The organism is uncultured Amphritea sp. (assembly GCF_937127095.1).
In the GTDB taxonomy this organism is placed as follows: domain Bacteria; phylum Pseudomonadota; class Gammaproteobacteria; order Pseudomonadales; family Balneatricaceae; genus Amphritea.
The window spans coordinates 1-57,671 of record NZ_CAKZLP010000084.1 but is presented as its reverse complement, the minus strand read 5'-3'; the positions used below and the strand labels follow the sequence as shown (position 1 = coordinate 57,671).

The following is a 57,671-nucleotide window of genomic DNA, read 5'->3' as shown; positions in this document are numbered from 1 at the left end:
GAGACAGATAATCCACCACAGTGCCGTGAAAACGGGTTAACCCTTTGTAGTTGATCAGTGGTTCCGGCAGGGTTTTCAACGCCCGATGCATGCGCACAGCCCATGTTTTATTGGTGACCAGATCTTCCAGGCTCAACAGATAGGTACGAATGCTAAACATCATCGCATTACTGCGGGGCATACGGTCCAGCACCTGGACTTCCACACGCAGGTAGACCTTTTCGCCCACATTATCCGGGGTAACGGAGGTCCGTTCATGGCCCCACTCATGATATTTTTCTGGCGAAGTATCCATCCGTGCATTCACAGTGAGCGTCCAGTTAAGGCGACGCACCGGTTTACCCACAGGGATCGCTATCAGATACTTCAGCGCCCGATCAAAGATCCCTTCGCTATGCGCCATCGGTACCGGGCCGTGCCACTCCCTGAAGCTCATACCCGCATCAAAAGCCAGTGACCAGTCCGCTGGACAAGTGACCATGCCGGCATCCAGAAACAGATCGCCATCACGCTGATCCAGCAGTGCAAAATCTCCCTGCACCTGACGGCCAATATAATCCAATGGAGGCAGCGGCAGAGAGCTACTGTCTCCGAAGGTAAACTGGTCGTTAATGTTTAACAGTTTATTTTCCCAGCGCCACAGATCGCCCTCGCGAGTGAGACTGAAGTAGTCCGGATAATCCTCTGACAGAGAGACCATCAGCCGTTCAACCATATCCCAGCAGGCCAGATCCATATGCTCCATCGCCAGACAACGGTGTGGCATCTCTTTTAAGACTAACTCACGCTCAGCCATCTCTGACAGGTAATGTTCATCAATGTCGAGAAACTTGTCGTAGGCTGAACCCTCTCCGCCCTTGGGCAGATGGGGTTCCATATTAACCGAGTAACGGTATTCATCATCCACAAATGGGAAGGGAAAGCGCTCAATAGCTTTAGTACTGTTACTGTAGGTAAAGTCGTCACGAAAACTCTGAATCTCTTTCGGTGCTACACGCATTGCTCTGCTCTCCTAAATATCTAAAACCAGACGTTCACCTGCAGCCCTTGAAACACAGGGCATTATCACCCGACCAGACTGTTTCTCAGTGTCACTGAGATAGCTGTCCCGATGCTCTACCTCCCCGCCGGCAACATCGCAGACACACTGGCCACAGACACCGGCACGACACAGATTCGGTATTTTAATATCCGCCGCTTCAAGCGCCTCAAGCAGGCTACTGTCGGCGGCAACGTCAAGCTCAACCCCGCGTCCGCTCAGTTCAACAACAAAGGGCTGCCCAGGCTTCGCCCCGGCGAACGCTTCCCAGTGGATAGCGCTGGGGGGAATGCCCATCTCATCCGCGGTTGTCTGTACCGCTTCAATCAGTGATTCAGGGCCGCATATATAGAAATGAGTCCCCAAGGGCTGCGCTGACATTACTGCGCTGACATCACAACGGTTGCCCTGATCGGCGTCATAGCAATGACAACGGTCGGCTAACGATTCCGTCAGCTCAATACGGTATGCCCCGGTCTGCTGACTGCGATACATGTAATGGAGCTCAAATGGCACCTGCTGCCGCTGTAGCGCTGGCAAATACGAAAGAAACGGCGTAATACCGACACCACCGGCAAACAGAACATGCTTCTTCGCCATCCACTGCGGCGCAAACAGGTTCGACGGCGGGGAGATTTTCAGCTGAGTACCAACTTCAACCTGTTGATGCATATAAACAGAGCCGCCGCGGGACGTTTCCTGCAGCCGCACCGCAATGCGATACTGGCTGTTATCCTGAGGATCACTCATCAGCGAATACGCGTTGCGATAGGTCGATTCAGTACCTGCCATCGTCACAACCACATGCGCCCCGGGCGAGAATGGCGTCAGCTGACCCTCCAACGGTTCAAGCGTAAACTCTTTGATCATCGGCGCTACCTGCTTAACTGCAGTCACCACTACGGACATCTGATCGATAACACTCATCAGCTAACCTCCCTTTTTGCGGGCATATCGGCACTGTCTTCCGCATTCACCTGATAGCCAAAATAAGCACTGTGAAGCCGGGCAAAATGATCGGTTACCTCAAGGCTGAGACCACAGCCATCGCAAACATAGGGCGAGTAGGTCACGCCCTCCGTTACCGTATAGCAGTGACAGCAAAATAGATGGCGTTCGCGACTAACAGGCGTCATCATGCGAATCTGCTCAGGACACATGCCAGCCTGTCGCGCATGACTGGCGACCCGCCAGATAAAGGGTTCCGTTCCGGCCAGATAGAGAGTACCAGCCAGCGGGAACAGCGCCAGTGATTCGATCAGTTGGGTATCACTGGCATCGTTATAGACAGCGATCTTTTTGTCCGAACTGCACTCATCATAAATTGACTGCATCTCCGCCGTTACGTTTTGCTCGGCGATGAAAAGATGAAATCTCGATTTTGGGTTCAGTTCAACTGACGAATACGCCGGTTTACTGACAACCCCATTCAATTGTTCTGTCTGCATCTGAGCCCTCCTCATAAGGTACGGTTAGCATCATGATCTGCAAATAAAATTCCTGTTAAGAATATTATGAGAGGTCGACAGAAGCCTCAATTGTCATGAAGAGGTACTTAAAAGGGGGTAACAGAGGGCCGGTCTTAAACGTTGAAATAAATACGGGACTGCTCACGCAGTTTTTAGCTACAGGACGATGGATTAAACACGCTCTATAGGGCATATTAACGGTCACATATCCCATAACGACCAGGCCCGTTTATGCAGTCTCTGCCAATTCAGAATAGTGGTTTTTTTGACATTGCGCGTGAATCGTCAGATATCTCTTTTGAAGAGTTCTCAGAGAAATATTTAACCCCTGAAATACCGGTCATTATTGAAGGTGTTGGCAATGACTGGCCAGCACGAGAGCGCTGGAGTGAAGAATATCTTTTAAAACAACTTGCTCAGGCTCCAACAGTTTCCACAGCGTCCCTATGGTATTGGGGCGAGCGAGACGTGCTCCCTGAGGATTTTACGACTCCCGATTTTGTAAATCAGTGTCTGGACTCCCCGGCTATGTTCCCAAGGAAACTGCATACCCGCATCTGGATTCATAAAATGTACAATGTCTCCAGCTGGCACTATGACGCGAACTTCACTAACGTTTTTAATGTCCAGGTTAAAGGTAAAAAGGAGTGGTTTCTCATATCACCAGATACCCCGCTTGATTGTTACCCTTATACCACTTTCGCAATCATGGACGGTAAAAAAGAAGATGTTCTGGAAGGAAAGCGGCATACACAGTTTTTTCTCAATGAAGGTGATATGGTTTATATCCCCCCCGTTTGGTTTCATAAAGTTATTGCCTGCGATAAAGAGAACATCAATATTAACTGGCTGTTTACTAAACGAAAAACCACTGTTTCATCGGTTGAGCTAAAACGTGATCTTGAGCGATATGTATTACACAATTACCTGAGCAATCACCGTTTTAAGTTTGTCCGGGGCATAGTTGCACTGTTTAACAGATATACCCCTGTCTTTATCCAAATCAAATGGAACGACGAGGAGATGACAAAAACGCCTTATACTGTTTCCGGGCTGGATATGTTTATGCGTGTACTCAAAGAAAATTTCATGTTGCTAAAAACGCTGATGCACGTGAACAAAATCAAACCCTACATGAAGTCTATATCCCGGCCCAAAAAACTCGATAAAATTAAGCTGTAACAAGCGTTAGCAAAAACAGAGAACACAGGTGCTGACAAATGCATCAGCACCGTTATTCAGTCCTTGCAGGCAATAAAAGTGAGACGCCCGCTGCAATCGCCAGAAACAGCGCTGAGACCCAAAGGCAGGCGGTTAATCCGGCGACCTGAAACAGATAACCGGACAACACAGTACCGATCAGCCTCCCCATCGCATTCGCCATATAGTAAAAGCCGACATCCAGTGAGGCGCCATCTTCCCGGGCATAGCTGACGATCAGGTAGCTGTGCAGCGATGAGTTGATAGCAAAGACAGCGCCAAACAGCAACAATCCGGCCAGCAGAGTAAACTGAGGATAGATGTTAGTTGTCAGTGACAGCGCGATCAGCACAGGTAGCAACATCAACCCCAGGGCCCACCAAAACGCCTCGCGACCACCCGGCAACCGTCCGGAACGCTTACCGGTCAGATAAGGTGCGACTGACTGAATCATGCCATAGCCGATCACCCAGAGCGCCAGAAAGCCCCCCACTGACCAGTGATCCCAGCCAAGAGTGCTGGCCAGATAGACCGGCAATGCCACCACAAACCAGACATCCCGTGCGCCAAACAGAAACATCCGCGCCGCAGAGAGATAGTTAACCGCTGCGCTTTTAGAAAAGGTCTGACTGAATTTTGGCTTGTTCTTCGCCTTGCCCAGATCCTCTTTTAACAAGACCAGACTTAGCAACCAGACAAACCCGAGTGCAACCGCCATCGCCAGCACCGCCCCCTGAAAACCCAATAACGTCAGCAATGCACCACCGAGGAAAAAACCAGCGCCTTTGAGGGCATTCTTTGAGCCTGTCAGGATAGCGATCCACTGATACAGAGTGCCTTCGGCATTGGCTGGAACCAGCTGTTTAACCGAGCTTTTGGCACTCATTTTATTCAGATCTTTGGCGATACCGGACAACGCCTGCGCCAGCATCACCCAGGGCACGGTGAGCATCGCGGAGGGGACTAATAGCAATCCCAGCGCCACCACCTGCATCCCCAGACCGATATTCATCGTTCGGTTCAGGCCGATACGCGCCCCCAGCCAGCCACCAAAAAGATTGGTGACAACACCGAAGAACTCGTAAAACAGAAACAGCAGGGCGATCTCTAAAGGGCTGTAACCGAGCTGATAAAAATGCAGTACCACCAGCATCCGCAGCGCGCCATCCGTCAGGGTAAAAGCCCAGTAGTTTCCGGTGACAATCAGGTACTGACGCAACGCTGGCGTCAGTTGTCGTAGGATTGATATCACGTGATAATCCTATTCCTGTGCTGCGACCATCCGCACCAGTTCAACGGTACGGTTAGCATAGCCCCACTCATTGTCATACCAGAGGTAGAGCTTCAGCTGGGTATCATTGACCACCATCGTCGACAGGGCATCGACGATACAGGAACGGGGGTCGGTTTTATAATCAACCGACACCAGCGGGCGTTCCTCATAGCCAAGAATCCCCTGCAACTCTGTCTCTGCCGCCTGTTTCAATAACCGGTTAACTTCGTCGACGGTGGTAGCGCGCTGCAACTCAAAAACACAGTCAGTGATTGAGGCGTTGGCCAGCGGCACCCGTATCGCATGACCGTTCAGCTTACCTTTCAGTTCGGGGAAAATATGGGTAATCGCCGTTGCTGAACCGGTGGTTGTCGGAATAAGGCTACTGCCACAGGCCCGTGCCCGGCGCAAATCTTTATGGGGCGCATCGAGAATAGTCTGAGTATTGGTAATATCGTGAATCGTGGTCATCGAGCCATGCTTTATACCCAGCGCTTCGTGGATCACCTTTACGGCTGGCGCCAGACAGTTGGTGGTGCAGGATGCGGCGGTGACAATGGGATGGATCGCTTTATCATAGAGGTGATGGTTAACCCCCATAACGATGTTCAGCACCCCCTCCTCTTTCACCGGCGCGGTAACGACCACCCGCTTAACCCCCTGGTCCAGATAGGGCTGTAACTTTGCTTTGCTTTTCATCGCCCCGGAGGCCTCAATGACGATATCGCAACCGGACCAGTCAGTGTCTTCAATCGCTCTGTTTCGAGTACAGAGTATCGACCGGTCCCCGATCACTATCCGATCACCTTCAGACTTAGCTGCAAACGTCCAGATACCGTGGACGGAGTCGAAGTTCAGCAGGTGCGCCAGCGTCGCGGCATCGCCCGCTGGATCATTGATCTGCACAAATTCAAGTTCCGGCCACCCCCAGGCTGCCCGCAACGCCAGTCGTCCCATTCGGCCAAAGCCGTTAATACCTACTTTGATTGCCACCTGTATAAGCCCCTTATCAATGACCTGATATAGTCAGTTAAATGTTCTATAGCTGAATATTTACTGTTGCAGCCAGCCGGTAACTTCAGTCTGAGTCGGAATTCCGCCGCTATGTACCAACTCTTCATCGATCACCACGGCCGGTGTGCGCATGACGCCATAACCCATAATCACCTGAACATCAGTCTCTTTCACAACAGTCGCGTCAACTCCCAGCTCCGCCGCCAGCTTTTCTATCAGCTCTGCGGTTTTGCTGCACTTAGTACAACCACTGCCCAACACTTTGATGGTTTTCATCACATGCTCCTTGGTTTTCATCAGGCTCTGTTTAAATTACAGAACCGGAAAAAGAAAATTAAAGATCCAGCCGATCAGGGTAAATGCGAACAACAGCATGGCAAACAGAATTGCCAGTAAACGCCACTGCATCACCTGTTTCAGCAATATAAATTCTGGAAAACTGGCTGCCACTGTACTCATACAGAATGCCAGGGTGGTCCCTACCGGCAAGCCATTGTTGATCAGGCTCTCCATCACCGGAATCACTCCGGTCGCATTTGAATACAACGGAATGCCCATCAGCACCGCGGCGGGCACTGTCCACCACTGACCATCCCCCAGGTTCGCCTCTATCCAGCCATCCGGGACAAAGCCATGCAACGCAGCCCCCAGACCTACACCGATAATCACCCACTTCCATACCCGGCCAAAGATCTCCAGCGTTTCACCCCGGGCGAACTGGTGCCGTTCAGCCATCGACATGCTCTCAGCGGCAGCAGGACCCACCGGGCCATTCTGTTTGCCCCGTTCCAGAGCCTTTGCCGCAAATGACTGCAACCAGCGCTCAGCCTTGATTGCATCGAGAAAAAAGCCTCCGGCAATCCCCACAGCCATGCCTACGAGAATATAGACAACGGTAAATTTCCACCCCAGCAGACTTAATAGCAACAACACGGCGACTTCGTTGATCAGCGGCGATGTGAGCAGAAAAGCCATGGTGATCCCCACCGGAATACCCGCCGAGGTAAACCCCAGAAAAACCGGAATACTGGAACAGGAACAAAAGGGTGTGACCGCGCCAAAGCTGGCGCCCATCAGATAACCCGCGCCGCGATGTTTTCCTGCCAGAAAGTCCCGTACCCGCTCAACATTCAGAGAGGCCCGGATCAACGCAATCAGGTAGATCATCACCACCAGAAGCACGAAGATTTTCGTCGTATCCTCGACAAAAAAATGCAGCGCCTGACCCATTTTTGTATCTGCTGACAGGCCAGCGAGATCGTAGATCAGCCAGTCGGCTAACCGGGTAAATATCTCAAACATGATGCCCCCTTCTGCTTAGCAGAATTTTTGACTACGGCCCGGGCGGTCGCCCATCTGTTTTAATCGCTGTTTTTCGGCTTCCAGATAGTCACTATTTGTGACTGAGGTTTCCCAAAGCACATTCCTGCACCAAGCTGGAAGATCAGGATTTATGCGGTAAAAAACCCACTGTCCCTGGCGTCGATCGGTCAGCAGACCCATTTTTTTCAGCTGCGCCAGATGACGGGAGACTTTAGGCTGACTCAGGTCCAGAGCGGTTATCAGCTCACAGACGCACAACTCTTTTTGCTGCTTGATAAGCAGTACGGATTTAAGCCGGGTTTCATCGGCAAGACATTTAAAAAGGCTAACAGGGCTCATAATAAATATAACCAAAACCATATATATGTTTAATCATATATGCGGAGTATCTGATATGAAAGTGAATAATTGATGAATATGCTACTGAATGCTGGCAACTTGACCCTCATCAGCTCTGATAAGGTCAGTTGTGTTATTCTCAACAGCCTAATTTATTGCGGATCAATTCATGCATTCTTTGAAGCGTTCTTCTGAACACTGCTCTTCTGAACACGGCTTAGCTGAACAAAGCTCATCAGAACAGAGCTCATCAGAACAAGACTCACCTGAGAACCCGGCTGCTGAGCAGATAAAGCCCAACCAGCCGCATCAGTTGAAGGCGACGCCGGCCGATGAAACTCTGGTCTATCAGATCGAAAACAATCTCTATATCAATCTAACCGACCGCTGCACCCTGGCCTGCCAGTTTTGTCCCAAGCATAATGGCAGCACTGAGGTGAAAGGCTATGATCTTGCCCTTGAAGTCAGGCCTCCGGCGCAACAGATTATCGATCTGATCGGTGATCCCAGCCGCTACGACTGCGTTGTTTTCTGTGGTTACGGCGAGCCCACGCTACGGCTGAAACCGCTCCTGGAAATTGCCCACTGGATAAAAGATAACGGGGGTAAAACCCGACTGAATACAGACGGCTTAGGAAATCTGGTAAATAAACGCAATATTTTACCCGAACTGAGCGAATGCATTGACGCGCTGTCGATCTCGCTTAACGCGCAAAATGAAGCGGTCTATCAGCGTCACTGTCAACCCGCACTCAAGGATTCATATACTGCGATGCTGGAATTTGTGGCGCTGGCGCCTGAATATATTAGCGATGTCAGTGCCAGTGCAATTAACGGGCTGGAAGGCGTTGATATTAACGCCTGCAGAGAATTGGCAGAACAGCGTGGAGTAAAGTTTAAACAGCGGGAGCTGGATATTGTCGGTTAAGCCCTTTCAGACAACCCAGATGATCATGGGTTGCGCTCACGACACCATTGGGTAAACTCCGCTTCCGGCATCGGCTTACCCAACAGAAACCCCTGCGCCAGATCACAGCCCTCTTGCTTAAGCAACTCGAGGGTTTGCGGGTCTTCAACACCCTCTGCTGTCACTTCAAGTCCGAGGTTATGGGCCAGATTAATGGTCGCATTTACAATCACAGCATCACTTTCATCCTGTAAAAGATCAGACACAAACGAACGGTCGATTTTAAGTTCTTTCAGAGGCAAGCGTTTCAGATAGGAGAGTGACGAATAGCCGGTACCATAGTCATCGATGGAGAACTGAAAACCCATATCATGGATACGATTAATAACCTGCATTGCCGCATCGGGGTCAGTCATAATCGAGCTCTCAGTTATCTCCAGCGTTATCCATTTGGGATTGATACCCGTCGCCCCTTTTATGCCGGAGATAAGATCCGGTAGTTCAGGATTATTCAGATCTTTCGCAGACAGATTGATCGATACAATAATATCTAACCCCTGCTCGTGCCACTGTGCGCACTGGGTAAAGCCCTCCTGAATCACCCAAAGCGTTAATCCCTGGATCAACCGGCTTCGCTCCATTAAAGGGATAAACTGATCCGGATAGAGCAGACCATGTTTCGGATGGTTCCAACGCACTAACGCTTCCACTCCGCTTAAAGTACCGTCTGCCACCCGAATTTTAGGTTGATAAAAGAGCTCCAGTTCCCGATTTTCAATCGCGTGATGAAGCTCGCTCATCAGCGTTAACTGTTTCGGACTGCGAGCATCAAAAGATGAATCATAGACCGCACAGCCTTTATTAGAGTTCTGCGCCATATAGAGCGCAATACCGGCACGCTGCACCAGAGTATCAACATCAGTACCGTGCTGCGGGAAGTGGACAATGCCAATATTAGCCTGAGCGGTCAGTTTTACCTGCTCAACATAGAAAACATCATGCAGTACCCGGTGAACACTTTCAGCCAGCTCTAGCACCGCTTTGTCCGCGAGGTTATCACTGATTAGCATACTGAACGTATTATTTTCCAGCCGGGCGATGGTATAGGGAGAGGGGAATGCGCTTTCCAGCCGCACCGCGACCTGCTTGATCAGACTATCGCTGCTATTACGCCCCAGAGTGTCACTAATCTCTTTATAGTTAGCAACTTCAATCATTAACACGGAAAACATACTTTTCCCGCGGGGTGAAACGATCTGTTGCTCGACCCGGTCATAGAACAGCTCTTTGTTGGGCATATCGGTGAGCAGATCGTGGGTAATACTATGGCGGGCCTGTTTTTCAAAGGTATCCGCTTTATCACGCAACGCCTGGGTCTGGTCCATCACCATGGCGCTGGCTTCATAGGCGAGAACGGTGCTGGAGTACTGCCCCCAGAAGGCGAAAATAAAGGGCACTATATCTAAAACCCAAAGCGCAAAATTAGTTTTCTGCACGTCAATCAAACTGGCAGTACTAATATCGCCATGCTCTATATAGGCCACCGTAAGCGTCGCTACAATCAATGCGATGACAGCAATGAATATTCCCTGCCAGGCGGTTTTTGACACCCGGGAGCGAAACACTTTGACATTATTATGCAGAAAATCACTGGTCGACCCTTTGATTACACTCACAACTGACTCCTTGTTGTACAACCCGCATATTTCGAATACGCACTACCCAGATATAAGCAATAGTATTGCTTAATCAGCATCACCATACCAGTAACATTCGCTAAACATCTTTGCTAATTCAGTCGTATTAGATAAGGGTAAAACGGATAACACTCTAGCCTAGTCAATCACGGTCTTTAAGGCATTTACTCACAAATAAAAGATAAAAAAAACCCTCCGGGTGGAGGGTCTGAAAATGCCGGTGATAGAAACACACTATTCCGACTGACAAACAATCCCGCGGAGGAAAGATTGTGAGATAAGGTATTGTGAGAGAAGCACTGTGAGAGAAGCACTGTGAGAAAAAGGTAACTCAGCATTCTCCGCCAAGTTACCTCTCCTGAGGACGACTCTCGATGGGTGAAATTACTCTGATGCAGCGATCAGACTGGCATTACCACCGGCAGCCGTCGTATCGATACAGAGGTGACGTTCGAGAGTGAAGCGTTCCGACGCACTGCGCTCAGTAATCAGCGGCAACAAAACTCCTTCACGAGACGCCAGAGCAACCCGATAGGCCTGTAAAATAGCCTGCTCAGCACAACTTGCCACCGCAGCAAAACCAGTAGCCTTAGTCAACGCGTCCGCCTGCAACAGTCCACTGATCGCCTTAAGCGGCAGACCTTCAGCAATCGCGGCCTGACACTCAGCTTCAGCACCGGGCGCCACCACAACCACAGCATTACCCTGAGACAGAGCCAACACGGCATGACGCATTGCTGTTGTCAGATCGGGTCCCAGACAGAGAACGGTACCGCGAGCATGGGTGGAAAGCAGGTTCAACTCACCGGTTGGACCGGGCATTGGCTGTGCATCATGCTGCAACGTAGAGAAGTCAATGTCAGTTGTAGTAAACAGCTTTTTCAGCTTTTCAATCTTGCCGTTATCGATTGCCCATTTACTGCTATTCAGACCATCAATCGCCTGTTGCAGCGCGTTGCTTCCAACAGCGGCAATCAGATCAGACGCAACTGACTGACTGGACTCAAGCTGCATAAAGCGTTTCACATACTCAGGACCACCCGCTTTAGGACCGGTACCCGACAAGCCTTCACCACCAAATGGCTGGGAGCCGACAATCGCACCGATCTGGTTGCGGTTAACATAGATATTACCCACTTTGATCCGGTTACAGATCTGAGCAACCCGCGTATCAACCCGGGTATGCAAACCAAAGGTCAGGCCATAACCGGTAGCATTGATGGCATCAACAACTTTGTTAATATTACCCGCTTCGAAGGTGACCACATGCAGAACCGGCCCGAAGATCTCCTCTTCCAGTTCAGCAATGCTGTCCAGTTTAATCACGGTAGGCGCAACAAATAGTCCCTCTTCAGGGGCCACCAGAGACTTTAATACAAGGCCTTTCGCCTCATACTTGGCACAATGCGCTTCAATCTTGGCTTTTGCCGCCTCATCAATAACCGGCCCAACATCGGTGCTCAGCAGTGCAGGGTTACCCAAACGTAACTCATCCATCGCCCCGAACAACATCTCCAACAGGTTTTCGGCAATATCTTTTTGCAGATAGAGAACCCGCAGAGCAGAACAGCGCTGACCGGCACTCTGGAATGAGGATGCCAGAACATCACGCACCACCTGCTCAGGCAGCGCAGTAGAGTCAACAATCATCGCATTCATACCACCGGTTTCAGCCACCAGCGGCGCATCAGGCGCCATATTTTCAGCCATTACCCGGTTGATCCGCTGAGCAGTCAGCGTCGATCCGGTAAAGCAGACACCGGCGACACGGCTATCAGAGGTCAGCGGCGCACCCACTGCCACACCACTACCCGGCAACAACTGGATCACATCAGCAGGAATATCCGCTGCATGCATCAGTTCAACCGCACGGGCAGCGATCAGAGGCGTTTGATCTGCCGGTTTAGCCAGCACCGCATTACCAGCTGCGATGGCAGCCAGAACCTGGCCGGAGAAGATTGCCAGAGGGAAGTTCCACGGAGAGATACAGGTTATAACGCCGCGCGCTTCCCCGGCAGACTCATTACGCTCGGCTTCATTGGCATAGAAGCGGGCAAAATCCACCGCTTCACGTACTTCACCCACCGCATCACGCAGGGTTTTACCCGCTTCACGGGTGGCCAGTGTAAACAACTCCGGCGCATGCTGTTCCAGCAGATCGGCAAACGTGCGCAGCGTCGCTGCCCGCTCAGCCGCGCTTTTCTGTGACCAGCTGCGGTAACCCTGTTGTGCAGCAACAATTGCCGTTTCAATGTCCTCAGGCGATGCAGTGACCACCTGACCGACACAATCTCCTGGTATAGCAGGGTTGTGGACCTCAACGGCTTGACTGCTCTGCGAACCACCGGCGACCATTGGCGCGGCGGTCCACTGAGCTTTAGTAAACGCAGCTTGCTGCGCTTCAAGTTCAGCGATCTGCACCGGATCGGTAATATCCCAGCCCTTAGCATTTTTACGCTTTTCACCAAACAGATTAACCGGACGTGCGATGGCAGTACTGCTGATATTGTCTCCCATCGCTTCAACTGCCGCTAATGGGTCACGGGCGATATCTTCCGGTTTAATCCGGGTATCAACGATCTGGTTAACGAAGGAGCTGTTAGCACCGTTTTCCAGCAGACGACGCACAAGATACGCCAGCAGATCACGGTGAGCGCCAACGGGCGCGTAAATGCGACAACGGGTGCCTTCACTTTTCAACACGGTATCGTGCAGAGACTCACCCATGCCATGCAGACGCTGAAACTCAAACTGTTTGTTATCAATATCTCGTGCCAGATGCAAAATACCTGACACTGAATGGGCGTTATGGGTGGCAAACTGTGGGTAGATACGGTCGGTCATCGCCAACAGCTTCTCAGCGCAGCACAGATAAGACACATCAGAGTTCACCTTGCGGGTGAACACCGGAAAGCCTTCCAGCCCCATCTCCTGAGAACGCTTGATCTCAGCATCCCAATAGGCACCTTTTACCAGACGCACCATAATTTTACGATCCAGTCGGGTCGCCAGGGCATAGAGCCAGTCCAGTACAAAGGATGCGCGCGGGCCAAACGCCTGCACCACGATACCAAAGCCGTCCCAGCCCGCCAGCGCTTCATCGGACAAAACCGCTTCGATGACATCCAGAGACAGATCCAGACGATCCTGCTCTTCCGCATCAATATTAAAACCCATGTTGGCCTGTTTGGCCTGCAGCGCCAAAGCGGTAGTCCGCTGAACCAACTCTTTCATCACCCGCTCTTTCTGACCAAACTCGTAGCGGGCATGCAGTGCAGACAGTTTTACCGAGATACCCGGATTCATACGGATATCAGAATGAATACACGCGGGTGTCAGCTTACCAATCGCAACACTGTAAGCCTGATGATAACGCAGCGCATCAGCATCGGTACGGGCCGCTTCACCGAGCATATCGTAAGAGTAGGAATAACCCTGTTTTTCCAGTTTACGGGCATTCTTAGTCGCTTCCTCAATCGTACGGCCGAGGACGAACTGACGACCCAGTTCTTTCATCGCCTGACCCACGGCGGTGCGCACAACAGGCTCGCCCAGACGCTTAACCATGCCACGCAATGTCTGTGTTACACCCTTATCTTCGGTTGGCGCAATCAGTTTTCCGGTAAGCAACAACGCCCAGGTAGAGGAGTTCACCAGAGAGGATTTAGATTTACCCAGATGCCCGCCCCAGTTACCGGACGCTACTTTATCTTCGATCAGAGCATCAATCGTCATTGCATCAGGCACACGCAGCAGTGCTTCAGCCAGACACATCAGGGCAACACCCTCTTTAGTGGTCAGACCGTACTCACCGAGAAACTTTTCCATCATTGAAGGCGAACTGTCATTACGAACTGAAGTTACCAGTTGCGCTGCATTCGCAGAGATCTGTTGACGATCGTCTACGGTCATACGTGCATTTGCCATCAGACCACGGATAACCCGGGTCTCATTCGCAAGGTAGTGCTCTCGTATTTCGGTACGGCACTGGTCAGTTGTTTTTGTCATAGTTCCACCTTTAAAAAATCTGCTTTAAACAGCTTTATTCTGGTTCTGCTGTTTGTTGAGTTACCCGTTTTTATTGCAATAACGATTTATGTACCTCATTCTAAACAGTCGCATATAGTCATTTTCACTATAGATTAAAAATTATTAATGAAATAGAACAATATTCAAACAAAAAACAAAACTATATTAAATTTTATCTGCAAATATTAGACATAACGACTTATTAGATGCACTAAAAAAGGGCGCGACTAATACAAAAAAAGCCCCATAGGGGCTTTTATGATGCATAGAGTAAGTTTAGCTTCTTATTTCAGCTTCGACAGTTTCAAACTGTTCCGTCACCGAACGCGCCGGTGCTGGCGTTGCCAGAGTTGCCACAACAATGGCGATAAACGCAAAAACAACCCCGGGAATAATCTCATACAGATCAAACCATCCACCGCTTAACTGCTTCCAGATCACCACCGTCACACCACCGACGATAATGCCCGCCAGCGCACCCGCGGTGTTCATCCGTTTCCAGTAGAGAGATAAAATCAGAGCCGGGCCAAAGGCAGCACCAAAACCTGCCCAGGCGTACGACACCAGGCTGAGCACCTTAGAATCTTTATCCAGCGCAAAGAAGGTCGCGATAACTGCGATAGCAATAACCGCAAACCGGCCAACCTGCACCAACTTTTCCTGAGAAGCTTCTTTGTTAAACAGCGCTTTGTAGAAATCTTCAGCCAGGGCGGATGAGGACACCAGCAACTGGGAATCAGCGGTACTCATCACCGCAGCCAGAATAGCCGCCAGCAGAATACCGGCAATAACCGGATGGAAAAGCGCATCAACCAGCACCATGAAGACCGTTTCGTTATCGCCAAGCCCCTCTGGCAGGTAACCGATAGCCGCCAGACCAATCAGACAAGCCCCCGCCATTGAAAATGCCGACCAGATAACAGCGATACGGCGAGCCGAAGGCACCGCATCTTTACTGGAAATACCTTTAAAACGCGCCAGAATATGCGGTTGGCCGAAGTAACCCAGCCCCCAGCCCAGCAAAGACAGAGTCCCTATCAGGGTAATCGTACTGCCATCCGCCTCAGTAAACATATTCAGCAACTCTGGATTCTTGGCATTTACGGCCGCCAGCGTCTGACTCATCCCCCCCAGCTCACCGATAGCGATCAGCGGCACTAACAGCAGCGCGCCAACCATCAGCAGGCCCTGCACAACATCGGTCCAGCACACCGCCAGATAACCACCAAACAGCGTATAGGAGATAACCGCCACAGCACCAATCAATACCGCAAGGGTATAATCAAAGCCGAACACAGTCTCGAACAGTTTACCACCGGCAACCAGGCCGGAACTGGTGTAGAAAAGGAAGAAAACCAGAACAAAGAACGCAGACACAACTCTCAGACTATGGGTTTTATCGTTAAAACGATTCTCAAAAAATGCAGGCAGTGTCAGTGAGTCACTCGCCTGAGCAGAGTAAACCCGCAGTCGCTGAGCAACCACCAGCCAGTTCAGCCAGGTTCCCACCAGCAATCCACCCGCCAGCCAGAACGAACCATAGCCAGCAGTCATCGCGTAGCCGGGCAGGCCCATCAACAACCAGCCACTCATGTCGGAAGCTCCGGCACTCAGCGCACTGGGAAATGCACCAAGATTTCGCCCCCCGAGAACATAATCCGAAAGATCCTGTGTACGGCGGTAAGCAACCAGTCCTATCGCTAACATCAACACCAGATAGATAACAAATGTCAGTGTTATTATCATTCGTAAAACTCCATCGATTCTGGAATCTGCTGACAATCGGCCTGCCGCTGACAGTCGATCATCTCTAGATTCACTTATTGTTATAGCCAGTATTGCTACCGGTATTTTTATCTGCCACAGATACAGCGCAGCTCAACATCTATGAGTACGCCGATGCCAACTCCTTTCATTACTGAGTGACTCTCTGAGACAATGAGTCTGTAATCCGGCACAAAGTGCACCCATAAACAAACACGCAAGCGACATAGCTTACAGAACAATGAAAAGACTATTTCCCTCTTTAAATTCCAAAAAAAGCAAATAAGATTATTTAATATAAATAATTTAGACATTTAAATTCATTACAAGACAAAATATAGGAAAACAGACCTTTTACCCAAAAAAAAAGCGGGACTGACATTCGTCAGACCCGCTTTATGTTGATGCTTTCTATAAGCGCTTAATATAAGCACTTAATATAAGCACTTACAATTAGTGCCTTCTATCAACTCAATTCAAGCAGCACACTCAGCGCAACAGAGAAGATAGAGCAATCGACCAGCTTGGTATTCTGGATATCCCGCAAGGTGTAATGCCAGCGCGCCAGATGCACCGCCCGGGCCTCCTGCCAACGCTCCAGTCGCTGCTCAACGCTGCTACCGGGCTCTCCGGACTGCAACACCTTCAGCGTCAACGCCCGATGCTGATTATCCAGCTCGATCCGATAGCTATTTTTCGCCAGAGCCTGCCAGTGATTCACCGCTATAAACTGGCGAATCTGCTGATCCAGCCAGATCAGGTTGAGGCTGGTACCTACACCAAAGTAAGTCATTGCGACCTGCTCAACATCTTCGTTGGTTTCGCGGGCAACATCGATCACATCCAGCAACCAGTATATATTTTCACTGGCGGCACAAAACGCTGATAGCTGCCCCGGAACCCCTGCGGCCGTATAGCGATCATATTTTTCAGTCAACCGATCAGCCGGAATCACTTTGTGAATCTGCTCATCAGACACCACAACCTGATCAATAGCTGGCTTATACACGTTCAGACAGTTCTGCATATCCAGACCATCACGATGATGCCTTAGCAGCCACTGAGTACCCCGGGCAAGCAGCTGAATGAGATCCCTCATCATCGCCACCTGCAATTCAGCAGGCACCTTATTGTCCAGCGACTCTATCTGCTGCCACTGCGCCTCAATACCAAATATTTCACGGGCAACCATATACGCCGCAGCGATCTGATCATAACTGACACCGATCGCCGAACTGAGGTTATTCACAAAGGTGATCCCCATCCGGTTAACCAGATCATTAGCAATCTGCGTGGCGGTAATCTCCCGGTGCAGACGGTGGTTATGCAACGCCTCAGGAAACTTTTTCAGCAGACGAGCGGGGAAAGCAGTTTCCATCTCTCTGGCAAAGCCTTTGTCCTCAGTTATCCAGGAGTTAATCAGCGCCTGCTTCAGCTCAATCCGGGCATAACAGATCAGCACTGACAACTCAGGCCGGGTCAGCCCCAGCCCCTTCTCACGACGCTGTAGCAGCTGCTTTTCGGTTGGCAGGAATTCAAGTTCCGGGTTCAGTTTACCTTCACGCTCGAGACTCTTGATCAGACGGATATAGTCATCAAGGGATTCCTGAGAGAACGCTTCAGCGATATTCAGCGCCTCGGCCTGACGATAGTTGTTTTTCAGCACCAGCTCAGCAACATCATCGGTCATCTCACGTAACAGCTGATTACGCTGTTTCATGGTCATATCACCCTGACTGACCAGTTCGTTCAGCAGGATCTTGATATTAACCTCATGGTCAGAACAGTCCACACCACCGGCATTATCGATAAAGTCGGTGTTGGACGAGCCACCATTCAGAGCAAACTCAATCCGGCCCAACTGCGTGAAACCGAGGTTACCGCCCTCACCCAGCACTTTGCATCGCAGCTCACAGCCATTCACCCGCAGACCATCATTGGCTTTATCACCCACATCGGCATGGGTCTCCTGGGTTGCTTTCACATAGGTTCCGATGCCACCGTTCCAGAGCATATCAACCGGGGCCTTGAGCAGCGCATTAATCAGATCAGTGGGTGCCAGACGGTCTGCGGCGATATCAAAACGCGCTTTCATCTGCGGCGAGATATCGATCCATTTAGCTGAGCGGTTAAAAATACCACCGCCCTGACTGATCAGTTTACTGTTGTAATCTGCCCAGCTGGAACGGGGCAGCGCAAACATCCGTTTACGCTCAGCAAATGCGCTGGCGACCTCGGGATTTGGGTCGATAAAGATATGCATATGGTTAAACGCGGCCACCAGACTGATGGTCTCGGACAGCAACATGCCGTTACCAAACACGTCACCCGCCATATCACCGATACCGACAACCGTAAACGGCTCTTCCTGTGTGTTGATCCCCTTTTCACGGAAGTGAAGCTTAACGGATTCCCAGGCACCCCGGGCGGTAATCCCCATCCCTTTATGGTCATAACCCTGACTTCCCCCGGAAGCGAACGCATCGCCAAGCCAGAAGCCATACTCTTCAGAGATCGAGTTAGCGATATCAGAGAAGGTCGCGGTGCCCTTATCTGCAGCAACCACCAGGTACGGATCATCCCCATCGTGGCGCACCACCGATTCAGGATGAACCACCTCACCGGCCACCAGGTTATCGGTGATATCCAACAGGCCGCGAATATAGGTTTTATAACACTCGATACCCTCCGCCTGAATCACTTCGCGGTCTGTCGTGTCCGGCATCCGCTTACAGATAAAGCACCCCTTCGCGCCCATTGGCACGATAACGGAGTTTTTCACCTGCTGTGCTTTCACCAGGCCCAGTACTTCGGTGCGATAATCCTCCATCCGGTCAGACCAGCGCAGGCCACCGCGGGCGACTTTACCGACACGAAGGTGCACACCCTCAATCCGCGGCGAATAGATAAACACTTCAAACTTCGGTTTTGGTTGTGGGATATCGGGGATCGACTGCGAATCGATCTTAAATGAGAAGTAGGCTTTATCGGCACCCTCTTTCTGCTGATAGAAGTTGGTTCGCAGGGTGGATTTAATTACCACCATAAAGCGTCTCAGTATCTTGTCATCATCGAGACTATTTACCCCATCCAGGGCGCTGAGAATACTCTGTTCAATCGCCTCTTCCTGCCCAGCCTCCTGCTTGCCCGGCTGGAACCGACAGCGGAACAGCTCGACCAGCTGACGGGTGATATCAACGTTACGCGCCAGAACATCGGCCATAAACGGCTGAGAAAAGCCGAAGCGTAGCTGTTTAATATAACGGGCAAACGCACGCAGCATAGCTACTTCACGCCAGTTAAGTCCGCCGGAAATAACCAGACGGTTAAACTCATCGCTGTCAGCCTGACCATCCCAGACTTTAGCAAACGCTTCCTGCAGAATAACTTTCACTTTATCCAGCTCAACCACGGTCTGCTGACCATAGCTCACCCGGAAATCACTGATCCAATACTGTTTAGCATCCCGGTCGGTAACAACATAAGGGTGCTCACTGAGCACCTTAAGCCCCAGATTTTCCAACAGCGGGATAACTTCTGACAAGACCAGCGGACGATCAACACTAAACAGTTTAAATTTCAGAACCCCGTCCGACTCTTCAAATGAGCGATAAAAACTCATGGCGATGGCATCCGGCGACTGCAGATAAGAGATATGCTGCAGGTCATACACACCGTTGCCGGTTGAAAAGTTCTCTTTATAGGCGGAACTGAAACCACCGCTGAAGCGGTTAACAAAACGACTACCCTTCTCTTCCCCATAGGTTTCGATCAGATTAACGTTCAGATCGTCATCCCATGACCGGGAGATCTCCAGTATCCGGGCCTCAATCGCAGCAAGATCCACCTCAACCTGATGATCCGGATCCCCGTAGATAACAAAATGGGTGCGTGACAAAACCGATTCAGAGATCTGTGAATTGGCTTCATAGTCCCGCCCGTGTAAACCTTTGTACAGCAGGTTTAGTACCGAGTTACGCAATTTGGTGGTGTACAGGTCACGGGGAATATAATACAGGCAGGAATAAAACCGCTTACTGGTATCCTGACGCACAAACAGACAGGCGCGTCGACGTTCCTGCATATTAAAGATGCCGAAGCTGGTCTGTTTCAGGTCGCTGGTTTTTGCCAGAATCAGCTCTTCACGGGGCATATCGGTGAGAATCTGCACCAATGCTTTATGGCTGTGCCCACCGGGTTCAAAACCGCACTCAGAAAGAATGGTGATCAGTTTCAGACGCACCACCGGAATTCGCAGCGGATTAGTGATGAATACTGATGACGTATACAGCCCGTAGAAACGACACTCGCCAGAAACTCGCCCCTGCTCATCAAACCGTTTGATAATGATCAGATCGCGATAAACAGGACGATGCACTGTCGAACGCCCGACATCCTTGCTGAACATCACCAGCTTTTCAGCCAGCACAAACTGCTGCTCCAGATGGCTCAGTTCTTTACTCTTCGGGGTATGGCGTTGGGTACCCAGTTGCGTACCCTCAACCGTGTCGGAGAATACCTTACCCTGATCCTGACGAACCACGACCTCTTCATAACCCTGGAAAATGAAGTTCTCATCCAACAGCCAGTCAAGCAACTTGCGGCTCTCTTTGATCTCCGGGTTATTCGCATCGCGCAGGCGCAGTTCCTCTTTCAGACCCAGCGCCTTCTCTTTAATCGGCACAAAATCGTCAACAACCGCTTTCACATCACCGAGCACTTTTAACAGGCTGTCACGTATTCCATCGAGAGTCGCCTGATCAGAGTGACGCTCTATCTCAAGGTAGATCAGTGACTCAACCTGTGAGTTTTCATCCCGTTCACGGGCGGGCGTGAGTTTTTTCAGCTTATGGGTTTGAGTACGCTCGCAGGCCAGTACACAGTTATTAATCCCAATTATCGCCAATTCACGGCGATTCAGTTCCATCCTGACGGAGTCAACCAGAAAGGGAACATCAACGTTGTGAACCTGAATCACCGTATGTTTGGAGTGCCAGCCATGCTGCTCATGATCGGGGTTGAACACCCTCACATCAGGAGCAGGACCTTTATAATCCTGCATCAGCTGCCAGTATGACAGCGCTGAAGAGCAGAGATATTCCAGCGAACGGTTTTGTAACTCTTCTGGCGCAGCAACGCCAAAAAACTTTTGGGTGAACAGTTGCATCGACGCTTGCAAGCTCTTGCTCACCTGAGCAGAAAGCTTTTCGCTGATCAGATCGATTATCTGAGATTTGGTCAGACCTACTAAATCATGCATGTTGTATTGACTCCAGATCGCACTCGCTAAGCCCGGCAGGTAGCGGATTGTTATTATTCCCTGTATTGGCTAATACAACGCTCAAGAGACAGAGATGTTGGCGCTGACACCCCGGTTTTTTTTCTACTACAGTAATAGGATAGGATAAAAACCGTGACGTATTAGTTAATGTCAAAGTATAGGAAAAGAACAGAAGTCTTTTTCACTGTATTTTTGCTATTTATAGCCGTATCCTTCTCATAAAGATCAAATAAAAACACGAACAACCAGAACTGTGAAATCATATGGATAATTTGGACAAACTGGATAAGCTGGATAAGCTGGATATGGCAATTTTGCGTGAACTGCAAAAAAATGCCCGTATCACTGTGACAGAACTGGCCTCCCGGGTCGGCCTGTCTAAAACCCCCTGCCAGATCCGTATGAAGCGTCTGGAAGAGCAGGGCTACATCCTCGGTTACATCGCCTTGGTCGATCAAAAGAAGCTTGGCACTAAGCATGTTGCTTTCGTTCAGGTGACGCTGAGTGATACCAAAACCAAAGCACTCTTAGCGTTCAACGCTGCGGTAAGAGAGATCCCGGAAATCGAGCAGTGCCATATGATCGCCGCCAATTTTGACTATCTGCTGAAAGTCCGCACAACCGGAATGGAGTCCTATCGTGAAGTTCTGGGGGAGAAGATATCCTCATTACCCTATGTGACTCAAACCAGCACCTTTGTAGTGATGGAAGATGTTAAGGATATTGAATCCAAACTCCTCTGATAACCACTGAGAGCAGACCTTGAACCGGACACCTCTGATTCTGGCACTCGTTGTAGTGCTGATGTGGTCTACTGTTGCCACTGCATTTAAACTCACGCTGGCGCTTATCAGCCCGCTGCAGATGCTCTGGATCGCTGTGGCCACCACCTTTGTTATTCTTTGCGTTGCGACCATTGCGCAGAAAAAAGTCACTCTGGCCCGCCAGTATCTTCAAGAATCGCCGGGGTATTTCCTGCTGCTGGCATTGCTCAACCCAACGCTGTACTACCTGATTCTGTTTGCCGCCTATGATCTGCTGCCAGCTCAACAAGCACAAGCTCTGAACTACACCTGGGCGGTAGTTCTGAGCATTCTGGCAGTGCCCTTTCTCGGCCAGAAATTCACTCTTAAAAACCTGATCAGCATCCTGCTAGCATATGGCGGTGTCGTGGTTATCGCCACTCAGGGCAATTTGCTCGCGCTGGATTTTAAAAACCCGCTGGGTGTTGCTCTGGCGCTCAGCAGCTCACTTTTTTTTGCTGGCTACTGGATTCTCAATACCCGCAAGCCGCGGGACGCGGTGGTCTCTCTGCTACTCTGTTTCGGCCTGAGTTTACCGATTCTCAGTGTGTTGATGCTGATACAGGGAGACGTCACTCTAATGCCCTGGCAGGCGGTTGCGGGCGGCATCTATATCGGCACTTTTGAGATGGGCTTTGCCTTCCTGCTGTGGATGCAGGCGATGCGCATGACCGATAACACGGCGCAACTCAGCAACCTGGTCTACCTGTCTCCGCCACTGTCACTGTTGTTACTGGCAACCATCGCTGACGAACCGGTGATGATCTCGACCATCATCGGGCTAATCCTGATTATCAGTGGTGTGCTGTTTCAACAACTGAAACGCAGACGCTGAATAAGGTTCTTCGCTACGCTATCAGCGCGTCGATCAACTCCACCGTCTGCGCTCTTTTTTCCCGATCAGTGATCTGATCAAGGCCAAACAGGTAGTTCAGCGCGGTTCTGGCACTACTGCGCAGATCTTTAACGGTGGCTGTGTGATGATAATGCCTGACATCCTCATAATAGGTATTCAGGCTAGAATCATTGCGTAGCTGACGAGAAAACAGATCAGCGCTGCCCAGATGCTCAACCAGCCCTTCTACCAACGCCTCACTATTGGTATCTGAGGTAAAAAAGCCGATTATCGCACCAACCAAACCCGCAATTAGTGCAGCCACAAACAGTACCGCCGCCAAAGGCGGAACCTCTATAGTGCCTGCGGACATCCACAACATAAAGCCAGCCAGACTTAAAATACCGCTGGCAAGACCAAAGCCTGCCACCGTCATGCCTGCATAATCACGGGTTCTATGTTCCTCAGCCAGCATCGCACTACTGGACGCAATCGCAGCCAATGAACCGATAACGCCAAGAACGCGCGCGGTGGCGGCCGCCCCCGCGGTGCCACTACCAAGAACACTCTGTTGAACATATTTGAAACGTTGCAGAGCCTGAATCAGAGAGTTGGCAAAACCGGAAAACTGAGCAATAGTATCTCCCCATAAACGAATTCGGGTGATCATGCTATCGGTCGTTGTCGTCACAGCACTGACGAAAGCATTGAGAAACAGAATGCCGGTTATCATCGACATAAAAACACCCCAGCCCGGGCTGCTCATCACCTCGGAGTTGACCACACCCCGACTCCACTCTTTCACCTGCAATACCTCTTCAGGATCCGATGAACTCAGACGCCGGATAAACTCACCTTTATTCGAACTAACCATGCCAATTAACTCAGCCGTTACTTCAACCGTAAGATCACGCAAAATACGCCCGGCATTGGGGGCCAATGAAGCCATCTGAATCATTTTTGGCAACGACGCTTCCATCACCACCATGAGTAACGAAGGAGGCCCGGGCAGGTTGCCAGCGATGGTTGGCACGACACTGATTTTAGCTGCAACCGTTGCCAGACAGGAAGGGTTGGCAAAGCTGCGCCATTCACCACTGACGATCATCTCCAGAGCAGGTTGTAAGCGCTCGGTTATCAGGGATTCTGCATGATCACTGACGGCGATCACCCGATAGCAGGCACCCAGCTTACTGTAGATGCCATGCATGAAGCTGCTGGTGATCATATTATCGCTATTACATGCCTGAGCCATCAAGTCATTGAGACGGCTACTGCCCTCAAGCATCTCATATAAACTGTCAGTATCCCGGCGGATAGCCTGTTGCAGTAGGCGGGCTCTTTGAGTCGGCTCACGTCCCAGAGTACGTTCAGCGTGCGCTTTAAGTGTATTGAGCTTTCGTTGCAGGGTATCTATCCTGCCCTGCTCTGAGCCAGAGTAGGCGGACTCAGGATTAACCTCTGCCAGATTAATAAACTCCATTAACAGTTCAAGCGCACCCAGCTCCTGCTTATAGGGTTGAAGAATACGCGCCAGAGCCTGCTGATTGGCTGCTACCCGTTCAGCTTTTGCCATTGCATTGTCCATTTCAGCCGACAACAGCGAGCTGAGCTGCTGCATATCTGCCGACACCAGAGCAGTTCGGTTGAGCGCTATCTCCTGCTCCAGCGATTCACTTCTCGGTAGAATAAGGCGGTAATTCCTCCCGCTGGGTAATCGCCAGCGATGATAAACCGGCGTTCCCGCGCCTGAATCTCCATTTTTAATCGCTTGCAAGGCGGCAGCCTGATCCTCTACCGAGGTTGCATCGCCGCCCACATAGCGCCGATAAAGAAATTCCCGAACATGCCCATTAGGTCCGGCGTGCCAGTCCAGGATGCGATTAAACAGCGTACTACGCTCAAGATGCAGCACCTGCGCCAGTTCCCCGATAGTAGTGCGGCCATGTTCCTGGCTGTAGCTATCCAGTTCGATGCGCACCAGAGGGTAATTGAAGTTAGCGATGCGGTAGAGAAAAACCCCTGCTATACGGGTACGTTCATTGCGTTCTGCATTGCGCACATCATCTATCTGCTGATTGTATATTTCAGAGTAGTTTACTGCGTCACTAACGCAGGCGAACTGCTGACTTATATCAGCGCCCGGACTGTTCTCTTCACAGACATCATTACACATAGCTTTGCTCCTTAGCAGCGGGTTAACGCAACAGCCTGCTCATCTGTTCACATGAGCGCATAAACGTGCTTTTTCAGCGAGTGATTATTAATCAGGCTCTTCATCATCGGTTGATGGGTCTGGTCGTGTATTAAAGCGCTCATCGACAGGAGGCATCGGAAAAGCATCTGGATCGGGCCAGGCCGACTGTTGCTGCAAGTTCTGCTGCAGTTGTTCTGAATTAAGGCCGGGCATCTCTCGCAGCATTCTCATCGAAGCGATCAGATTGCCGAAACCTTCCTGATTCTGACGACTGTTATTGGCCAGACTCATGGAACTGACCCGCCCTAAACCACCGGCGATAGGGTTCTGCAGACTAAATGACTCTCCTGCAGGCGCGTTTTGCTGCTGTGAGATTCGCCTTAACAACGATTCGATTCTCTGACCACCACTGCTCATTACAGACTCCTCGTAACATACTCATCAGACGTTTACAGACCTGAACTTATAACGCGACGGTTATCGCTTTGCCTGCGTCAATAAAAGCCCCTGCAGTGGGCGTTGTCGATGCGACAATATCACTGTCTTTGGCATTCCCGGGGGAAACCTTAAACTCGATTCCGATTCTCTCAAGTAACTCTTTCGCCTCTCCCAATGGGATGCCTGACAGCAGAGGTACAACCTGCAGGTTGTCGATCTCAAGAGGTGCCGGTACCGGCCTGAAAGTCAGCTTCAGTTTGCTGGCGCCCTCTATTTTGAAGTCATATTGGTTCTGGTATGAGGCATCTACCGTTGTCCCCATCACCTCAGTTTTCACTTTGCTATCGCTACCTATCGACTGCTGTACAGTCAGCGCCATAGTAATCTCGGCTTCAGCTTCCGGAATCACATACCAGGTCGGCCGATAGCCGATCCGGCGCATCTCTTTTAACAGCTCGTCATCAAGACTGTAGATCTGTTTCAGATTCTCTATGGTTTTTGCATCAATCGCATATTGGGCCTGTGCAACACCAATACCCATCTCGGCAATCATATCGCCCAGCGGAGTAGCCAACACTTTTGTAAAAGGATTTTCTGCCATAACCTTCTCCTTGTGACTCAGTTACCGTTACCGACACCAATGATCAGTATGATCTGCGTATCCGGTTGTAACGGGGTGTTCGCTTTAGGATGCTGGCTTATGATTTGTCCCGCTGAGAACGGATCTTTTTCCGACAGTTGCTGTTCATACCAGAACACCTGATCCTGCACTCCATCCAGTTTTCGCTCGGCAAGCTGGCGGGTATAGCCGGTGACTTCGGGCATTTTAAGTTCAACGACGACAGTCTCAGAACTCTCACCTGCATCCGTCAGATCAATATCAAAACGGACATTACCAAAACAGTTAGAAGGGATACGGGCAAGATCATCTGCCGTTTCAAACAACATCAGATCTGTTTGATTAGCGGCTGCGACAACCTTCAGGTCAACACTGGCTTTACTGATTCGATACCCCCCCTGTTGCGCCAGTTTAGTGCTGGCACGGGAGATCGCTTCTGATGTTGAAAAGATCAGATCTTCGCTCTTAACTGTTTTTGACTTGATGGGAACAGCAATCCCTCCGCTGTTAACCAGTCCCTCAAGTTGACCGATACGATTATCTTTTAATTTAAGCTGGCTCTGCAGATCAGCGACCAGCCCCTTCTGTATGTTCAGGGTCTCAACTGTCGGCCTTTTATTCAGCTCAACCTCGAGTAATTTTCGCTGCTGCTCTTTCAGCTCCAGCTGGCGACTGATCTCTCCAAGCTGTCCATTGCCCCGTTCTAACAGAGATATTCGATCATCCCTGGCTTTAATCTGTGACTTTAAGCTGGTTATCTGGGACTTTTCAGCATTCAGCATCTGCAACGTTGGTCTGCTCTGCAGTTCAGTCTCTAATTTTTTACGCGCCAGCTCTTTACTCTTCAGCTGTTCCGAAAGTGTTTTAGTATCATTGGTGAGCTGTAGGTTTTTTCTTTCTAATAACTTCAGCTTGTTAGTATCGGCAGCACTGACAGCAACACTGCCAGCGGTGATCACCGGAATGGTATGCAGCGTAGTATTAGCCAGCGTCAGCACCGGTTCATTACTCAATTGAACCGTGCCAAAATCAATTGTCTGCTGGCTATAAGTTTTCGGCGTATTGCTGGCATTTACCCAGTTATTATTGAGTTTCACTTTGAGCAAAACTCTGGGCAGAAAGCCACTAAAATTAGTATTACTCACCATACTCAGTGAGCCTTTTGTTGTACTACGCCCGGATGCAACCAGTGTTATGCCGCCAGCCATTGTGTAGAAAAACATCTGCGCATCGGTATTAGCTAATGCTTTATTATTACTATCACGTAACACTGCTTTGATATTGGTAGCCATAGGTCATCATCCTTGTTCAAAGCGGTACAGAAGTGTCTGGGTCTGACCAAACAGATCAGCTATCAGCGCGATGACCTGCCCTTCCGGTTCCTGATTTGAAATCACCAGACCGGCTGAGGCAACCCCCTCCTGATTGAGCACCAGAGATGCCTGTTCCAGTTTGGTCGCGGGCTTCAACCCAGTTTTATTCAATTGCTCGGACAATTCACGGTCTATGTTCAGTTCCACCGTCGCCCCCTGCATCGAGTTGCCTGGCCCCGCAGTCACAACAACGTTTACCCGAGCTTTGCGGGCTGCCTTTTTCTCAACACTGAGGCTTAGCTGCACTTTTGCCGCCGTTGAATCCAACGGTGCAGCAACAAATACGCCTTTAATGATACTGGTCGCAGAGCTACTGTTCTGTTGTTGCGATGCTTTCACCGGCAGAAATTGAAATGCAGATTTCTTCTGTAGCGGTAGCCGCCGCCCTGACCCGGATGTCGCTGGTGTATCGACAGTGGTCATCTGCAGTTTCAGTTCAAATTCCATACGCGGGATGTGATAAACCATACTTTGCTGGCCCATAGCATTCATCACCGGATATCGGTTCAACCGACTTTGGGCCTTACTCAGCCCGTCTGCCAGATTGATGAGAAAATCATCCAGATCTTGCCCTTTAGCTACATCATCCATTCAAATCTCTCCAGGTCCTGATCAACTGAAGTATTGCAGTTTTTCCTGCTTTTCAGCTCTTCTTCTCTCTTCAGACCGATCTCTTTGTCGTTGCCGTGATATTTCTGCCAGCCTTCTTTCGCGCTTTGCTTCTGCCCGAACAGCAAAGGTTACAAATGTATCAACCTGTTGCCGTTCTTCCAGCCGGGCTCTTTTCTGAGCCTCTGAACGTGCTTGTTCACATTTCATCTGCTGCCGTTCTCTCTGTTCCAGCCAGCGTTGCTGCGCCTGCCGCTGAAGCTGAGAGATCTCCTCCAGACGCTGTCTTTTTTGCAAATCGCCTTCAGTCGCTCTTTTTAACTCCTGGCGCAGATTCAGAGAACTTTTCAATAGCAGTTGTTGACGCTGAGAATTCAGATCCTCTTGGCGCTTAACCTCTTTTAATCTGACCAGCGACTTCTGCCGTTGCGCCTTTTGCTTTTCCTGTTCAAGTTGATTGACACGCTGCTGTAACTGCAACGCCTGACTCTTTTTCTGCCTTAACTTTTCATGTCGGGCTAACTCAGCCTCCTTCATTCCCCGCTCAAGCTGTAAGCGAGATAGTTGTCTTTGATTAAGCTGCTGTCTGATACGACTCCGGTTCTCTTCCTGCCGTTGTGCTTTTTGCTTATCCACTAAACGAGATTCTGCAGAGTGCTGTGGCATCGGAAAGCGCTGGTCATTCCAATCCTGTACCGGAACGTTACCCGTCAACTCATCCAACTGCTGCTCTAACACTCTCTGACGATTGACCAGCTGTTTTAACTCATCCGGTATATCGTCCATTTCCAGCAGATCAGCTAAAGCACGCTGCTGAGGTGGCTCATTTCCCTGTTTATCAAGCCACGCTTGCTCATGCTGAGTCGCGTCTGCTACAGACTCAAGTGAGGTCCAGTCAAGATACTCAGTCACCATCAGGCGATCCCTTTATACCCAGCGCTTCATACTTGCTCATAAACCGACCCATCAACCATCTGCAGGTGCAGATTTATTACGCTCCACGATTGCCCGTATCCGTTCTTCCAATACTGCAGGCGCAGGGGTGGGTAATATTTTGGTTCGCATCAGGCTGGACCCTTCAGCACTGTAGTTAAACTTATTCGCGTAACGGGCGCTGACCGATGTAGTTCTGGCTCGCGCCATTCCCATACCTAAGAATCCACCCGCCATTGCGCTGATGGTTTTCGTCGATGATTTGCGCTCGAACTCAGAGCTCTGAGTGAAGCTGATTGATACCTTTATCTCAATAAGGGATTCGGTAAACTGATAGAAGGTGGGGGTGAAGCCCAGTTCTATCAGCGACATCTCTTCACCATCAAACTTAACCAGTGATTTTTTGGTGACGGTGGTTATCTCACCAGTAACCGGGTCAACTTCAGGTACCTCATATTCACCGCCCATCATTTGCGCGAGTCGGAGACTGGTTTCATCCATCGCATACTGAGCTTCTGCTATTGCAAGCCCCATACTGGTGATCATCTCGCCAAACGGAACATCACTCAGTTCACGTCCGATACTTGGTCTGGCCATAGCCGTTCTCCTTTAGATTGGGTGATTAACCGTCCGTTTCTTCATCGGTTTCAAACAGGTCTCTTACCCGCTCTTCAAAAATCGCAGGTGGCGGAATTGGCACCAGGTTACAACGCAGCAGACTGGCGCCCTCTGCGCTATAGCTGTATTTACTGGAGTAGGTTGCATCAACGGTAGTTGTTCGTAGCTTTGAACTGCCGCCAAAGAATCCCCCGAAAGCAGGTTTACTTCTCTTGGTACCAGTGGTTTTAGTATTGCGTGTATAGGAGCTTTCACGCACGATTTTGATCGCTATTTTGACTTCGATGATATTGTTGGTGAACTGATAGAACGTCGGGGAAAAACCCAGTTCCAACATACTGACTTTCTGTGCTTTATTATCAGCACCCGTACCGAAATAAACCCGGGTATCCTCCTCACCGGTAACCGCTCCCGCTTCATCAAGGATAGGCACCCGCCCTCCCATCATCTGAGCGACACGGATGCTGGCTTCATCCAGTTCATACTGGGCATCGGCAATTGCAAATGCCATCTCCCTGATCATCTCCCCCATGGGGACGTTGAGTAGTTCCTGACCGATTGACATAGTTCTCTCCTTGCTAATCTTTAGCGGTTAGATCATCTTTATTCAGTATCTGCAGGCTGAGATGCCTGCTGCCTGCTGGCTATCCAGTTCTGAAACGCGTTGGGTGGTGGAATCGACGAGATCCTGGCAGTAATCGAACTACTGGCCTCGGAAGAAAAACTGTACTTATTACTAAACTCTGCACTGACCGTCGCAGCAAACATGACGAAATAGAATGCACCTCCAACCGTTGCAGAGGTACCAAATTTTGTTTCTGTAGTGGTTGATGTCGACAGCGAGACCCTGATATCAATGGTCGCCTCATTAAAGTGATAAAACACCGGGGCAAAACCTAATGAAATCAATGACACTTTTTCACCGTCACCGATATCCACCCCATGCTCTTCAGCATCACCCAGCTGCATCGCCATCCTGATAGAGTTGTTATCAAGCTCTCGCTGGGCCGATGCAATCGCCGTACCCAGCTGTGTCAGAAGCCCTGGTAAGGGTGACTTCTCCAGTGATGCCATCACTTTGCTATTGGACATAGATCAACCCTCTATCAGTCTGGATCTACCGGTGCAGGATCAACCGGATCGACGGGTGCGGGGTCTACCGGGGCTGGATCCACTGGAGCCGGATCAACCGGGTCAGGTGTTGGTGCAGGCCCATCAGGCGCGGAGATAGTTCCGCCACCTGAGGCTGCATGGTTGCGAATCGCATCCAGAAACGCCTGCGGTGGGGGAATCGATTTCATCGTGGTTTTGATGCGTGAAACCGCTTCCATATCAAACTCATATTTATGATGCAGATCGAAAGAGATCGTGCCGGCAAATGCCACTGGAAGGCCCGCACTTTCGGTGGTACCCAGCCCGGCTTCAACACCAAAGTCGATACCCGATTCCACCCGTACAGAGATAGTCACCTTGAATTCCATCTCGGTTTCTTTGAAGTGATAAAACTGCGGGATAAAGCCTAACTCAAGCAGGCTCCGCTCACGGGATGTGCCATCAACATCGTTGAAACTGATCCGGGTTTCACTCAACATTGTTGCTGCGCGAACAGAGGTGGAATCCAGTTCATACTGAGCGGCAGCAATTGCTTTCGCGGTGTTTTCAATTAATTTAGGGATAGGCACATCCATCAGCGCCTGTCCTGGCGTCATGCCAGCTACCTGATTATCAAAATTCATCTCCCAGACCTCGCTGAATTAACCTGACACAATTAATTGCTGTGACAACTGAAACGAACCCATCTGTTTCTGCTCTCTCAACAACTGATTTCTTGTTGCTTTGGAATACTTCAGAATGCGTGCAAACACCTTGTTGTAACGAATTTTGTCCTGCAAAGAACAGCTATGCTGATATTGCGTAACGGCATCTCTGGCCTGCTGATGCTGATCCAGCTTGATCAGCAGACAGATTCGACGAAACCTGAGTAACGCAAGATCATTAGCCACGGCCTCCGAGGCACTGTCACCCAGTGTTTCGTACTCGGCTATTGCCCGCTCACAATATTCCAGCGCAGCCTGATCTTCGCCAGCCTGTTCAAGACACTCGAACACCAGTTCTGATATATAGCGTTGTAACAACAGCGGAAACTGCTGCACCATGCCCGCCTGTAATAATTTTTGCAGCATTAGCAAAGCGGTTTCATACTTTTGCTGGCGCAAACTCTTGCCAACCTCAGCAAGCACAACATCCAGTTTTAACTTTGGGATCGTTTGATTACTCATGTCCATTTCTCATCAATCTGCAATGCATACCGGACTGGGCTGCCTCATACTGAATCCACAATCCCTGATGAAGGTTGGCATCCGCTTTTGCTGACCAGCCGTCTGACGTTTCGACAAATTTAAGCGCTCGCCCCATGATCGCTGTGCAGAGCTTTTCTAAGCGGTATTGCTGCTCCCCTGCTGCTGCATCAAACACCAGATCAAAGCGGATGCCGCCAATCCACTCTGCTGAAACAACACAACCCTCAGCCACCAGGGCTTTCATAACTGAATCGCAATCAGCAATCGCGACACATCGCTTTAAAACCATTGGCAGACTTTCAAACAGGCGGGAGTGCAGGTGCTCGGGTATCGCTAACTCTGCTGACAATATCCGTGAGATCTTCTGTTGGTGATCAACATCTGCGGGAACCGATTGAAGCAACAGGTCAAATCGATAATAATCCTGATTATGAATAACCAGAGGTAGGTGCAGCTCATTGGCTTTCTGCCACAGAGTATGAGCGCGCTGTAACGAAAGATCGGTCAGCTGCCAGCATTGTATCTGCTCAGATTGATTTCCCGTTTGCCGTAACCCGAACTCACGGTAATAGCTGATCAGGCTCTGATCACCACCCGGAGCATAGGCAACCACAGAATATTTAGCCGTATCACTACAGGATTTAATCAGCTCGATACCTGGTTTTCTGAACCGGCCAATAAGCTCTTCAGCCACTTTTTCAGAGAGATTACCGAGGATAATTGCCGGAGTCTTAGCAAGGCAGCGAAGCAGCTCTTCGCTGCTCTGCCCGGTAAACAATGCCAGATCGGTGATAAACGAGGTGATATGGGTAAAGTCAGTAATATAAACCGCTATCTCATAGCGTTCCTGCGAAGCGATTAACTGATCACTCTGGGGTATAAGGTCACAAGGCAGATCTGCACCTTTGAGGACATTAACCATCTCCTCGGCGGAACGGATATCTAGCTTGTTCTGTAAAATTGAAGGAGCCGTCAGAATCCGGCGTATACAGTCCTGTCGGCTTAACCCAAGACGCTGATGAAAACGCCCTATCGACAAAACATCGGCATTGCCAACACCGAGAACCCTTACCTGGTAGCAATCCTGAACCTGAAGATAGCTTTCCTGATGCACGATAAATTCACCCTGAGTAAAGTGATATTCAGGTCGGCCAGATATTCAGAGAAGCGTTACAGAAAAGATCTATCCATAAAACGCTTATGCTACCCAGGCAAACCGTTAACGTTGCTTTTCATGTCTATTCCTAACGGGTAAAAAGAAGCATAGGAGAAATATTCCAGTAATCAAACAAAAGTTTGAAAATAGTAATTTTTCTCAGATAATCGAAAAAATCAAAAAAAAACCCGCTCAACTGAGCGGGTTCTACAGAAACAAAAAAGACGTTATGCGCTAACTTTCGCTTCCATATAGCGGGCATAATCAGCACCGACGCGACAGCCATAAACACCTACTTCACCTTTCCAGCGCATCCAGGTGATAAAGTTACCGACCGCTTCAACCGCTTTACTGAAGGCAGATTGCGGTTCCGTACCACTTTCATCATAACAACCCATCGCCTGAAGCTCGCTGGCTATTCGACGATCATCACACTCAACTCCGGTAAACACGGACTGCTTCATTTTCGGATCTCCCGACTGATCAAAATTTAGACGTAAGTATAATACCTGCTTGTGCGCCGCACAATACAGCTGATCATATTCTGTTCACTCAAACTACGATGCAGATCAATAAATTCCCATCTCCAAACCGGCAGCCATCGTCGCGCCAAGGGTTTCACACTCTTGAAGAAATTGATCCTGCCATTCCCCCCGACAAACCAGTGGCGGCTGAGTCCAGTTCCAGCGAAGACCGGTACAGATCGTTTCAACCGCTTTGCAAGTCCCCGTACCATCATGCCCAGCCCGAACATAGAGTGCACAGGGAAGCCCCTGCTTTTGCTCCAGACAGGGATAATAGCAACGATCGAAGAAGTCCTTGAGGGCTCCACTCATGTAACCGAGATTTTCTGTTGTGCCCAGAATGATTGCATCACAATTCAGCAGATCATCCGGCGTTGCGTTGAGGGGCTCAACCCAGCGGCATGTGACTCCATCAATATCCGGATGACGCGTCCCCTGCAAAACAGCCTCAGCCATTCTGCGGGTGTTGACAGAGGGAGCGTGGGCGACGATTAATAGTTTTTTCATTACCTTTCTCCAAAGATCCATTTCACTATACAACAGGAGTTCTGCAGCGTAATCTGAAATCAGGTTTTATGTTGAGGCGGGGAAATGGCTACAGATCTTTGGCAGACAAGTCTTAAAGCAACAGAACAAGCGTTAATTAGCGGGGCTCTTTTGCCTATCGAAACTGAGCTCGAAGAGATCCATGAAGGGCCACTCAGATACCAGATCCGGGTTCTCAACAACCTGCAAAGAAAGCAGAATGACGACCGACTGAAAAGTGCTGCTAACCGCAGTCATAATCCCTTTCTGCCCTACGATCCTAGACTCTATGTTGCCGATATAGGGCGCAAACATCTATGCCTGCTGAACAAATTTAACGTTATTGATAACCATCTGCTAATTGTAACGAAAGCATTCGAATCGCAATCTGATCTGTTAAACCTGAATGATTTCCACGCTTCAGTTCTGGGTCTGGGGCAAATTGACGGATTAGTGTTCTTCAACGGCGGGCAGATAGCAGGGGCCAGTCAGCCTCACAAACACCTGCAGTTAATACCTCTATCGGCAGAGCAGCTCCCTCTCTCTGAACAGCTTCAGACATTTTCATCCGATGTTGCTATAAATACTAAGCTACCGTTTGACAACAGGGGTGTTCGGGTGCCTGACAACCTTTTCGATACTCCTGTTCAGGCTGCTGGCTGGCTAACTATCCACTATCAGAAATTGCTTAACCAGACTAAAGTTAAACTTAATGGAACCGCAGCATTTACCGGATATAACCTGTTGTTAACCCGGGAATGGCTGATGCTGGTACCCCGTCGCAAGGAAGCTGTCGCAGGGATATCATTTAACGCTCTGGCGTTCTGCGGCTCGATTCTGGTTAAAAACAGAGAACAGCGGGATCAATTGATAGAGATAGGAGTTTCCCGGGCTTTACATGAGATTACTGAATAAACATTGCTGAATGGTCACTGCTGAGTAGTCACTGCTGTCACCCCCATAGAGGGGCAATAGTATGAGCACAAAAAACGCACTAAACATTAGCGCGTTTTGATAGCATGTTTAACAATCAGAAATAGTATTCCGCCGTCAATTGCACCAAATCATCCTGTTCAATATTAGTCATCAGGTCCTGATTGCTTCCTGACTCGAATATCCGGGCATCAAGGCTCAGTTTCCAGTTGTTCCCAAAGCGGCTGCTGGCTTCAACAACCAGGCTGTGGCTCTGATAGTCGATGTCATAACCTAAGCCAGCGAGAAACTCTGAGCTGGATTCATCATTCAGCGTAATTCTGCTGCCAAAGAAAAGATCATTCTGGAACAGGACATCGGCACCTTTACCCCGTTCATCCCAGCCATATTCAACTAAAACGCCCACATCGGTATTGGTTTCACTGACACCATAAAAGGTATATTCCACTCCGGCCTGCATCGCACTGTAGTCTTCAGATCGCGTATCCCGGCGCATCAGTTCCAGTTTGAGAAGCCAGCTATCCAGTGTCGCCTGCCCATCAAAGCCGAACTGATCCATCTGTTCATAAACCGGGATAAGCACGGGCGTACCGTTTTTCAGACCTAACTCAAACCGTGGATCTCGATTGGTTCCTTTAAACCAGTAAAGCCCGATATCATAGAGATCAAAACTCTGACTCCAGCGAATCGCGGTATCAATATGCTGATCCCCCTCACCGGACTCATAGCGGGCACTATCCGTATCCACAACGACACCACTGCGAAGCCGGCCATCAACCCCGGCAAAAGTACGCTCACGAAAACCCGGCAGAACATAGAGGTCAACGATCCCCCACTCTCTCACCAGTGAGAGATTCACCATCGGCTGACCCAGTTTGTCTTCACCATCGCTGTCTTCGACAGCATCGGTCTGATTGATAACGTCCACCAGATGGTTAAATTCCGTGACGCCCCAGAACACCTTTCTTAATCCTGAACGCAGCTCCCAGTCATCGCCTGCATGGATCCAGCTTAGTTCCCGGATATCCCCATGGGTACGTTCTTCATCTTGTTGGTCAATACGTATAAAAGGTGTAAAGATGACCGAATCATCACCCTCGTTAAACCCCCAGTAAAACGCAGTTTCCAGTGCAATAGATGCATTAGAGTGATATGCCTGACCAACAAATTGTCCCTCATCAGGATAGGCCTGAAACTCACTGGATAGCTTACCGGTAAAATCGAAAACAGTATCATCAGCCCCTGCTACCGGACTGAGTAACAGTGATGTCAGCCCCATGGCAAACAGCTTGACTCTCATATCAGCGTGCCCGTTTTAACGTATTTTTATTAAAATCTGAGTCATCAAGACCTACCTGAAACTGATAGCCAGACCATTTCAGCTCGGTGCTTTTACCGTTCTGATGATTCTGCATCTGCTGAAGATCCGCCCGCCAATGTCTATCCAGGTATTGCTGGTAACCTTTAAAGCTGAGTGTTTTTAACAGACTGTTCTTACGGTCATAGAAATCGACTTTCCATACCCGATATTGGTCCTGATCGATCCAGGCCACCCGTCGCGTATATCCGGAATCTTTATCCACCGGGTATTGTTCCACCACAAAGCAGGTACCCCCTTCACAGGGTTCATCCTTGATATATTTGTAGCTGTATTTTTCAATCTCAAATGATGACAGATCTTCATAAGCAAATTCTGATCCCATAAACGGACCCGACTTATTACGGGATGAGATCCGCTTCACCCGCTTAAGCGCGGGCAGATAAAGCCACTGATCATCTGCTTCAAGCGGGTGGGAAAAACTCAGAAACGCGGTGCCCTTCACATCCAGCGGTTTATCGAAGATTGTAAGGCCCTTATCACCATCACCTTCCTGCTCCAGCGACTTGATACGAATCTCCCTGACACTTTCTTCGCCCTGCTTATTGCGCAACACCATCAGCATCTCTGCCTGCATATCAGCCCAGCCAAAATCCCGCTGTTTAACCTCTTTAGCGATCTCCAGGCCACGTTCTTCAGGCGTCTGTGCCAATACCGGGTTACTTAAAAAAGTCATCGTCATCAGCATATAAAAGGATTTAGTCAGATTCATCGTTCAACTCCTTGAGCGGTTTTAGCCGGTGCATCAGTCTTAGTTTTATCGAACATCATCAACAGTGGCGGCAGGAAGAAAAAATCCACCACCAGTGCGATGAGGATTGTCAGCGCCGTGAGGAACCCCATATCGGCATTCAGTTTAAAGCTGGATTGTGCCAGCACCATAAAGCCACATACCAGGACAAAGGTGGTAATCCAGAGCGCCCGGCCGACACTGCCAAAGGCATACTGAACGGCGGCAACAGGATCTGCATCCCGATGGCGCCGAGCGTACAGGTATTTACTCAGAAAATGGACCGTATCATCCACCACAATACCCAGCGTCATACCCGCCACCACGGAAAGCCCAAGCCCTACCTGACCATCGATCACATACCACAAGCCGAAACCCATCGCGGCCGGTGCCAGATTAGGCAGCAGAGAGATCAGGCCAAAGCGAACCGAACGCAGCGCAAAGCCCAGCAACAATGAGATCAGCACCAGTGCCAGCGCTATACCCGACAACATACTTTTGATATTGCGCTGGCTAATGTGAGCAAACATCAGGTTGGGACCGGTGGTCTGCACCTGATACTCAGGGGCATTGTTGGCGAACCAGTCCTGCACCCGCTCTTCCAGTGACACCAGTTCATTACTGGTGAGATTTTTAAATGTGCCGACTACCCGCACCGAGGATTTATCCACGTTAAGCTGATTATTCAGATCCAGCCCATAAGGCAGCGACATCTCATAGAGCAACAGGTACTGGGCCGACAGTTCACGATCTTCGGGCAGGCGATAATAACTCTGTTCATCCCCATGCATATTTTTATTCAACCGTTTAAGAGTATCGGTCAAAGTGCTGACATGATCGGTCTCCGGCTGGGATCGCAACCAGTCACTGAAGACACCCAGCTTTTTCAAAAACGCCGGACCGTTAATACCGCTGGACTCACCAGAATCGATGGAGATCTCCATCATCGTCATACCCGAGAGGTTATCCTGCATATAATCGGTGGCCTGACGAAACGGTACTGAGGTATCAAAATACTTCACAAAATCATCATTCAACTGATTCATTGGTAATAACGCGATGAGCAGCAGCATAAACACGCTCATACCCGGTAACAAAATACGGCGCTTAGTCGTGACAAACGTTGCCAGCGAACGGGTCCAGTCACGATCCTCCTCTTTAGTCACCCTGACCCGCACCGGCAGTACCATCAGCAGCGCCGGAAACAACGTAATGGAGAACACAAACGCCAGCATTACACCCACCGCAACAATGTTGCCCAGATCACGGAACGGCGGAGAGTCGGAGAAGTTCATACTGAGAAAGCCGATCGCTGTGGTCACGCTGGTGAGCATCACCGGCTGAAAGTTGATCCGCAAGCTATCCAGTAACGCATTACGTTTAGCTACTCCCCTGCGCATCTCATAAAACATCGTACTGAGAATATGAATGCAGTCCGCCACCGCCAGGGTCAGAATCATGGTCGGTGCACTGGCCGATGGCCCGGTGAGAAACATCCCGCTCCAGCCTGCCAGCCCCATCGCAGCGGCAATACTGGCAGCGATGATAATGACTGTCGAGAAGGTGCCACTGAAGGTCCGCAACAGGAACAGCATGGTTAAGATCACCACACCAAACATGATAGGTATCAGCGTGGCATTATCTTTCAGTGCAGATTCGGCAAAGCTGTTATTCATCATCACGATACCGGACAGTTTGATCTCCAGTCCCGGATTTTCAGCCATATACTTCTGCTGAATTTCGCGTACTTTGGCAACAACCTCCGGGACTTCAGCCACCGGATCGATCATCGGCATCTGCACAGTGACATTCACCAGTGACACCTGGCCTTTAGCCGATGCAATCTTGTTTAGCAGTATCGGCTCGGTATTAACAATCTCTCGTATCCGGTCGAGTGCAGACGGGTCCAATGTCTGCCCTTCTGAGACCAGATCCTCAACGATCATATCGTCCTCTTCCGCCCAGGTATGCTGGTAGTTTGCAATCGAATCAACCCGGGTTGAATAGGGTATCTGCCAGGCGTCGGTGGTCATCTGCTTGAGCAGTTGCAGATGTTCAGGGGTGTAGATATTCCCGTCAGCCGGAATCACAATAAAAGCGACATTATCACTCTTGTTAAAGATATTCTGGATCGACTCATAAGCCACTAATTGAGGATTTTCTTCACTGAAAAACACCCGGTAATCACTTTTAAAAACCAGATTTTTTCCACCTACTGTTGCCATAACGGTCAACACAAGACAGGCCAGTAGAATCAGAACCGGGTGACGCAAAACTACAGCAAACAATTTTTCCTTCATCGTGATGCCTTTAGTGACGATTCGTCAGCGTTATATTTAAAAAAATACGGCTATGCCGTCGGCTAAATTACAATCTATAGAGTGCCGCAACACTCCTGCTTCTGGTTCATCTCTCCCGCTGTTAACAGCGCAACCTCGTCGGCAAAGACCTCACAACGGATACGTTCAAGACTGGTGTTGTAGTCAAACTGGGAAGACAAAGGACGCCAGTTCAGGCCATCCAGAACAAGACTCACATTGGCCAGCAGAGATTCTTCTAACGCCAGACCTGCACGGATATTGCACCGGTCAGTCCCTTTACTGAGTAGAGAGATTGAGCCAAACGATGCCGACCAGTTAGCAAACGCGATCTGCTCAACAGACATATTCAATGGGTTACCACATTCAGCGGTTTCCAGTGCCTGCCGAATAAGCCCAAGCAGCCGCTCACCCAGTAACGCCTGAAGCTGGATATGCTTTTCACGCTGCCGCTCAGACGATTTTTCAACCACACCCGGTGCTTTAGCAGTGATAACCAGCATAAAAAATATGGGATACAGACGGGCGTAAAGCTGATAACCATAGATACAGGCCAACAACCGTTCCCGGGTGACACCTTCAAATGCCCCGGCCCTTTTGAACATGCTGACTAACAGTGCCATACCGCGGTTACACAACGCCAGCAACAGGTCCTCTTTTCCACTGAAATGGCCGTATACGGTGCCTTTAGAATAAGGTACTGCACTCACCAGCTTATCCATCGTCAACCCCTCTACTCCCTGATCACCGATCAGAGTCATCGCCGCATCCAGCAGCTCCTCTTCACGTTGATCGCGGGTTTGACTATCGATTTGACGCGGACTCATGGATATAAAACCTATAAATGACGATTCGTCAACTATAGATCAACCAAAGAAATTTTCAACAGCTACAAGTAAAAAGTTATCTAAAAGTTAATCCCCGGAGATAACATCGTCGTTCAGCAGAGTTACATCTGTCAGCTCTCAGAAGCGGTTATATCAACCGTCAGAAGCGGGTTACCCGATAAGGCGTCAAATCAATCTGAGTGTCTTCGTTTTGCATACGCTGAATAATCAGCTCAGCCGTGATAGCAGCCTGAGTCAGCCCCAGATGCTGATGACCGAAGGCAAACAACAGTTGTCGGTGCTGAGGGTGCTGATCGATAACCGGCAGTGAGTCAGGCAGCGTTGGCCGGTGCCCCATCCACTCCGATACCTCCAGTGAAGGGTCGGTCAATCCGGGCAACAACTGACGACTATGGTGACGTAAGATGTTAAAACAGCGATCAAATGGCCCCAGCTTCAGGCCTCCTAACTGAGAGATCCCCACCACTCTGAGCCCGCTATCCAGTGGCCCCATAACAAACTTACGCTCTGCCGAACCGATCGAGTTTTTCAGCAGGGTTACGGCCCCGGGAATGGTCAGATGGTAACCCCGCTCAGCCTCAAGCGGCACACTAAGGCCCACATCCCGTAACAGTTTTTTGCTCCAGGCACCGGCACAGACAATCACCTTTTCAAACCGATACTGGCTCTGCTCTGTCGCAACAGCGACCTGCCGGGCAGGGCTATTTTCTGAGCTATGCTCTGGAGTAAGCTCTGGCATAAGCTGCGCTACACCCTGCTGTATAAACACTCCGCCACGCGCCTCAAATGAGGCAAACAGCAAACGGCATAGCGTATAGGGGTCGCGAACACGGTGAGCATCGGGAAAATAGAGTGCGTGACTGATTTGCCCGGCCAGACCGGGCTCCATCTCCGCCAGCCGATCACCCTGCACCAGCTCAGCGGCGACTCCATTTTCACCCAACCAGCGCTGATGCTTAACAGCATCAGCCATTTTTCCGGGCGATTCCCAGACCAGCAGATAACCGGATTTAAGGATCTGTTCACTGGCACCGATATCCGCAAGACAGCGCTGCCATGCTTCAACCGCTGCAGCATTGAGTCGAATAAGTCCCTGGCGGCTATTCGCAAGTGGTTTTGGCGCCGCCGCTTTGATAAAACGGATCAGCCAGGGCGCTATGTTCAGCAGATATTGCACCGGCAGGGATAACGGGCCATTTGGGCTCAGCCAGAGCGTAAGGGCAGCACGTAATGTTTGCGGATTGGAGAGTGGTTCAATCAGCTCGGTGGCGAGATAACCGGCATTACCGAATGATGCCCCAAGACCCGGTTCATCCCGGTCAAACAGCGTCACCTGACAACCCTTTCGCTGCGCTTCAAGGGCGGTACACAGCCCGACGACACCCGCGCCAATAACCGCTACTGAAACATTATTGTTGTTAACTGTTTGATCCAATTCAGCGTGTAGCATTCGAATACCTTACAATCTAAGACTCAGGATAACTTACGCAGGAAGTGACTGTTGATACGCCAGAACAGCAGCAGCCAGATCCTCTCTTGAATCACCCACTGATTTAAACAGGGTGATCGCTGTTTGCGGCTCATCGAGATCAGCCCGTCCTTTATGCTGACCACGGCAGAGTTCACTAAACTCAGCCTTAATAATCTCTTCAGTAATAGCACCCTCTCTGATCGGAATAATCAGATCACCGGTTTCACTCAACGCCCCTGCTCTTACATCGACAAAAACGTCGCATCGCTGCATCGCGGTGTTATCTGTTTCACGCATAGTCGGTGTGAAGCTGCCCACCAGATCCAGATGAGCACCGGGTTTTAACCACTCACCGCAGACCAGTGGTTCCGTCGACATCGTTGCACAACTAACTATATCCGCCGTCTGTACTGCTGTTTTCAACTGCTCCACAGGGCAGACTTCTGCATCGATACCATCGGTTCTCAGGTCGGCCACTAACGCTGTGGCAGCCGCCTCATTCCGGTTCCACACCCGCACTTTTGTAATCGGCCGGACACTCATATGTGCCGGTATCAGGTAGCGGCTCATTCGTCCGGCCCCAACCATTAACAGTTCTGCAGAGTCCTCACGGGAGAGATACGCAGAAGCCATCGCCGACGCGGCAGCGGTGCGCCGTGCGGTTAGTTCATTGGCATCCAGTTGCGCCAGTGGCTCACCAGTTTTTCCGGACGACAGTATATAGTTACTGTTCAAACCTGGCAGACCGCGAGCATTGTTACCGGGGAAGACATTCACCAGTTTCACCCCCAGATACTCTCCTTCCAGCCAAGCGGGCATTAGCAGCAGTGTCGCCTGAGGATCATTCGGTACGTTGATACTATGATGATGGCGAACCGGCGCACAGACCTTTTTGGTAAAAATTTCATTCAGTGCTTCGATCAATCGATCCCAGGGCAGTGCCTCACGGACCTGAGTGGCGTTCAGTTGCATAGCGGCGTCTCTTGTTTGATGATTTTCAGTACGGATTTAAGTAATGTTAGCTGGAAATGGTACTAAACAGTTGACTGAAACTATTAAGTTTTTGACTCAGCCTCTGAAGCACAGTATTCATACCCAGTCGTTCCATTAAAGAAAGTCGGCCAATTTAAGATAGTTAACTTATGAAACAGAGCCTGGCACGTCGTAATCTGATTTCGAAACAGAGTGGAGAGCATCTGCATGACTTCGCTCAAATCCTGATTGGCCTGAACGGCAGAATGGAGTGCGAGTTTACCAAAGACAGCGGGCAGATATCATCGGGCACGCTGGCTATCGCCCCTGACAGCGAGAAGCACCTGTTCTGTGGACTGAGTGATGACAGCGAACTGCTGGTGATTGATCTTGCACCGTTCGACCCCTATATCCAGGCTCTGGAACAGAGCTGCAACCTCTCATTCAAAGACACTATTTTACAGCACCCGGAGTTCATTACACTCTCACCGGAACTGTTGCCGATGCTGGACTTCGCGGCCAGACAACTGGCAAAAGGTGATCAGTTGATCAATCAGCAAAGCCGCTACCAGATCAACTGTCAGTTGATTACACTGTTTATCACCCAGTTGTGTCAGCAATACTCAGCCACAACGATTCCAGACAGTCATCATCGGCGACTCAACCGACAAAAACTGAACAACTATATTGATAAGCGCTTATTCAGCCCACCTAACAACCTCGACCTGGCTAACGCCCTTAATCTGAGTGAAAGCCATTTTTACTATCTGTGCCAGAAAGAGCTGTGTCAGACCCCCCAGCAATATATTATGTCACGACGTATGCACCGGGCCCGTTTCCTGCTGCAGAACAGTGATATTTCACAAGCATCGCTGGCAGATGAACTGGGATTTTCTGATGCATCAAGTTTCTCCCGTGCGTTTAAGCGCTATTTCAGCATAACCCCTGGCAACGCACGCACGCTAAAATACTGACTAAAGGTGATTAATCTTTACCCAGATTCGGGCGTCTGAACTTAACTGATAATCAGCTAACGGGAAGCCATGAGCAGTAGGAGGACGACGCAGCCAGCAACCTTTACCATAACACTGGCCGTTTTCACTCAGTTCACCTTCCATCACATACAACTCAAGGCCGTTGTACGCATCACCAAGATCAACCATTGTCTCAGTACTGCTACACAGCATATACACCTTCTCATCACGGTGCTGATGCAATACTAACTGTTTTAGTGCGTCGTTAAGTGAACGCCATTCAGCCCTGTTGGTCTGTATCGCCAGATGAGCCGTATCATCGCTCTGAAACTGATGTAGTTTTACCAGAATTGTACAACCCTCCTGACTAAAGGGTGCATGACTAAAGCCTTTCGGGTTGCGAAAATAAGTACCTGCATTGTAATCACCGGTCTGATCCGAGAACACGCCGTCCAATACCAGAATCTCCTCTCCTTTTGGATGACCATGAGATGAGAAGCTGGCGCCAGCCTCATAACGCACAAGACTGGTGGCGTGCCCTTGCTCTGCCTCTTCTCTCGCCAGTGGTTTACGCCAAACTCCCGGCATGGGACTCTGCAACCAGTCCTGCTCGCCCGTAGCAATACTGACAGACTGAGTAAAATCCATATTTAACATAGTCGCTCCAAGATAACTGGATAGTTAGCGGCATTAAAGTAACGCCATAGTTCGGCAGTTATTACACGCTTAATGAGGCAAAAAATATCTAGCATTAAGCGATAGGCCCAGGCTAACTTTAAATCAAAATAATTTTAGAGCCGTTATTTAGGTAAATAACGCTATCTTGGGCCATACGCCTTGACACTTGCACCAAGCAACGTCACATTTAACTTAATTCAAGGACAATCACTGGTTAGAAACATGCATCATCTTGATACACACGAAATTGTCAGTCAACTTGCAGACCTGACAAGTGCTTTGACCACAGAAAAAGATCACGTCAAACTTCTGGATCGAATTATTCTGGGCTGCATGTATCTGACCAATGCTGATGGAGGGACCCTTTATACTGTCGGTGAAGAGAGTGAAAATGAACTTCATTTCACTATTCTACATAACCGTTCATTGGGCATTCACCAAAAACCCAGAGATATGCCAACAGTAGAGATCTATAACGCTCAGAAGCAGGCGTCCAACCTGGTGGTTGTGCAAACCTTTGTTCAACGAGAAACAATCAACATTTCTGACGCCTATCGCTCGGATAAATACGATTTTTCCGGCACCCGTAAATTTGATAAGCAGCTGAACTATCTTTCTAAATCTTTTCTCTGCGTACCGCTGCAGGATCACGAGGGTGAGATCATTGGAGTGCTTCAGCTGATCAATGCGATGGACAGTGAGAACAATGTCATTACTTTCCCTGACGATCAGCAGCAATTGGTGGAATCACTGGCATCACTAGCGGCCACCGTATTGACAAAACGCCGCCTGATCGATGCCCAGAAAGAGTTGTTTGAGTCGTTTATTAAACTGATGGGCCGCGCGATTGACCATAAGTCGCCGGTGACCGGAAAGCACTGTGAGCAGGTCCCTGAGATCGCCATGTTACTGGCAGAAGCAGTAAACGAAAGTGTCAAAAGCAGATATGCGAATACTCAGTTTAACGAACAGGAGATGTACGAACTACGAATTGCAGCATGGCTTCATGATTGTGGCAAGATAACCTCTCCCGAGTACATTATCGACAAAGCCACAAAGTTGCATACGATGTTTGACCGGATAGACCTTCTTGAGTCACGCTTTCGAGAATACAAGCTGCAACTGCAACTAGATCATCTTCGAAACGCCCAGCAACTGTCATCCGAAGACGCAGAACTGGCTGGACATGAACTGCAAGCCCGCTGTAAAGCACTGGATGAGGATATTGCATTCCTGTCTCAAAGCAATACTGGCTCTGAGTTTATGGCCGATGAAGATGTCGAGCGGATAAAACAGATCGCGGAAATAACCTGGACTGACGATGCAGGTAATCTGCGTCAACTATTGACCGAAGACGAAACAGAAAATCTCTGTATCCGCAAAGGCACACTGCTGCAAAGCGAGATACAGGTGATGCGTGACCATATTAAAGTTACGATTGATATGCTGGAGTCACTCCCCTACCCAAAGCACTTAGCCCAGGTGCCTGAGATTGCCTGCAATCATCATGAGCACCTGGATGGCAGTGGTTACCCCAGAGGGCTGAAAGATGAGGAGATCTCCCTACGGGCCAGGATTATGTGTATTGCTGATATTTTTGAAGCGCTAACCTCACCAGACCGGCCTTATAAAAAGGGGATGCTGTTATCTCATGCGATGAACATTATCGGCCGGATGGTTGAGGATAACCATCTTGATGCCAACCTGTTCACCGTATTTGTCGAAAGCGGAGCTTATCTGGAGTATGCCAAGCGACATATGGCGCCCCGCCAGATTGATAGCGTTGATCTGGCCAACCTTCCGGGACTAGTATAATGGTACGCAACTAGGTCATCTATTTTTGCTGATGACTGAAAACAGCGTCCCAGCCTTCCCCCGGGTCGTTGCTCTGTAACTGCGTAATGCGCTTCAGGTAAAGCTCAGCGACCCTATCCTCCGGGTAAATATCCAACCATTGTTGAAATCGGTTTGACGCGGCAACCCACTGACGCTCACGGTAAAGTTCAACTCCCTGATTAAACAGCTGCACCTGCTCAAACAGCTCTGTACCTCCAGCACCTATCGCGGCCATCGGCTGAAACAATTCTACTGGTTCAGAGCGCCCTTTAACCCGGGCGCAGTCAATACGTCGGTATATGTAACCGGGCAAACGGGTATAAAGCTCACCAGTGACCAGCAGCGGACAACCGTAAAACTTTGTCAGTCCCTCCAGCCGGGAAGCCAGGTTAACCGCATCGCCCATAACGGTATACGCCATACGGAACTCAGACCCCATGTTGCCAACACTCATAGTGCCAGAATGAAGACCCATGCCAATTTTCACTTCCGGCAGACCCGCCGCAACTAAGCGCCGATTGAGCTGAGGCAGCTGCGAGAGCATCTCTAATGCCGTATCTAAACCGTGTTTCGCATGCTCTTCATCCTGTAACGGAGCGCCCCAGAAGGCCATAACAGCATCGCCTATATATTTATCAACGGTGCCCCGCTGCTGATGAATAATGTGTGTCATCTCGGTCAGATAGATATTCATCATTCGGGTCAGTTGCTGCGGTGGCAGCTGTTCTGATATTTGCGTAAACCCACGAATATCGGAGAAAAACACCGTCATATCCCGGTTTTCTCCGCGCAGATGTACGCCCTCCTCCTGGCGACTTAACTCCTGCACCACTTCAGGCGGAATGTAATGGCCAAACTGTCCTGTCAGCAATTTAATATTTCGGGCTTCAAAGAAGTATCCGGTGGTTTGCTGAAACAGATAGAGGCTCAGCACCAGAAAAAGCGTGTAGCCTAGTGGTATCACCCATAGAAGGCTCTGCCAGGCATATAAATTAAATGCGATCAGACATGAAGCCCATACCAGAGTTATAACCGTCGAGAACATTACCGAACTTCGGGGAATCAGAATCGATAGTAAGATTCCGCTAACCAGTATCTGCAGAATTTCTACCCCCAGGGTATAGTCGGGTTCACTGGCGATACGGTCATCCAACAATCCGGACAATATATTTGCGTGCACCTCTACTCCCGGATAACGGCTACTCACGGGCGTCACCCGAAGATCGAGTAAACCTGCAGCGCTGGTACCAATTAAGACAATAACACCTTTAAGCAGCACAGGATCAGCCTCTCCGGTGATCACATCCGTCGCAGAGATATAGGGGAAGCTCCCCTGGCCTCCCCGATAAGGCACCAGTACCGCACCAGAGCGATCAACCGGAATCGGTTGACCGGCAGCGTTAATGGCGACCAACGCCTCATGCTCACCAAACAGGTCCGCCTCAAACTCAGGCACGGCCTGGCGCTCTTCAAACAGTGCCAGCCACATTGCCAGTGATAAAGAGGGATAGTACTGACCCTGGTACCGCTGCAACATCGGCACCCGCCGGTACACCCCATCGGCATCTACCATCGGGTTATCAAAAAAGCCACTGTAAGACTGTTGACTTTGCAGCGCATCAACACTGGCAATAATACCCTTGGCCCGGGGTATGGATTGCTGATCGAGCATGGGATGAGATTGAATCGCAGCAATACCCGGATCACCTTCCAGCAACTCTCGATCACTACGGTCAAATGCATACCCCAGTACGACGGGACGATCTCTGATGGCTGCGGCTAATTGCCGGTCCGGATTAAGCTGTTGCAACAACGTCGTCAGATCAGGAGTCGATTGCCCTTCAAGCAGCATAGCCGTCAACTGATTCAGATCAATACTGTTGTCTGCCTCGGAAAACACCATATCAAAACCCGCGATAGCGACGCCATAATGGTCAAACAACTGATCCAATAGCTGCGCCAGTTTCGCCCGATTCCAGGGCCAGCGGCCCTGCTCAGCCAGACTTTTCTCATCCACATCAACGATGACAATACGCAGATCCAGCCCCGGCTTAACAAAATATTTCAGGCGCATATCATAGAGATCGTATTCGAACCGTTGTAGCAAGGCGGGCCTGTTATCCTGAATGACCGGCAGCAACAGCAGGAGTGTCAGAATGATACCTAGCAATGTCCGGATTCTGCGTTGTTTCATATGCTATTCCAAAAGAGAAACGAGACTGCGTCTCAACAATGAGACAGGCGGTCTTAGTCGGCCAAACGTATTCTCTTATCATATCCTGCAACCGCCTTGCGATTGTAGTAAACCACTCATTTTCATCACCTTAATTGTGATGACAAGGTTGATAACAACTATAAGAAGGCTCGCCCCTGTGATATAAAAGTGTAGTGAACTGCATTCCTGTTATGCAGATGCGTCAGGGCAACCGGAGATGTAAGTGAAAATTGAGATTCTGGGATGTAGCGGCGGTATTGGTCCGGGCCTGAAAACCACCACATTTCTGATAGATGATACGCTTCTGCTCGATGCAGGGACGGGGGTCGAGCTACTGACCATGGAACGAATGCTGAACATTCGTGATGTGGTGATTACCCACGGTCATCTGGATCATATTATCGGTTTGCCGCTAATGCTGGCGACGATCTTTGATCAGCATCAGCAGCCCATCAATGTTTACGCACACCCTGAGGTTATTGCTGCGCTTGAACAACATATCTTTAACTGGACGATCTGGCCCGACTACACCAGACTGCCTGAAGAACAGCCAATTATTATTCTGCACAAAATTGATGTAGGAGACCAACTGACAATTCAGGACAAAACGATTGACGTTCTGCCGTCAGAACATCCGACGCCAACCGTCGGATACCTGATCAACAATGGCCAAAACAGTTTTGTCTTCACCGGCGATACCGGCAGCAATGATAAACTCTGGCCCCTTCTCAACCAGCGGAAACCTGACCTGCTGATTATCGATGTGTCCTTTACCGATGAGTCAGATCACCTTGCCCGGATCAGTGGTCACCTGACACCCTCTCTACTGACTCAGCAACTGCTACAGCTGGAACCTAACCCTCGCATAGCGATCACTCACCTGAAACCCGGTGTGGAAGATATGATTATGCAGCAATGCCGACGGCTACTGCCGGAACGACAGATAGACCGCCTTCACCAGGGTGAAGTGATCACCCTGGATTAAGCGGCTGATTAGTTAAAGGGATGAGTAATTTAAATATTAAAAAACAGGTCTGATAATGGGCTAAGGTGCCGGACCACTGCTATCCAACAGAACCGTTCCGACCACGGTAATATCCTGACTGGAAGGGCTGGAACCTGATGCACCATACGAGGTAACTGCACCATCCGCCCGGGCACCAACCAGATCGAAAGTCATCTGCCCGCTCATAGTGGTATCATTGCCACCAACGCTGCACTGACCACCACTACAGGTACCGGCAAGCGCCAACTCGCCCCCCTGCAGGACATCATTCAGCGAGGTTTTTATAGCAACTCCCTTGTTGTCAGCGGCCTCCGTCAGGCTGAAGCTACGAATTCCGGTGCCATCATTTACATCGGCCTTTATGCTGACCTGCTCGATCTCAAGTGAATCCCAGTTCACCAGCACATAGGTACCGCCATAAATTCGTCCCGGATCGACAGCACCTGTACCATACCCAACCAACGAGCCGGTAGCCCCGGTATCGATTTGTGGAGCAGTTAAATTTGTGGAGCCGCTGGTGAAGGTATACAGATAGGAACCACTGCGCGCCGTTGTCAGCGCATCAAGCTGTGCCTGAGTGGTCAGGCTATCGCTGTACATAAAGTGATAACCGCCCACCAGAGTCTGATCTTTCCGGTTTTCGGTGAGAGTAAAACCTGCATTCCAGCGCCCCCAGGTGATATTTGCCCCACCCAGGGCAAGATTACCCACTTCAGATATCAAACTGGTATCAGTACCACCGGTAAAAACACAAGGGGAACAGGCCGCCTTAGAGCCGGTCGCAGTATTTGGCTGAGAATCGATATAGTGGATTCCAGTTACCTGATCGCCGGTCCCCGTGCTGTCAACGGTAACCGCTGAGGTGCTGCCAACAAGCACCGAACCACTCCCTGCCAGCAAGCCCTTTGCTTTATCATTATTGGTAAATGCAACTGCAACCAATGCACCATCCGGAGCGACAGAACCATTACCAGTGGGGTCAGATGCTTCGACTTTGTTGGTTTGAGGTATGTCGGTATCAACACCCTCAATCTCAGCATCTGATGCCGGAATAGTACTGGCACTAGCTGATGCTGCACCACTCTCTACCAGGTCATCCTGCGCTTCGTCAGAAGAGACTTCATTTGCCTGTTCCGCCTCATCAGCGTCAATCTTATTTTCTGGAGAGGTTTCAGCAGAATTTGGGTGGTTAACCTCATCGCTTTTAGGCAAAACATAATCACCGGTCTGCCCGGTTGCTTTGCCTTGTCTGACCCGGCCTTCACTACCCCACCAGGCACCCTCTCCTGCAGCCACCACAATACTTTTCTTCGGAGTCGCTACATCAATAGCACCGTCAATAGTTTCACAATAGATACCATCATCGGTGTATTCAACGCCGTAGTGGGTTCCGCGAATGCCGATAGTCGCCACGGTGGTTTCAAGACGATAATTCTCTTTATTCGGTTTTCCAATCTGTCCGGAGATGGTTCGCATACTGCCTTTCAACAATTGAAAGATAGCCTTCCCCTCTTCCGGTTGTTGCTGCTCAAAGCGGTATTCCGCGATACGAAATTCGGATTCAGGTTTCAGTGCAAAACGGGAACCATCACTAAAGCGTAACTGAAGCCGCCCTTCAGATCCGGTTTTCAAAAGGTCATTTGCATACACTTCTGATTGTCGTTTCAGAACCCGTTCACTGCCATCAGCAGCCACTGCAATATTCTCACCAAAACTCAATATGACGCTGGCAACCACATCGGCAGCGGACGCAGTTCCTGAGCAAAGCAGTAACACCAAAGTAAAAAGAAGAGATCTCATAACCTACCTCACTCGAAGCTATAGCGCAGACCCAGCATCCCCTGCTGACGGTCATACTCATATAACTCAATATTTGAATCTGCATGGTTCGAACTTACATTCGCCAGCACGGTCCAGTTTTTTTCTACGGCCCATTCAAGATTAATACTCAGAATGGCAAAGTCGTCCTGGCGTCGAACGCCATACAGCCAGTCATCACCCTTGTAACGGCTCGACTGGTAAGTAATCACCGGGATCAGGCTCAGATCAGCCAGGGGTTCTAACTGAACGCCCATATTTGACCCCCAGAAAAAACGATCTACTTGCCCGTCAGCCAGTATTCCGGGGGTATCCGGAGTCTCCTGTCCGACAAACAGCCCGGCAAACCAAAGTGGATTCCAGCCACCCGTTCCCATCCGCAGGTAGTTACCGCCCAGATGATACTGCGTGGCATCTTTCCAATTTTCATCCGCGTAGTCCAGCAGGTTTATCCCGCCATATAACCGTAGTTGGGACTCCCGGCCAGGTGAATGCGACCAGCTGCCATTCACTCCCAACAAATCACGGTAGCGTTCACCGTCACGACTAAAGTGCTGTATATCAACACCCAGACGATAGCGATCTTTGTTCTTTATCCAGGTATGCCCACCGGACACAGACAGAGTACTGAAATCCTGTTCCGTTTCATCATCGTAGCGCCTGAAGTCACCGTTCAGGCTGAAATCCAAATGTCGGTCAGCGGCATACTGATGTTCAACAGTCGCACCCATCCGCAGACGATTGAACTGATTTCCTCGTCCCAGCGCATCACTGGTTAGCGTTACCAGGTTGGTCTGCGATTCGGGGCCGGAATTGATATTGCTGTCATAGCCCCGCCATAATTCAACGAAGCTTTTAACTCGGGTGACGGGGAAAGATTCCTTGTTATCGATCAGGTCCAGATATTGAGCGATACGGATGCGAACATTATCCGGCGGATTAAGTAGTAGAACCTGTTCGAACAGTTGCTGCGCCTTATCAAACTGCTGTAACAAATAATAACCACGGGCAAGTTCCAATCGAACTAAAGGATTTTGTGGATCTGAAAATGCCACCCGTTCCAGTGCAAATACGCCCTCACTAACATTGCCACTGTCGATAGCAGCAACGCCATATTGAAAATCAAATTCAGGATCGCCCTCATAACCTTGCAAATAGGTCATCGAAAGAGCGTAGGCTTCGTTGAACCGTCCTGCATCCAGCAGCGCTTTAATCAGCTCCGCACCACTTGCAGAAGCATTACTATGGGTGCAGAACAGGGTCGTCACCAGTGCTATCCCTGTCAGTTTAATCAAAATAATCACTCCGGACGATTCAGTTACTGGGATCAACTAACAACTCAACTAATGAGCCCAAGTAAATAGGAGATACTCAGCTATATGTTCAAATATACGCTCAATTAAACATATAACTATCTTACGTTCACTATCATCGCTCTACTATATAAGATAATTCAAACAAATTAATCCTTCTTTGTAGTGATTTTGGGTACTTTTCTGAAATAGCATTCCCTGTTAAGACATTCATATTTTCTACTGACAACCAGTTGTGTGACGTTTATATTTAAACCTCACTCTGGAGCGCCAAGATGACAACACCGAAAACGACTGATTCAACCAGAAGCGCCGGTATTTCATCATCTCCCTGTATCCGCAATTGCTGCCTGGATGAACAGGATATCTGTATGGGCTGTTACCGAACCCTTAAAGAAATTTTAGCCTGGCACAAAGCAACTGATGACGAAAGAATAATTATTTTAAAGCTATGTCATGCCCGACAAGAAAAAGATTTAAACAGATAACCCCTCAACCTTTGTGCGAATATCTGCATACCTTAGACTTTCGCAACTACCGAACCCACTCAACTGTCGCACTTTATTCCGGGCAAACAACGGCACACTGATTCCGGCAAGAAAGCGGCACTGGGTATCCTGAGTAACCGCTACCGACAAATGCTGACACAATCCCTTGAGATCATTAAGAATCTGCTGATCAGATGGCCAGGCCGGGGATTGAGAATATTCGAGCCTGGCTGCCTGGCCACGGCACGCTGAGCAATGTCCGCAATGCTCAGCACTCAGCTGATCATCAAAATAGATCGACAAACTTCGAGTCAGGCAGCTGTCCAGTTCGAAGAACTTCACCAGTGCAGCAATTCGGGCAATCTCTTTATGTTCTTTATCGATAAAGTAATCATACAACTGCTGCCTCAACCCAGGGTCAGACAGTGCCTGCTGACTCACCTGATAGACGTCTGTAACCTTTTTCGTTTCCAGTTCGATTAATCGCTGCTCCTGCAGATAATCTAATGCGGCAACTATCCGCTTACGATCACAGTTATAGGCTTTAAACAGAGCCTCAAATTCCAGAGTGCCCCACACCCGTTTGAACTGGGTATGCGCTAATACAGCCTCGAGAAACGCTCTTCGCTCACCGTTAAAGCGCTCAAGAATCGCTGTTGCCGGCTGTAACAGTTTATATTTGAAGTCGGCAAAGTAAGCATACAGAGGCTGCAGAACGCCTAGCAGTTCCAGCTGCACCAACAATGTTTTCAACGGTAACTGGCGGATATTGCTGGCTGTCGATAATGCGTTCAACTGCAGTTCCCACTGACCAGCCTGACACTCATTACGAATATTATCGAGCACAAACTCAATACCGCTCAGTTCCGGGGTATCCCCATAGACAAAGTTTTCAACGGTATTCAAACCATCCAGACTCGCCAGGGTGATGCAGTTGGAGGGCAGCCCATCACGCCCCGCCCGGCCGATCTCCTGACTGTAGTTTTCAATCGATTTGGGCAGATCATAATGGATAACAAAACGGATATTACTTTTATCGATGCCCATGCCAAAGGCGATGGTGGCGACCACCACATCAACACGCCCCGTCATAAAGTCAGTTTGTATCTGCTGGCGTTTCTGATCCTCAAAACCGGCATGATAAGCTGCAGCCCTGACGCCATTCTGAAGCAGGAAAGTGGCCACCTGTTCGGCACTATGTTGCAACGTCACATAAATAATGCCAGCCCCCTGTTGCTGACCAATCTGCTGCAACAACCGGCTGTTTTTTTCAACGCCGGACACTGGCAACACGGTAAGGTCCAGATTAGGCCGGTAAAATCCGGTCTGGACGATATGCGCCTCGGCAATCTCAAATTTACACGCCATATCCAGCTTCACCTGACGGGTCGCTGTGGCGGTTAACAACAGTACCAGCGGAATATTGAGATCTTTGCGATAAGCAGGCAGTTTCAGATAATCAGGTCTGAAATTATGCCCCCACTCAGAGATACAGTGTGCCTCATCGACCACCAGCATCGACACCGGTACCGACTGAATAAACTGCCGGAAGCGCTCATTTTTAAAGCGTTCTACCGACACCATCAAAATTTTGGTTTTGCCGCTACGCACATCACTCATCACCTGCCGGTTTTGTTCCGGAGTCAGAGTCGAGTCGATGCTGGCAGCAGGAATGCCCTTTGTTGCCAGAAACTCCAGTTGATCTTTCATCAACGCCAGTAACGGCGACACCACCAGTGTGAGATGGGGTAACAGCGTAGCCGTCAGCTGATAACAGAGGGATTTACCGGAGCCGGTGGGAAAGATCGCCAGAGAAGATTCACCCTGCAGCAGTTGACTCACGGTTTGTGCCTGACCCGGGCGAAACTGATCAAAGCCAAAAATATTTTTAAGTGGTGTATAAATAGCGGTGTCTTTGTTTGTGTCCATGCTCTGTCCTTAAAATAAAACTGAAATTCAATCCCTGAATACAGTGAGGCAGTATAGCGGTATCGATGGGGCACTACAGCAGAATATTAACAGGCGATAAACGTTTCATCACACAGAGCGCCAACAACGTACTGATCTTAAAATAAAAAAAGGGAGCATACGCCCCCAAAAAAGAGATCCGTTCGGATCAGTGCTTTACCCAAGAAGCAACCCGATACTCCGGAAAGCATACAAGCTGCAATAGAACTGTGGAGGATTACCGGACCAGCCAGTTCCACACCAGCCCGATCGATCATGCAAGCAAGAAACTATATTGTCATCAGGCGGCAATCATCCCTTCGCGGGTAACAAAGTCGAGGGTTTCATCCAGCGCTTTACCAAGCTTTTCAACCATCTCGTCAATCTGTGTTTCAGTCACGATAAGAGGCGGACAAAATGCCAGGGAGTTACCCGCAACCGCACGGGTGATCATGCCGTGCTTCTGACAGGACTGCATAGCAAAATAACCGGCAGCCGCGTTATCAAAGCCAGCGCCACTCTTTTTATCTGCAACCATCTCAATAGCACCGATCATACCAGCACCGCGAACTTCACCCACCAGCGGATGATCACGGAATTCACCCAGACGTTTCTGCATGTATTCGCCGATCTTAGCAGCATGACCAAAGATATTATCGCGCTCGTAAATTTCCAGGGTTTTCAGTGCAACAGCAGCAGCCACCGGATGACCTGAGTAGGTGTAGCCGTGACCAAACACGCCCACCTGTGAACTCGGTTCAATCATCGCTTCGTACATATCGCCGCGGATAGCCGCCGCACTGATCGGCATATAAGCGGAAGAAAGCTGCTTAGCCAGGGTCATCATCGCGGGTTTTTCAATGCCCATGGTGGTGCAACCAAAATCGTTACCGGTACGACCAAAGCCGGTGATAACTTCATCGGCCCAGAACAGAATATCGTATTTGTTCAGAACCGCCTGAACCTTCTGGTAATAACCTTTAGGTGGCACGATAACACCACTGGCACCGGTGATAGGCTCGGCAATAAAGGCCGCGATGGTATCTGCGCCCTCTTTCAGAATCAGTTGTTCCAGATTATTAACAATACGATCCACGAACTGGTCTTCAGTCTCACCCGGCAACGCCCCACGGAAGTAGTGTGGCGCATCGGTGCGCAGAATACCCAGGGCTTCGAACGGCAGATCGAAGTGAGTATGGTTAGGTGGCAAGCCGGTAAGACAGGCCGATGCAACCGTAACACCGTGATAAGAACGCTCACGGGCGATAATCTTAAACTTTTGCGGTTTGCCGATAGCGTTATAGTAATAACGCAGCATCTTCACATGGCTATCGTTGGCATCACTTCCGGAGTTACCAAAAAAGACTTTGGCGTTTTCCACCGGCAACATGGCTGTCAGCTTGTCCGCCAGATCCATACCCACCTGGTGAGTTTTACCACCAAACATGTGAGAAAAGGCCAGCTTACCCATCTGCTCGGCAGCCGTATCAATCAGTTCACGGTTGTTATACCCCAGCGACGTACACCACAGCCCGGCCAGGCCTTCCAGGTACTGGTTGCCCTCGCTATCGTAAACATAGGCTCCATCGCCCCGCTCTATCGTCAGGGTTTCTGTCGCTTTAAGGTTAGTTGTTGGGTAGATAATATTACTCATAACGCTTCTCCACGGCTTGCAGCTTAACGCTGCAGTGCGCCAAAACAGATATACTTTGTTTCCAGATAGTCATCCAAACCGTATTTAGAACCTTCGCGACCCTGGCCCGACTCTTTCACACCACCAAAGGGAATCACTTCCGAACTGATGGCGGTTTCATTCACGCCGACCATGCCATATTCGATCGCTTCGGATACGCGCCAGCTACGTCCCATACTCTCGGTATAGAGATAGGCCGCCAGACCAAACTCCGTATCGTTAGTCATGCGTACTGCCTCTTCCTCAGTACTGAACTTAAATACCGGCGCAACAGGCCCGAAAATCTCTTCGCGGAACACCCGCATTGAATCGTTCACATTCGTCAGTACGGTTGGCTGGTAGAAACACGCGCCCTGCTCACCCGGCTGACCACCGATAACAACGGTGGCACCTTCCGCAACCGCATTCTGCACCTTAGCATCGATCTCTTTCGCCGCTTTCTCAGTAATGACCGGGCCATGGGTGGTGCTGGCATCGAAACCGTTGCCCACACGGAACTCGCTCACCGCTGCGGCAAACTTTTCAACGAAGGCATCATAAATACCTTCCTGAACCAATAAACGGTTAGCACAGATGCAGGTCTGTCCGGAGTTACGGTATTTCGCGGCGAGTGCACCCGCGACGGCCAGATCCAGATCGGCATCATCAAAAATAATCACCGGGGCATTACCACCCAGTTCCATCGAGGTGCGCTTAACCGTATCCGCACACTGCTTCATCAGCAGCTTGCCGATCGGCGTAGAGCCAGTGAAGGTAACCTTCTTACCCGTCGGGTTAGAGGTCATCTC

48 protein-coding genes (1 of these 48 running past the window's edge) are annotated in these 57,671 nt (G+C 49.8%); 9 read left to right on the top strand and 39 right to left on the bottom strand.

Going from position 1 to position 57,671, the window contains the following annotated elements; all coding sequences use genetic code 11:
• The 3 genes in view from Q0499_RS21830 to Q0499_RS21820 are tightly spaced (at most 12 nt apart) and all read right to left on the bottom strand, a layout consistent with a single transcriptional unit that may run on beyond the window.
• A protein-coding gene (locus tag Q0499_RS21830; protein ID WP_299204492.1) for a DUF3445 domain-containing protein crosses the window boundary here: on the bottom strand, positions 1-1,000 show its 5' portion. It extends 20 nt beyond the left edge of the window; the window shows 1,000 of its 1,020 coding nt (coding positions 1-1,000); it begins with the start codon at positions 998-1,000; the stop codon falls past the left edge of the window.
• 12 nt (positions 1,001-1,012) lie between these two features.
• Entirely contained in the window at positions 1,013-1,966 is a 954-nt protein-coding gene (locus Q0499_RS21825; RefSeq protein ID WP_299204488.1) for a PDR/VanB family oxidoreductase, read from the bottom strand.
• On the bottom strand, positions 1,966-2,487 hold the full coding sequence (locus Q0499_RS21820) for a dimethylamine monooxygenase subunit DmmA family protein (RefSeq protein ID WP_299204485.1): 522 nt from the start codon (positions 2,485-2,487) through the stop codon (positions 1,966-1,968). The genes Q0499_RS21825 and Q0499_RS21820 overlap by 1 nt, the downstream gene beginning before the upstream one ends.
• Positions 2,488-2,739: 252 nt before the next feature.
• Between Q0499_RS21820 and Q0499_RS21815 the strand changes: the two genes are divergently transcribed.
• Positions 2,740-3,690 carry a cupin-like domain-containing protein gene (locus tag Q0499_RS21815; RefSeq protein WP_299204482.1) on the top strand — a complete coding sequence of 317 codons (951 nt, stop codon included), beginning with the start codon at positions 2,740-2,742 and terminating at the stop codon, positions 3,688-3,690.
• Positions 3,691-3,742: 52 nt separating this feature from the next.
• Here Q0499_RS21815 and arsJ read toward each other — a convergent pair whose 3' ends face one another.
• From arsJ to Q0499_RS21790, 5 genes are read right to left on the bottom strand one after another with little or no spacing between them, the layout of a single operon-like run.
• Complete coding sequence (gene arsJ, locus Q0499_RS21810; protein ID WP_299204734.1) at positions 3,743-4,957, bottom strand: organoarsenical effux MFS transporter ArsJ; 1,215 nt, start codon at positions 4,955-4,957, stop codon at positions 3,743-3,745.
• 12 nt (positions 4,958-4,969) lie between these two features.
• Entirely contained in the window at positions 4,970-5,974 is a 1,005-nt protein-coding gene (locus Q0499_RS21805; protein WP_299204479.1) for an ArsJ-associated glyceraldehyde-3-phosphate dehydrogenase, read from the bottom strand.
• A gap of 60 nt (positions 5,975-6,034) precedes the next feature.
• Complete coding sequence (locus Q0499_RS21800) at positions 6,035-6,271, bottom strand: thioredoxin family protein (protein ID WP_299204476.1); 237 nt, start codon at positions 6,269-6,271, stop codon at positions 6,035-6,037.
• A 36-nt stretch (positions 6,272-6,307) separates the two neighbouring features.
• The gene (locus Q0499_RS21795) at positions 6,308-7,297 is read right to left on the bottom strand and encodes a permease (RefSeq protein ID WP_299204473.1); all 990 of its coding nucleotides are present in this window, start codon (positions 7,295-7,297) and stop codon (positions 6,308-6,310) included.
• A 15-nt stretch (positions 7,298-7,312) separates the two neighbouring features.
• A complete protein-coding gene (locus Q0499_RS21790; RefSeq protein ID WP_299204470.1) occupies positions 7,313-7,657 on the bottom strand; it encodes a metalloregulator ArsR/SmtB family transcription factor in 345 nt (114 codons plus the stop codon).
• A 169-nt stretch (positions 7,658-7,826) separates the two neighbouring features.
• On the opposite strand from Q0499_RS21790, the gene Q0499_RS21785 reads away from it, so the two are divergent.
• Positions 7,827-8,585, top strand: a complete 759-nt coding sequence (locus tag Q0499_RS21785) for a TatD family nuclease-associated radical SAM protein (protein ID WP_299204467.1) — start codon at positions 7,827-7,829, stop codon at positions 8,583-8,585.
• Between the two features lie 23 nt (positions 8,586-8,608).
• Here Q0499_RS21785 and Q0499_RS21780 read toward each other — a convergent pair whose 3' ends face one another.
• From Q0499_RS21780 to Q0499_RS21765, 4 genes are all read right to left on the bottom strand, one after another.
• Positions 8,609-10,240: a GGDEF domain-containing phosphodiesterase gene (locus Q0499_RS21780; protein WP_299204464.1), complete on the bottom strand. Its 1,632-nt coding sequence runs from the start codon at positions 10,238-10,240 to the stop codon at positions 8,609-8,611.
• A 405-nt stretch (positions 10,241-10,645) separates the two neighbouring features.
• Positions 10,646-14,269 (bottom strand): bifunctional proline dehydrogenase/L-glutamate gamma-semialdehyde dehydrogenase PutA, encoded by a 3,624-nt coding sequence (putA, locus tag Q0499_RS21775; protein WP_299204461.1) that lies wholly within the window; start codon positions 14,267-14,269, stop codon positions 10,646-10,648.
• A 297-nt stretch (positions 14,270-14,566) separates the two neighbouring features.
• Positions 14,567-16,036, bottom strand: coding sequence for a sodium/proline symporter PutP (gene putP / locus Q0499_RS21770; RefSeq protein WP_299204458.1), 1,470 nt, complete (start codon positions 16,034-16,036; stop codon positions 14,567-14,569).
• A 484-nt stretch (positions 16,037-16,520) separates the two neighbouring features.
• Complete coding sequence (locus Q0499_RS21765; RefSeq protein WP_299204455.1) at positions 16,521-21,314, bottom strand: NAD-glutamate dehydrogenase; 4,794 nt, start codon at positions 21,312-21,314, stop codon at positions 16,521-16,523.
• A gap of 284 nt (positions 21,315-21,598) precedes the next feature.
• Between Q0499_RS21765 and Q0499_RS21760 the strand changes: the two genes are divergently transcribed.
• Together Q0499_RS21760 and Q0499_RS21755 are read left to right on the top strand one after the other, a co-directional pair.
• Positions 21,599-22,078 (top strand): Lrp/AsnC ligand binding domain-containing protein, encoded by a 480-nt coding sequence (locus Q0499_RS21760; RefSeq protein WP_299204452.1) that lies wholly within the window; start codon positions 21,599-21,601, stop codon positions 22,076-22,078.
• A gap of 19 nt (positions 22,079-22,097) precedes the next feature.
• On the top strand, positions 22,098-22,973 hold the full coding sequence (locus Q0499_RS21755) for a DMT family transporter (protein ID WP_299204449.1): 876 nt from the start codon (positions 22,098-22,100) through the stop codon (positions 22,971-22,973).
• 13 nt (positions 22,974-22,986) lie between these two features.
• On the opposite strand, the gene Q0499_RS21750 is transcribed toward Q0499_RS21755, so the two are convergent.
• The 14 genes from Q0499_RS21750 to Q0499_RS21685 all read right to left on the bottom strand — a co-directional run bounded on the left by Q0499_RS21750 (position 22,987) and on the right by Q0499_RS21685 (position 34,247).
• Complete coding sequence (locus Q0499_RS21750; RefSeq protein WP_299204446.1) at positions 22,987-25,149, bottom strand: hypothetical protein; 2,163 nt, start codon at positions 25,147-25,149, stop codon at positions 22,987-22,989.
• Positions 25,150-25,236: 87 nt separating this feature from the next.
• On the bottom strand, positions 25,237-25,587 hold the full coding sequence (locus Q0499_RS21745; RefSeq protein ID WP_299204443.1) for a hypothetical protein: 351 nt from the start codon (positions 25,585-25,587) through the stop codon (positions 25,237-25,239).
• 46 nt (positions 25,588-25,633) lie between these two features.
• Positions 25,634-26,209, bottom strand: a complete 576-nt coding sequence (locus Q0499_RS21740; RefSeq protein ID WP_299204440.1) for a PASTA domain-containing protein — start codon at positions 26,207-26,209, stop codon at positions 25,634-25,636.
• Between the two features lie 17 nt (positions 26,210-26,226).
• A complete protein-coding gene (locus Q0499_RS21735) occupies positions 26,227-27,519 on the bottom strand; it encodes a PASTA domain-containing protein (protein ID WP_299204437.1) in 1,293 nt (430 codons plus the stop codon).
• A gap of 6 nt (positions 27,520-27,525) precedes the next feature.
• Positions 27,526-28,191, bottom strand: a complete 666-nt coding sequence (locus tag Q0499_RS21730) for a hypothetical protein (protein ID WP_299204434.1) — start codon at positions 28,189-28,191, stop codon at positions 27,526-27,528.
• 21 nt (positions 28,192-28,212) lie between these two features.
• Positions 28,213-29,124 carry a hypothetical protein gene (locus Q0499_RS21725; protein ID WP_299204431.1) on the bottom strand — a complete coding sequence of 304 codons (912 nt, stop codon included), beginning with the start codon at positions 29,122-29,124 and terminating at the stop codon, positions 28,213-28,215.
• Positions 29,125-29,175: 51 nt separating this feature from the next.
• Positions 29,176-29,739 (bottom strand): hypothetical protein, encoded by a 564-nt coding sequence (locus Q0499_RS21720; protein ID WP_299204428.1) that lies wholly within the window; start codon positions 29,737-29,739, stop codon positions 29,176-29,178.
• A gap of 25 nt (positions 29,740-29,764) precedes the next feature.
• The gene (locus Q0499_RS21715; RefSeq protein ID WP_299204425.1) at positions 29,765-30,325 is read right to left on the bottom strand and encodes a hypothetical protein; all 561 of its coding nucleotides are present in this window, start codon (positions 30,323-30,325) and stop codon (positions 29,765-29,767) included.
• A gap of 38 nt (positions 30,326-30,363) precedes the next feature.
• Positions 30,364-30,852, bottom strand: a complete 489-nt coding sequence (locus tag Q0499_RS21710; protein ID WP_299204422.1) for a hypothetical protein — start codon at positions 30,850-30,852, stop codon at positions 30,364-30,366.
• 14 nt (positions 30,853-30,866) lie between these two features.
• The gene (locus Q0499_RS21705) at positions 30,867-31,496 is read right to left on the bottom strand and encodes a hypothetical protein (RefSeq protein ID WP_299204419.1); all 630 of its coding nucleotides are present in this window, start codon (positions 31,494-31,496) and stop codon (positions 30,867-30,869) included.
• An 18-nt stretch (positions 31,497-31,514) separates the two neighbouring features.
• On the bottom strand, positions 31,515-32,039 hold the full coding sequence (locus tag Q0499_RS21700) for a hypothetical protein (protein WP_299204415.1): 525 nt from the start codon (positions 32,037-32,039) through the stop codon (positions 31,515-31,517).
• Entirely contained in the window at positions 32,032-33,174 is a 1,143-nt protein-coding gene (locus Q0499_RS21695; RefSeq protein ID WP_299204412.1) for a hypothetical protein, read from the bottom strand. The genes Q0499_RS21700 and Q0499_RS21695 overlap by 8 nt, the downstream gene beginning before the upstream one ends.
• Positions 33,175-33,443: 269 nt before the next feature.
• On the bottom strand, positions 33,444-33,680 hold the full coding sequence (locus Q0499_RS21690) for a hypothetical protein (RefSeq protein ID WP_299204409.1): 237 nt from the start codon (positions 33,678-33,680) through the stop codon (positions 33,444-33,446).
• Between the two features lie 105 nt (positions 33,681-33,785).
• Positions 33,786-34,247 (bottom strand): flavodoxin family protein, encoded by a 462-nt coding sequence (locus tag Q0499_RS21685; RefSeq protein WP_299204407.1) that lies wholly within the window; start codon positions 34,245-34,247, stop codon positions 33,786-33,788.
• Between the two features lie 84 nt (positions 34,248-34,331).
• Here Q0499_RS21685 and Q0499_RS21680 point away from each other — a divergent pair, with 84 nt between their 5' ends.
• Entirely contained in the window at positions 34,332-35,180 is an 849-nt protein-coding gene (locus tag Q0499_RS21680) for a hypothetical protein (protein ID WP_299204404.1), read from the top strand.
• A 115-nt stretch (positions 35,181-35,295) separates the two neighbouring features.
• On the opposite strand, the gene Q0499_RS21675 is transcribed toward Q0499_RS21680, so the two are convergent.
• From Q0499_RS21675 to Q0499_RS21650, 6 genes are all read right to left on the bottom strand, one after another.
• On the bottom strand, positions 35,296-36,498 hold the full coding sequence (locus Q0499_RS21675; protein ID WP_299204401.1) for a hypothetical protein: 1,203 nt from the start codon (positions 36,496-36,498) through the stop codon (positions 35,296-35,298).
• A 1-nt stretch (position 36,499) separates the two neighbouring features.
• Positions 36,500-37,288, bottom strand: a complete 789-nt coding sequence (locus Q0499_RS21670; RefSeq protein ID WP_299204398.1) for an outer membrane lipoprotein-sorting protein — start codon at positions 37,286-37,288, stop codon at positions 36,500-36,502.
• The gene (locus Q0499_RS21665; RefSeq protein WP_299204395.1) at positions 37,285-39,606 is read right to left on the bottom strand and encodes an MMPL family transporter; all 2,322 of its coding nucleotides are present in this window, start codon (positions 39,604-39,606) and stop codon (positions 37,285-37,287) included. The genes Q0499_RS21670 and Q0499_RS21665 overlap by 4 nt, the downstream gene beginning before the upstream one ends.
• 74 nt (positions 39,607-39,680) lie before the next feature.
• Positions 39,681-40,451, bottom strand: coding sequence for a TetR/AcrR family transcriptional regulator (locus Q0499_RS21660; RefSeq protein ID WP_299204393.1), 771 nt, complete (start codon positions 40,449-40,451; stop codon positions 39,681-39,683).
• 160 nt (positions 40,452-40,611) lie between these two features.
• Positions 40,612-41,922, bottom strand: coding sequence for an FAD-binding oxidoreductase (locus Q0499_RS21655; protein WP_299204391.1), 1,311 nt, complete (start codon positions 41,920-41,922; stop codon positions 40,612-40,614).
• 33 nt (positions 41,923-41,955) lie between these two features.
• The gene (locus tag Q0499_RS21650) at positions 41,956-42,915 is read right to left on the bottom strand and encodes an ornithine cyclodeaminase family protein (RefSeq protein ID WP_299204389.1); all 960 of its coding nucleotides are present in this window, start codon (positions 42,913-42,915) and stop codon (positions 41,956-41,958) included.
• Between the two features lie 170 nt (positions 42,916-43,085).
• On the opposite strand from Q0499_RS21650, the gene Q0499_RS21645 reads away from it, so the two are divergent.
• Positions 43,086-43,889, top strand: a complete 804-nt coding sequence (locus tag Q0499_RS21645; RefSeq protein WP_299204387.1) for an AraC family transcriptional regulator — start codon at positions 43,086-43,088, stop codon at positions 43,887-43,889.
• Here the strand turns inward: Q0499_RS21645 and Q0499_RS21640 are convergent, their stop codons facing one another.
• Positions 43,890-44,546, bottom strand: coding sequence for a cupin domain-containing protein (locus tag Q0499_RS21640; RefSeq protein WP_299204384.1), 657 nt, complete (start codon positions 44,544-44,546; stop codon positions 43,890-43,892).
• Positions 44,547-44,789: 243 nt separating this feature from the next.
• Here Q0499_RS21640 and Q0499_RS21635 point away from each other — a divergent pair, with 243 nt between their 5' ends.
• Positions 44,790-46,382 (top strand): HD domain-containing phosphohydrolase, encoded by a 1,593-nt coding sequence (locus Q0499_RS21635; protein WP_299204381.1) that lies wholly within the window; start codon positions 44,790-44,792, stop codon positions 46,380-46,382.
• Positions 46,383-46,401: 19 nt separating this feature from the next.
• On the opposite strand, the gene Q0499_RS21630 is transcribed toward Q0499_RS21635, so the two are convergent.
• Positions 46,402-48,597, bottom strand: a complete 2,196-nt coding sequence (locus tag Q0499_RS21630) for an adenylate/guanylate cyclase domain-containing protein (RefSeq protein WP_299204378.1) — start codon at positions 48,595-48,597, stop codon at positions 46,402-46,404.
• Between the two features lie 244 nt (positions 48,598-48,841).
• On the opposite strand from Q0499_RS21630, the gene Q0499_RS21625 reads away from it, so the two are divergent.
• Positions 48,842-49,603 (top strand): 3',5'-cyclic-nucleotide phosphodiesterase, encoded by a 762-nt coding sequence (locus tag Q0499_RS21625; RefSeq protein ID WP_299204375.1) that lies wholly within the window; start codon positions 48,842-48,844, stop codon positions 49,601-49,603.
• 60 nt (positions 49,604-49,663) lie between these two features.
• On the opposite strand, the gene Q0499_RS21620 is transcribed toward Q0499_RS21625, so the two are convergent.
• Positions 49,664-51,424 (bottom strand): FecR domain-containing protein, encoded by a 1,761-nt coding sequence (locus tag Q0499_RS21620; protein ID WP_299204373.1) that lies wholly within the window; start codon positions 51,422-51,424, stop codon positions 49,664-49,666.
• Positions 51,425-51,432: 8 nt separating this feature from the next.
• Positions 51,433-52,746: a porin family protein gene (locus Q0499_RS21615; RefSeq protein ID WP_299204370.1), complete on the bottom strand. Its 1,314-nt coding sequence runs from the start codon at positions 52,744-52,746 to the stop codon at positions 51,433-51,435.
• Positions 52,747-53,030: 284 nt separating this feature from the next.
• On the opposite strand from Q0499_RS21615, the gene Q0499_RS21610 reads away from it, so the two are divergent.
• Positions 53,031-53,243, top strand: coding sequence for a DUF1289 domain-containing protein (locus Q0499_RS21610; protein WP_299204367.1), 213 nt, complete (start codon positions 53,031-53,033; stop codon positions 53,241-53,243).
• Here the strand turns inward: Q0499_RS21610 and Q0499_RS21605 are convergent.
• From Q0499_RS21605 to Q0499_RS21595, 3 genes are all read right to left on the bottom strand, one after another.
• On the bottom strand, positions 53,232-55,172 hold the full coding sequence (locus Q0499_RS21605) for a RecQ family ATP-dependent DNA helicase (protein ID WP_299204365.1): 1,941 nt from the start codon (positions 55,170-55,172) through the stop codon (positions 53,232-53,234). The two genes, Q0499_RS21610 and Q0499_RS21605, sit on opposite strands and share 12 nt — an antisense overlap.
• A gap of 319 nt (positions 55,173-55,491) precedes the next feature.
• Positions 55,492-56,844 carry an aminotransferase gene (locus tag Q0499_RS21600; RefSeq protein ID WP_299204363.1) on the bottom strand — a complete coding sequence of 451 codons (1,353 nt, stop codon included), beginning with the start codon at positions 56,842-56,844 and terminating at the stop codon, positions 55,492-55,494.
• Between the two features lie 23 nt (positions 56,845-56,867).
• Positions 56,868-57,671: aldehyde dehydrogenase family protein (locus Q0499_RS21595; protein ID WP_299204361.1), on the bottom strand; the 804-nt coding region annotated here is incomplete at its 5' end.

Coding starts and splice junctions, on each gene's coding strand:
- Q0499_RS21785 (WP_299204467.1), top strand. CDS start 7,827: ATGCATTCTTTGAAGCGTTCTTCTGAACACTGCTCTTCTGAACACGGC.
- Q0499_RS21680 (WP_299204404.1), top strand. CDS start 34,332: ATGGCTACAGATCTTTGGCAGACAAGTCTTAAAGCAACAGAACAAGCG.
- Q0499_RS21745 (WP_299204443.1), bottom strand. CDS start 25,587: ATGAGCAGTGGTGGTCAGAGAATCGAATCGTTGTTAAGGCGAATCTCA.
- Q0499_RS21790 (WP_299204470.1), bottom strand. CDS start 7,657: ATGAGCCCTGTTAGCCTTTTTAAATGTCTTGCCGATGAAACCCGGCTT.
- Q0499_RS21650 (WP_299204389.1), bottom strand. CDS start 42,915: ATGCAACTGAACGCCACTCAGGTCCGTGAGGCACTGCCCTGGGATCGA.
- Q0499_RS21765 (WP_299204455.1), bottom strand. CDS start 21,314: ATGCATGATTTAGTAGGTCTGACCAAATCTCAGATAATCGATCTGATC.
- Q0499_RS21600 (WP_299204363.1), bottom strand. CDS start 56,844: ATGAGTAATATTATCTACCCAACAACTAACCTTAAAGCGACAGAAACC.
- Q0499_RS21685 (WP_299204407.1), bottom strand. CDS start 34,247: ATGAAAAAACTATTAATCGTCGCCCACGCTCCCTCTGTCAACACCCGC.
- Q0499_RS21700 (WP_299204415.1), bottom strand. CDS start 32,039: ATGAGTAATCAAACGATCCCAAAGTTAAAACTGGATGTTGTGCTTGCT.
- Q0499_RS21735 (WP_299204437.1), bottom strand. CDS start 27,519: ATGGCTACCAATATCAAAGCAGTGTTACGTGATAGTAATAATAAAGCA.
- Q0499_RS21635 (WP_299204381.1), top strand. CDS start 44,790: ATGCATCATCTTGATACACACGAAATTGTCAGTCAACTTGCAGACCTG.
- Q0499_RS21760 (WP_299204452.1), top strand. CDS start 21,599: ATGGATAATTTGGACAAACTGGATAAGCTGGATAAGCTGGATATGGCA.
- Q0499_RS21630 (WP_299204378.1), bottom strand. CDS start 48,597: ATGAAACAACGCAGAATCCGGACATTGCTAGGTATCATTCTGACACTC.
- Q0499_RS21670 (WP_299204398.1), bottom strand. CDS start 37,288: ATGAATCTGACTAAATCCTTTTATATGCTGATGACGATGACTTTTTTA.
- Q0499_RS21715 (WP_299204425.1), bottom strand. CDS start 30,325: ATGTCAATCGGTCAGGAACTACTCAACGTCCCCATGGGGGAGATGATC.
- Q0499_RS21675 (WP_299204401.1), bottom strand. CDS start 36,498: ATGAGAGTCAAGCTGTTTGCCATGGGGCTGACATCACTGTTACTCAGT.
- Q0499_RS21800 (WP_299204476.1), bottom strand. CDS start 6,271: ATGAAAACCATCAAAGTGTTGGGCAGTGGTTGTACTAAGTGCAGCAAA.
- Q0499_RS21740 (WP_299204440.1), bottom strand. CDS start 26,209: ATGGCAGAAAATCCTTTTACAAAAGTGTTGGCTACTCCGCTGGGCGAT.
- Q0499_RS21620 (WP_299204373.1), bottom strand. CDS start 51,424: ATGAGATCTCTTCTTTTTACTTTGGTGTTACTGCTTTGCTCAGGAACT.
- Q0499_RS21815 (WP_299204482.1), top strand. CDS start 2,740: ATGCAGTCTCTGCCAATTCAGAATAGTGGTTTTTTTGACATTGCGCGT.
- Q0499_RS21710 (WP_299204422.1), bottom strand. CDS start 30,852: ATGTCCAATAGCAAAGTGATGGCATCACTGGAGAAGTCACCCTTACCA.
- Q0499_RS21655 (WP_299204391.1), bottom strand. CDS start 41,922: ATGCTACACGCTGAATTGGATCAAACAGTTAACAACAATAATGTTTCA.
- Q0499_RS21795 (WP_299204473.1), bottom strand. CDS start 7,297: ATGTTTGAGATATTTACCCGGTTAGCCGACTGGCTGATCTACGATCTC.
- Q0499_RS21645 (WP_299204387.1), top strand. CDS start 43,086: ATGAAACAGAGCCTGGCACGTCGTAATCTGATTTCGAAACAGAGTGGA.
- Q0499_RS21640 (WP_299204384.1), bottom strand. CDS start 44,546: ATGTTAAATATGGATTTTACTCAGTCTGTCAGTATTGCTACGGGCGAG.
- Q0499_RS21610 (WP_299204367.1), top strand. CDS start 53,031: ATGACAACACCGAAAACGACTGATTCAACCAGAAGCGCCGGTATTTCA.
- Q0499_RS21820 (WP_299204485.1), bottom strand. CDS start 2,487: ATGCAGACAGAACAATTGAATGGGGTTGTCAGTAAACCGGCGTATTCG.
- Q0499_RS21665 (WP_299204395.1), bottom strand. CDS start 39,606: ATGAAGGAAAAATTGTTTGCTGTAGTTTTGCGTCACCCGGTTCTGATT.
- Q0499_RS21690 (WP_299204409.1), bottom strand. CDS start 33,680: ATGAAGCAGTCCGTGTTTACCGGAGTTGAGTGTGATGATCGTCGAATA.
- putA (WP_299204461.1), bottom strand. CDS start 14,269: ATGACAAAAACAACTGACCAGTGCCGTACCGAAATACGAGAGCACTAC.
- Q0499_RS21705 (WP_299204419.1), bottom strand. CDS start 31,496: ATGAATTTTGATAATCAGGTAGCTGGCATGACGCCAGGACAGGCGCTG.
- Q0499_RS21720 (WP_299204428.1), bottom strand. CDS start 29,739: ATGGCCAGACCAAGTATCGGACGTGAACTGAGTGATGTTCCGTTTGGC.
- Q0499_RS21725 (WP_299204431.1), bottom strand. CDS start 29,124: ATGGTGACTGAGTATCTTGACTGGACCTCACTTGAGTCTGTAGCAGAC.
- Q0499_RS21825 (WP_299204488.1), bottom strand. CDS start 1,966: ATGAGTGTTATCGATCAGATGTCCGTAGTGGTGACTGCAGTTAAGCAG.
- Q0499_RS21605 (WP_299204365.1), bottom strand. CDS start 55,172: ATGGACACAAACAAAGACACCGCTATTTATACACCACTTAAAAATATT.
- Q0499_RS21730 (WP_299204434.1), bottom strand. CDS start 28,191: ATGGATGATGTAGCTAAAGGGCAAGATCTGGATGATTTTCTCATCAAT.
- putP (WP_299204458.1), bottom strand. CDS start 16,036: ATGATAATAACACTGACATTTGTTATCTATCTGGTGTTGATGTTAGCG.
- Q0499_RS21660 (WP_299204393.1), bottom strand. CDS start 40,451: ATGAGTCCGCGTCAAATCGATAGTCAAACCCGCGATCAACGTGAAGAG.
- Q0499_RS21750 (WP_299204446.1), bottom strand. CDS start 25,149: ATGTGTAATGATGTCTGTGAAGAGAACAGTCCGGGCGCTGATATAAGT.